Source organism: Paraburkholderia lycopersici (assembly GCF_900096975.1).
Classification (GTDB): domain Bacteria; phylum Pseudomonadota; class Gammaproteobacteria; order Burkholderiales; family Burkholderiaceae; genus Paraburkholderia; species Paraburkholderia lycopersici.
Genome location: NZ_FMYQ01000021.1, coordinates 1 through 55,192, shown reverse-complemented (window position 1 = coordinate 55,192; position 55,192 = coordinate 1). Strand labels below are relative to the sequence as shown.

53 protein-coding genes, 2 tRNA genes and 1 pseudogene (1 of these 56 cut by a window edge) are annotated in these 55,192 nt (G+C 67.0%); 32 read left to right on the top strand and 24 right to left on the bottom strand.

Annotated elements, in window-relative coordinates:
- From BLU17_RS21215 to pncB, 5 genes are all read right to left on the bottom strand, one after another.
- Positions 1-1,479: the 5' portion of a DNA recombination protein RmuC gene (locus BLU17_RS21215; protein WP_425434122.1), read on the bottom strand. Its footprint begins 57 nt before the window's first position; only the first 1,479 of its 1,536 coding nucleotides appear in the window; it begins with the start codon at positions 1,477-1,479; the stop codon falls past the left edge of the window.
- Positions 1,476-2,465, bottom strand: coding sequence for a 2-hydroxyacid dehydrogenase (locus tag BLU17_RS21210; protein ID WP_092000818.1), 990 nt, complete (start codon positions 2,463-2,465; stop codon positions 1,476-1,478). Before BLU17_RS21210 ends, BLU17_RS21215 begins: the two co-directional genes overlap by 4 nt.
- A gap of 82 nt (positions 2,466-2,547) precedes the next feature.
- Entirely contained in the window at positions 2,548-3,978 is a 1,431-nt protein-coding gene (locus tag BLU17_RS21205; protein ID WP_092000817.1) for a sodium:proton antiporter, read from the bottom strand.
- A complete protein-coding gene (locus BLU17_RS21200) occupies positions 3,968-4,630 on the bottom strand; it encodes a LutC/YkgG family protein (protein WP_092000815.1) in 663 nt (220 codons plus the stop codon). Before BLU17_RS21200 ends, BLU17_RS21205 begins: the two co-directional genes overlap by 11 nt.
- An 83-nt stretch (positions 4,631-4,713) precedes the next feature.
- Positions 4,714-5,916 carry a nicotinate phosphoribosyltransferase gene (pncB, locus tag BLU17_RS21195; RefSeq protein ID WP_092001008.1) on the bottom strand — a complete coding sequence of 401 codons (1,203 nt, stop codon included), beginning with the start codon at positions 5,914-5,916 and terminating at the stop codon, positions 4,714-4,716.
- A gap of 325 nt (positions 5,917-6,241) precedes the next feature.
- Between pncB and fdxA the strand changes: the two genes are divergently transcribed.
- The 8 genes from fdxA to BLU17_RS21155 all read left to right on the top strand — a co-directional run bounded on the left by fdxA (position 6,242) and on the right by BLU17_RS21155 (position 10,554).
- Positions 6,242-6,565, top strand: coding sequence for a ferredoxin FdxA (gene fdxA / locus BLU17_RS21190; protein ID WP_092000814.1), 324 nt, complete (start codon positions 6,242-6,244; stop codon positions 6,563-6,565).
- 125 nt (positions 6,566-6,690) lie between these two features.
- Positions 6,691-6,766, top strand: a tRNA-Asn gene (locus BLU17_RS21185).
- A gap of 69 nt (positions 6,767-6,835) precedes the next feature.
- Positions 6,836-6,911 (top strand) — tRNA-Asn (locus BLU17_RS21180).
- 170 nt (positions 6,912-7,081) lie between these two features.
- The gene (locus BLU17_RS21175) at positions 7,082-7,555 is read left to right on the top strand and encodes a CreA family protein (RefSeq protein ID WP_092000812.1); all 474 of its coding nucleotides are present in this window, start codon (positions 7,082-7,084) and stop codon (positions 7,553-7,555) included.
- Positions 7,556-7,583: 28 nt separating this feature from the next.
- Complete coding sequence (locus BLU17_RS21170; RefSeq protein WP_092000810.1) at positions 7,584-8,474, top strand: helix-turn-helix transcriptional regulator; 891 nt, start codon at positions 7,584-7,586, stop codon at positions 8,472-8,474.
- 145 nt (positions 8,475-8,619) lie between these two features.
- Complete coding sequence (locus BLU17_RS21165; RefSeq protein ID WP_092001005.1) at positions 8,620-9,339, top strand: AzlC family ABC transporter permease; 720 nt, start codon at positions 8,620-8,622, stop codon at positions 9,337-9,339.
- Entirely contained in the window at positions 9,336-9,659 is a 324-nt protein-coding gene (locus BLU17_RS21160; protein ID WP_092000807.1) for an AzlD domain-containing protein, read from the top strand. Before BLU17_RS21165 ends, BLU17_RS21160 begins: the two co-directional genes overlap by 4 nt.
- Before the next feature lie 133 nt (positions 9,660-9,792).
- Positions 9,793-10,554, top strand: coding sequence for a DUF4088 domain-containing protein (locus BLU17_RS21155; protein WP_092000804.1), 762 nt, complete (start codon positions 9,793-9,795; stop codon positions 10,552-10,554).
- Positions 10,555-10,581: 27 nt separating this feature from the next.
- On the opposite strand, the gene BLU17_RS21150 is transcribed toward BLU17_RS21155, so the two are convergent.
- Together BLU17_RS21150 and BLU17_RS21145 are read right to left on the bottom strand one after the other, a co-directional pair.
- The gene (locus tag BLU17_RS21150; RefSeq protein WP_092000801.1) at positions 10,582-12,798 is read right to left on the bottom strand and encodes an ATP-dependent helicase; all 2,217 of its coding nucleotides are present in this window, start codon (positions 12,796-12,798) and stop codon (positions 10,582-10,584) included.
- Between the two features lie 205 nt (positions 12,799-13,003).
- A complete protein-coding gene (locus BLU17_RS21145; RefSeq protein ID WP_092000797.1) occupies positions 13,004-13,486 on the bottom strand; it encodes a hypothetical protein in 483 nt (160 codons plus the stop codon).
- Between the two features lie 284 nt (positions 13,487-13,770).
- On the opposite strand from BLU17_RS21145, the gene BLU17_RS21140 reads away from it, so the two are divergent.
- From BLU17_RS21140 to panS, 3 genes are all read left to right on the top strand, one after another.
- Positions 13,771-13,992 (top strand): RNA-binding S4 domain-containing protein, encoded by a 222-nt coding sequence (locus tag BLU17_RS21140; RefSeq protein ID WP_092000794.1) that lies wholly within the window; start codon positions 13,771-13,773, stop codon positions 13,990-13,992.
- A 180-nt stretch (positions 13,993-14,172) separates the two neighbouring features.
- Entirely contained in the window at positions 14,173-15,579 is a 1,407-nt protein-coding gene (locus tag BLU17_RS21135) for an MATE family efflux transporter (protein ID WP_092001002.1), read from the top strand.
- 255 nt (positions 15,580-15,834) lie between these two features.
- Positions 15,835-16,797: a ketopantoate/pantoate/pantothenate transporter PanS gene (gene panS / locus BLU17_RS21130; RefSeq protein ID WP_092000791.1), complete on the top strand. Its 963-nt coding sequence runs from the start codon at positions 15,835-15,837 to the stop codon at positions 16,795-16,797.
- A gap of 75 nt (positions 16,798-16,872) precedes the next feature.
- Here the strand turns inward: panS and BLU17_RS21125 are convergent, their stop codons facing one another.
- Positions 16,873-17,229 carry a DUF2917 domain-containing protein gene (locus tag BLU17_RS21125; protein ID WP_092000788.1) on the bottom strand — a complete coding sequence of 119 codons (357 nt, stop codon included), beginning with the start codon at positions 17,227-17,229 and terminating at the stop codon, positions 16,873-16,875.
- 282 nt (positions 17,230-17,511) lie between these two features.
- Between BLU17_RS21125 and BLU17_RS21120 the strand changes: the two genes are divergently transcribed.
- Positions 17,512-19,161: a phospholipase D family protein gene (locus tag BLU17_RS21120; RefSeq protein ID WP_425434130.1), complete on the top strand. Its 1,650-nt coding sequence runs from the start codon at positions 17,512-17,514 to the stop codon at positions 19,159-19,161.
- A gap of 237 nt (positions 19,162-19,398) precedes the next feature.
- On the top strand, positions 19,399-20,808 hold the full coding sequence (gene fumC, locus BLU17_RS21115; protein ID WP_092000782.1) for a class II fumarate hydratase: 1,410 nt from the start codon (positions 19,399-19,401) through the stop codon (positions 20,806-20,808).
- A gap of 85 nt (positions 20,809-20,893) precedes the next feature.
- Here the strand turns inward: fumC and BLU17_RS21110 are convergent, their stop codons facing one another.
- The 3 genes from BLU17_RS21110 to BLU17_RS33255 form a co-directional block, all read right to left on the bottom strand.
- Positions 20,894-21,397 (bottom strand): acyl-CoA thioesterase, encoded by a 504-nt coding sequence (locus tag BLU17_RS21110; protein WP_092000999.1) that lies wholly within the window; start codon positions 21,395-21,397, stop codon positions 20,894-20,896.
- Between the two features lie 123 nt (positions 21,398-21,520).
- Positions 21,521-22,561 carry a GlxA family transcriptional regulator gene (locus tag BLU17_RS21105; protein WP_092000779.1) on the bottom strand — a complete coding sequence of 347 codons (1,041 nt, stop codon included), beginning with the start codon at positions 22,559-22,561 and terminating at the stop codon, positions 21,521-21,523.
- Between the two features lie 118 nt (positions 22,562-22,679).
- Entirely contained in the window at positions 22,680-22,838 is a 159-nt protein-coding gene (locus tag BLU17_RS33255) for a hypothetical protein (protein WP_176929159.1), read from the bottom strand.
- A 227-nt stretch (positions 22,839-23,065) separates the two neighbouring features.
- Between BLU17_RS33255 and BLU17_RS21100 the strand changes: the two genes are divergently transcribed.
- Both BLU17_RS21100 and BLU17_RS21095 read left to right on the top strand, forming a co-directional pair.
- Positions 23,066-23,779, top strand: a complete 714-nt coding sequence (locus BLU17_RS21100) for an ArsR/SmtB family transcription factor (RefSeq protein ID WP_092000996.1) — start codon at positions 23,066-23,068, stop codon at positions 23,777-23,779.
- Positions 23,780-23,988: 209 nt separating this feature from the next.
- Positions 23,989-26,463, top strand: coding sequence for a DUF6600 domain-containing protein (locus BLU17_RS21095; RefSeq protein WP_092000775.1), 2,475 nt, complete (start codon positions 23,989-23,991; stop codon positions 26,461-26,463).
- Positions 26,464-26,567: 104 nt separating this feature from the next.
- Here the strand turns inward: BLU17_RS21095 and BLU17_RS21090 are convergent, their stop codons facing one another.
- Positions 26,568-27,539 carry a thymidylate synthase gene (locus BLU17_RS21090; RefSeq protein WP_092000772.1) on the bottom strand — a complete coding sequence of 324 codons (972 nt, stop codon included), beginning with the start codon at positions 27,537-27,539 and terminating at the stop codon, positions 26,568-26,570.
- Positions 27,540-27,833: 294 nt separating this feature from the next.
- Entirely contained in the window at positions 27,834-29,219 is a 1,386-nt protein-coding gene (locus tag BLU17_RS21085) for a sigma-54 dependent transcriptional regulator (protein ID WP_092000769.1), read from the bottom strand.
- A gap of 548 nt (positions 29,220-29,767) precedes the next feature.
- Here BLU17_RS21085 and BLU17_RS21080 point away from each other — a divergent pair.
- The 9 genes from BLU17_RS21080 (at position 29,768) to BLU17_RS21040 (ending at position 38,740) form a co-directional block, all read left to right on the top strand.
- Complete coding sequence (locus BLU17_RS21080) at positions 29,768-30,331, top strand: hypothetical protein (protein ID WP_092000766.1); 564 nt, start codon at positions 29,768-29,770, stop codon at positions 30,329-30,331.
- Between the two features lie 119 nt (positions 30,332-30,450).
- Complete coding sequence (locus BLU17_RS21075) at positions 30,451-30,948, top strand: hypothetical protein (RefSeq protein ID WP_092000763.1); 498 nt, start codon at positions 30,451-30,453, stop codon at positions 30,946-30,948.
- Complete coding sequence (locus BLU17_RS21070; protein ID WP_092000760.1) at positions 30,945-31,565, top strand: hypothetical protein; 621 nt, start codon at positions 30,945-30,947, stop codon at positions 31,563-31,565. The genes BLU17_RS21075 and BLU17_RS21070 overlap by 4 nt, the downstream gene beginning before the upstream one ends.
- 27 nt (positions 31,566-31,592) lie before the next feature.
- A complete protein-coding gene (locus tag BLU17_RS21065) occupies positions 31,593-33,176 on the top strand; it encodes a beta strand repeat-containing protein (protein WP_092000757.1) in 1,584 nt (527 codons plus the stop codon).
- A 217-nt stretch (positions 33,177-33,393) separates the two neighbouring features.
- Complete coding sequence (locus tag BLU17_RS21060; protein ID WP_176929158.1) at positions 33,394-34,113, top strand: C39 family peptidase; 720 nt, start codon at positions 33,394-33,396, stop codon at positions 34,111-34,113.
- A 13-nt stretch (positions 34,114-34,126) separates the two neighbouring features.
- The gene (locus BLU17_RS21055; RefSeq protein ID WP_092000753.1) at positions 34,127-34,972 is read left to right on the top strand and encodes a peptidase C39; all 846 of its coding nucleotides are present in this window, start codon (positions 34,127-34,129) and stop codon (positions 34,970-34,972) included.
- A gap of 167 nt (positions 34,973-35,139) precedes the next feature.
- Entirely contained in the window at positions 35,140-36,606 is a 1,467-nt protein-coding gene (locus tag BLU17_RS21050) for a hypothetical protein (protein WP_092000993.1), read from the top strand.
- Between the two features lie 16 nt (positions 36,607-36,622).
- Positions 36,623-38,149: a sigma-54-dependent transcriptional regulator gene (locus BLU17_RS21045; protein WP_245746955.1), complete on the top strand. Its 1,527-nt coding sequence runs from the start codon at positions 36,623-36,625 to the stop codon at positions 38,147-38,149.
- 93 nt (positions 38,150-38,242) lie between these two features.
- The gene (locus tag BLU17_RS21040) at positions 38,243-38,740 is read left to right on the top strand and encodes a dihydrofolate reductase (protein ID WP_092000747.1); all 498 of its coding nucleotides are present in this window, start codon (positions 38,243-38,245) and stop codon (positions 38,738-38,740) included.
- Between the two features lie 157 nt (positions 38,741-38,897).
- Here the strand turns inward: BLU17_RS21040 and pmbA are convergent, their stop codons facing one another.
- Positions 38,898-40,268: a metalloprotease PmbA gene (pmbA, locus tag BLU17_RS21035; protein WP_092000991.1), complete on the bottom strand. Its 1,371-nt coding sequence runs from the start codon at positions 40,266-40,268 to the stop codon at positions 38,898-38,900.
- Positions 40,269-40,564: 296 nt separating this feature from the next.
- On the opposite strand from pmbA, the gene yjgA reads away from it, so the two are divergent.
- Both yjgA and mog read left to right on the top strand, forming a co-directional pair.
- Positions 40,565-41,179, top strand: a complete 615-nt coding sequence (yjgA, locus tag BLU17_RS21030; protein ID WP_092000744.1) for a ribosome biogenesis factor YjgA — start codon at positions 40,565-40,567, stop codon at positions 41,177-41,179.
- Positions 41,166-41,789: a molybdopterin adenylyltransferase gene (gene mog / locus BLU17_RS21025; protein WP_092000741.1), complete on the top strand. Its 624-nt coding sequence runs from the start codon at positions 41,166-41,168 to the stop codon at positions 41,787-41,789. Before yjgA ends, mog begins: the two co-directional genes overlap by 14 nt.
- Before the next feature lie 27 nt (positions 41,790-41,816).
- Here mog and orn read toward each other — a convergent pair whose 3' ends face one another.
- On the bottom strand, positions 41,817-42,461 hold the full coding sequence (gene orn / locus BLU17_RS21020; RefSeq protein WP_092000738.1) for an oligoribonuclease: 645 nt from the start codon (positions 42,459-42,461) through the stop codon (positions 41,817-41,819).
- A 112-nt stretch (positions 42,462-42,573) separates the two neighbouring features.
- Here orn and BLU17_RS21015 point away from each other — a divergent pair, with 112 nt between their 5' ends.
- From BLU17_RS21015 to BLU17_RS21005, 3 genes are read left to right on the top strand one after another with little or no spacing between them, the layout of a single operon-like run.
- A complete protein-coding gene (locus BLU17_RS21015; protein ID WP_092000736.1) occupies positions 42,574-43,851 on the top strand; it encodes a M48 family metallopeptidase in 1,278 nt (425 codons plus the stop codon).
- Positions 43,848-44,798, top strand: a complete 951-nt coding sequence (rsgA, locus tag BLU17_RS21010; RefSeq protein ID WP_092000734.1) for a ribosome small subunit-dependent GTPase A — start codon at positions 43,848-43,850, stop codon at positions 44,796-44,798. The genes BLU17_RS21015 and rsgA overlap by 4 nt, the downstream gene beginning before the upstream one ends.
- A 23-nt stretch (positions 44,799-44,821) precedes the next feature.
- Positions 44,822-45,145, top strand: a complete 324-nt coding sequence (locus tag BLU17_RS21005) for a putative signal transducing protein (RefSeq protein ID WP_092000731.1) — start codon at positions 44,822-44,824, stop codon at positions 45,143-45,145.
- Between the two features lie 78 nt (positions 45,146-45,223).
- On the opposite strand, the gene BLU17_RS21000 is transcribed toward BLU17_RS21005, so the two are convergent.
- The 6 genes from BLU17_RS21000 to rpsP form a co-directional block, all read right to left on the bottom strand.
- A complete protein-coding gene (locus BLU17_RS21000; protein WP_092000729.1) occupies positions 45,224-46,162 on the bottom strand; it encodes a CobD/CbiB family protein in 939 nt (312 codons plus the stop codon).
- 139 nt (positions 46,163-46,301) lie between these two features.
- Positions 46,302-47,009, bottom strand: a complete 708-nt coding sequence (locus BLU17_RS20995; RefSeq protein ID WP_092000726.1) for a CoA pyrophosphatase — start codon at positions 47,007-47,009, stop codon at positions 46,302-46,304.
- An 86-nt stretch (positions 47,010-47,095) separates the two neighbouring features.
- Positions 47,096-47,491: a 50S ribosomal protein L19 gene (rplS, locus tag BLU17_RS20990; RefSeq protein WP_092000722.1), complete on the bottom strand. Its 396-nt coding sequence runs from the start codon at positions 47,489-47,491 to the stop codon at positions 47,096-47,098.
- A gap of 159 nt (positions 47,492-47,650) precedes the next feature.
- On the bottom strand, positions 47,651-48,418 hold the full coding sequence (gene trmD / locus BLU17_RS20985) for a tRNA (guanosine(37)-N1)-methyltransferase TrmD (protein ID WP_092000720.1): 768 nt from the start codon (positions 48,416-48,418) through the stop codon (positions 47,651-47,653).
- 63 nt (positions 48,419-48,481) lie between these two features.
- Positions 48,482-49,204 (bottom strand): ribosome maturation factor RimM, encoded by a 723-nt coding sequence (gene rimM / locus BLU17_RS20980; protein ID WP_425434129.1) that lies wholly within the window; start codon positions 49,202-49,204, stop codon positions 48,482-48,484.
- Between the two features lie 129 nt (positions 49,205-49,333).
- Positions 49,334-49,597, bottom strand: coding sequence for a 30S ribosomal protein S16 (gene rpsP, locus BLU17_RS20975; RefSeq protein ID WP_092000715.1), 264 nt, complete (start codon positions 49,595-49,597; stop codon positions 49,334-49,336).
- 256 nt (positions 49,598-49,853) lie between these two features.
- Here rpsP and BLU17_RS20970 point away from each other — a divergent pair, with 256 nt between their 5' ends.
- Both BLU17_RS20970 and BLU17_RS20965 read left to right on the top strand, forming a co-directional pair.
- On the top strand, positions 49,854-51,038 hold the full coding sequence (locus BLU17_RS20970) for a PQQ-dependent sugar dehydrogenase (RefSeq protein ID WP_425434128.1): 1,185 nt from the start codon (positions 49,854-49,856) through the stop codon (positions 51,036-51,038).
- A 105-nt stretch (positions 51,039-51,143) separates the two neighbouring features.
- A complete protein-coding gene (locus BLU17_RS20965) occupies positions 51,144-51,617 on the top strand; it encodes an NINE protein (protein ID WP_092000712.1) in 474 nt (157 codons plus the stop codon).
- A gap of 17 nt (positions 51,618-51,634) precedes the next feature.
- On the opposite strand, the gene BLU17_RS20960 is transcribed toward BLU17_RS20965, so the two are convergent.
- Positions 51,635-52,783, bottom strand: a complete 1,149-nt coding sequence (locus BLU17_RS20960; protein WP_092000709.1) for a PA0069 family radical SAM protein — start codon at positions 52,781-52,783, stop codon at positions 51,635-51,637.
- Positions 52,784-52,895: 112 nt separating this feature from the next.
- Entirely contained in the window at positions 52,896-53,384 is a 489-nt protein-coding gene (locus BLU17_RS20955) for an Lrp/AsnC ligand binding domain-containing protein (RefSeq protein WP_092000707.1), read from the bottom strand.
- A gap of 178 nt (positions 53,385-53,562) precedes the next feature.
- Here BLU17_RS20955 and BLU17_RS20950 point away from each other — a divergent pair, with 178 nt between their 5' ends.
- Positions 53,563-54,849, top strand: coding sequence for a D-amino acid dehydrogenase (locus BLU17_RS20950; protein WP_092000704.1), 1,287 nt, complete (start codon positions 53,563-53,565; stop codon positions 54,847-54,849).
- Positions 54,850-55,089: 240 nt separating this feature from the next.
- On the opposite strand, the pseudogene BLU17_RS32540 reads toward BLU17_RS20950, so the two are convergent.
- A pseudogene (locus tag BLU17_RS32540) lies at positions 55,090-55,192 on the bottom strand (electron transfer flavoprotein subunit alpha/FixB family protein); the annotation flags it as partial.

Genomic DNA, 55,192 nt, shown 5'->3' with positions numbered 1-55,192 from the left:
GAGCAGGTTCGCCGCGGCATCGCCCGGCAACGCTTCCACGTCGCGCAGCTTGCGGTTCATCGCGCGCGTGCGCACCTCGGCCGCTTCGATCGAACGCGTCACCGTTTCGAGCTGCGACTTCGTGCGCGCAAGCACGTCCCCGAACTTGCCGAACTCCGTCTTCACCGCGCCGAGCACCTGCCACACTTCGCTCGAGCGCCGCTCGATCGCCAGCGTGCGAAAACCCATCTGCAGGCTGTTGAGGAGTGCCGTGAGCGTAGTCGGGCCCGCCACGCTCACGCGATAATCGCGCTGCAGCAGATCGGTAAGTCCCGGGCGGCGCAGGATTTCCGCGTAGAGCCCTTCGGTCGGCAGGAAGAGCAGCGCGAAATCGGTCGTGTGCGGCGGTGCCACGTATTTCTCGGCGATCGTGCGCGCCTCCGCGCGGATGCGCAGCTCGAGCGCGCGCCCCGCCTCTTCGATGGCGAGCACGTCGGCGCGCTCCTGGGCGTCGATGAGACGCTCGTAGTCCTCGCGCGGGAATTTGGCGTCGATGGGAAGCCAGACGGGTTCGCCCGGGTCGGCGCCGCCGGTGCCCGCTATGCCGCGCCCCGGCAGGCGAATGGCGAATTCCACGCGTTCCGTGCTCTTCGGCACCGTCGCCACGTTCTTCGCGTACTGCTCCGGCGTGAGCATCTGCTCCAGCAACGCTTCGAGCTGCACCTCGCCCCACGTGCCGCGCGTCTTCACGTTGGTCAGCACCTTCTTCAGGTCGCCCACGCCCGCCGCGAGCGTCTGCATCTCGCCAAGCCCGCGATGCACCTGCTCCAGGCGGTCGGAGACGAGCTTGAACGACTCGCCAAGACGCTGTTCGAGCGTTGCGTGCAGTTTCTCGTCGACCGTGCGGCGCATTTCCTCGAGCTTGGCCGCGTTGTTCGCCTCGATGTCCTTCAGACGCTGTTCGAGCGTTGCGCGCACTTCGGCGAAGCGCCGGTCGTTGACTTCGGTGAGCTGCGCGAGCTGCTGCGTGAGCAGCGCGCCGAAGTGGCGCAGCGCGGCGCCCTGCTCGTCGCGCGCCTGCTGCGCCTGCTGGTACAGGCTCTGGCGCACGGCGTCGAGCTGCTGCGTGTGGGTCGCCGTGAGCTTGGCGAGCTGTTGCGCGAAGCCGTCGATCTGGTTGTTCTGCACCGTCGCGATGCTCGTGAGCTGCGCGGCGAGCGCCTGCTGCACCTGGGCGAAACCGCCGCCGAACTCGCTGCGCGATACCTGCGCCGTGCGCGCGATCTCGTTACGCAGTTCGCGCTCGATGCGCTCCGCCGCGCGCGCCTGCGTGTCGGTCGAGGCGGCGAGCCGGTCGCTCAGTTGATCGAGCGCGTCGAGCATGGCCTCGGCCTCGCCGTCGTCCTGCCCATGACGCGCGCGCAGCAACGCCACGAGCGTCGCAACGAACGCGATCGCCAGCGCGACGAGCGCCAGCGACATGCCTGCGAGCAAACTCATGTACGCGCTTTCCCCAACACTGCGGCGTTGATCGGATTGGGCGGCTGCCCCGCGCGCGGGCCTTCGCCGAGCGCGGCGATCAGGTTGTCGGCGGCGAGGTTCGCCATGGCGCGGCGCGTGGCCTCGCTCGCGCTCGCGATGTGCGGCGTGAGCACGACGTTCTCCACTTCGAGCAGCGCCGGATGCACGCGCGGCTCGCCCTCGAACACGTCGAGGCCGGCCGCTGCGATCCGGCGCGTGCGCAGCGCCTCGGCGAGCGCCGCGTCGTCGACGATGCCGCCGCGCGCGATATTGGTGAGCGTCGCGGTGGGCTTCATCAGCGCGAATTCTGCGGTGCCGATCGTGTGATGGTTCTCCGCCGTGTAAGGCAGCACGAGCACGACGTGATCGGCCTCTTCGAGCAGGGCCTGCTTCGAGCGGTATTCTGCGTTCAGCTCGCGCTCGATTTCCGGCGCGACGCGCGAGCGGTTGTGATAGACCACCCGCATGTCGAAGCCGCGCGCGCGACGCGCGAGCGCCTGCCCGATGCGGCCCATGCCGATGATGCCGAGCGTCGATCCGTACACGTCCGAGCCGAGAAACATATCGAACGACCACTTGCCCCACTTGCCCGCGCGCAGGAAGTGCTCGGACTCCGTGACGCGGCGCGCCGCCGCCATCATCAGCGCCCAGCCGAAGTCGGCCGTGGTTTCGTTGAGCACGTCGGGCGTGTTGGTGCCGAGCACGTTGGCCGAGTTGAACGCGGCCATGTCGAAGTTGTTGTAGCCCACGGCCATGTTCGACACCACACGCAAACGCGGCGCGGCCGCGAGCGTCGACGCGCCGATGGGGTCGCCCGCCGTGAGTGCGCCGTCCTTGTCCGCGAGGCGCTGGTTCAGCGCCTCGGGCGACAGCGCGTCGCCGTTGTTCCAGTCCACGTCGAAATACCGCTTGAGCCGATCGATCACGTCGGGAAAGATCGGGCGCGCCACGAGAATCTTTTGCATCGTTGCTCTCCACACTTCAGTCGTTGTCCGCCATTGTTGCGCGTGACGGGGCGCTCAGGGAAGCTTTGCGGAAGTCCCGCCGCTAGACGAAAAAGAGCCAGGTGGCCGCGAGAAAGACCGGCACGAGTAGCGCGCCCGACCAGCCAAGATAGCCGAAGAAGCCCGGCATGCGCACGCCGCGAGACTGCGCGATCGCCTTCACCATGAAGTTCGGCGCGTTGCCGATATAGGTGAGCGCGCCCATCCATACCGCGCCCGCCGAGATCGCGGCGAGCGCTTTCGCGCCACCCGACATGAGCGCATTGGCGTCACCGCCCGCGAGGTTGAAGAACACCAGATAAGTGGGCGCGTTGTCGAGAAACGACGAGAGCAGGCCCGTCGCCCAGAAGTACATCGCTTCGTTCGGGCGGCCCGAGGCGTCGTTCACCAGCGAGATCAGCGAGGCGAACGCGCCGGCATCGCCCGCGCGCAGCATCGCAATGACGGGCGCGATCGTCACGAAAATGCCCGCGAAGAGCTTCGCCACTTCGACGATCGGCGACCACTCGAAACCGTTGTCGGCGCGCGCTTCCTTCGACGTGAACGCGAGCGAGATCAGCGCGAGCGCAACGAGTCCGGCATCGCGCACGAGGTTCTGCAACTGCAGGTGCGCGCCTGCGGCCTCGAAAGCGATGCCCGGCCGCCACAAACCGCTCGTCAGCACGAGCGCGACGAGCAGCGCGAGCAGCACGAAGTTGGCCTTGCCGCCGATCGAAAACGTGGCCGTGTCCGGCGTCGGGTCGAGCGCGGCGGCGCGCACTTCGCCAGCGCGGCTGAAGTACCAGCTATCGAGCGCATGGAACACCGCGAGCAGCACGCCGCAAACGAATAGCATCGGCCACGCGAGATGCTTTGCAGTCCAGAAGAATCCCACGCCGTTCAGGAAGCCGAGAAAGAGCGGCGGATCGCCGAGCGGCGTGAGCAGCCCGCCCGCGTTCGCGACGAGAAAGATGAAGAACACGACCACGTGCACGTTGTGCAGCCGGTTGTCGTTCGCGCGCAGGAGCGGCCGGATCAGCAGCATCGCCGCGCCGGTCGTGCCCATCACGCTCGCGAGCACCGTGCCGAGCGCGAGGATCGCGGTATTCGCGCGCGGCGAACCGGACAGATTGCCATACACGCAAATGCCGCCCGCTATCGTGTAGAGCGCGCCGAGCAGGACGATGAACGGTAAATACTCGTCGACGACGGCGTGCACGAAGAGCGGATACGTCGCGCCGAAACCGTGTATGGCCGAGAACGGCAGCAGGAACGCGAGTGCCCAGGCCGCCGAGATCTTGCCGAAGTGACGATGCCAGAATGCGCCGGCCAGCATGGGAAAGAACGCGATCGAAAGCAGCACGCCGGCGAACGGCAGCGCCCAGGCGGCGCCGAGCGATGCGCCGTCGACCGCCGCCGCCTGCGCGTTCGTGCTGAGAAACGTCAGCGCGAAGGCGGGCGCGAGCGCCGCGAACCCGCGGCGATCACGCGCCATGCACGACGATCACATGCACGCGATACGGCCCGTGCGCGCCGAGAATGATGGTCTGCTCGATATCGCCCGTACGCGAGGGCCCGGAAACGAAGTTGACCGCACGCGGCAGCTCGCCGCGTTCGGCGCGCATGAGCGCGAAGGCATCTTCGTGGCCCGCGACGATGCGCGAAGCGGGCACGACGGCAATGTGCGTCTCGGGCAAGAGCGCACCCGATGCCCACGTTTGCGGGCTGGAGAGCAACACCAGCGTGCCGGTCTCGGCCGTGGCGCAAAAGCAGCCCGTGAGGCCGACGAGATCGCGGTCCCCGGGCTTGCGGAATTGAACCGCGAGGCCCGCGCCGGCCCAGTCGAGCGCGTCGAGCGTTTGCCACGCGACAGCCTGCATCGGCAGTCCGAGCTCCGCCAGGTAGCGTTGCGCGGCGGCGGGTGCGTCGGCGAGCAGCCCGACTTCGGCGACGGTGCTCGACATCTTGCGCGCCTCGCCCACGAAGCGCGCGACGAGATCGCCCTCGAGTGCCGGACGCGGACCTTCGGGATGGCGCGCGAGGTAGTCGGCAACGGCTTGCCGCTCGTGCGCCGCGGGCGTGGCCTCGCGTCCCTGCGCCGCGCGAATGCGCGCGAGTATGCTGCGGCGGGCGGCCGTCGTGTCCATGAACGTCCTCGTCAGATGAAGAAAAGCGACGCGCCGATTATACCGGCGCGCCGCCCTGCGCTTCGCGCGCGTCTTGCGCGTTCTTACTTGCCTGCGCTCTCTTCTTCCACAGGCTGCTCGATGCCGAACACCTGGCGCAGATAGGCGAGATACGCCTTGTCGTCGCACATGTTCTTGCCCGGCGAATCGGAGAGCTTGGCGACCGGCTGCCCATTGCAGCGGACCATCTTGATGACGATCTGCAGCGGCTGATAGCCGAGGTCGTTGGTGAGGTTGGTGCCCACGCCGAATGCGAGCCGGCAGCGGTCGCCGAAGCGCTCGTACAGGCGTAGCACCTTGGGAATGTCGAGCGCGTCGGAAAAGATCATGGTCTTCGTGCGCGGGTCGCAGCGGTTGTCCTCGTAGTGCTTGAGCAGACGCTCGCCCCATTCGAACGGATCGCCCGAATCGTGGCGCGCGCCGTCGAAGAGCTTGCAGAAGTACATGTCGAAGTCGCGCAGGAAGGCCTGCATGCCGTAGACGTCGGACAGCGCGATGCCGAGGTCGCCGCGATACTCCTTCGCCCACATCTCGAAGCCGTAGATCTGCGAGTCGCGCAGGCGCGGCCCGAGCGCCTGGCACGCCTGCAGATACTCGTGCGCCATCGTGCCGAGCGGCGTGAGGTTGTGCTTCATCGCATAGTAGACGTTGCTCGTGCCCGCGAACTGCTCGCCGAGATCGTCCTTGAGCGTGAGGATCACCTCTTCGTGCCAGCGCTTCGAGAAGCGGCGGCGCGTGCCGTAGTCGGCGATCTTGCAGTCGGCGAATGCGGGTTTCGCGCCGAGCAGCTCGATCTTGTGGCGCAGACGCTCGCGGCCCTCGTCGTACTGCGGGTGATGCTGCGTATTGCGGAAGTAGACCTCGTTGACGATGGCGAGCACCGGAATCTCGAAGAGAATCGTGTGCAGCCACGGTCCCTTGATTTCGATGTCGATCTCGCCGTTGCCCTTCGGCGACGGCGCGACCGAGATGTACTTTTCGTTCAGGTGAAAGAGCGCGAGAAAGTCGACGAAATCGCTCTTGATGAAGCGCATCTTGCGCAGGTACTCGAGTTCGGGCTCCGCGAAGCGCAGCCTGCAGAGCTTGTGGATCTCGCTGCGGATCTCGTCGACGTACGGCACGAGATCGATGTTCGGCGTGCGGCAGCGGAAGCGGTATTCCACGTTGGCCGCGGGGAAATGATGCAGCACCACCTGCATCATCGTGAATTTGTAGAGATCGGTATCGAGCAGCGAAGTAATGATCATGATGGGCCAGCCGGACAGCAATCGGATAGCACCCGCGAAGCGGGAAGCACGACGCGGCACGGGATACGGGCCTTGCGGCGGCTTTGGGTCGCGAGCGCCAGCGGTGCCCCATGTTACCCCAATGCCTGCGCGAGCCGCATGCCCGACGGCACGCCGTCTTGCGCGCAAGGGGCAATCGTTGCGGGCCGCGCCATCTTATAAACTAATCACGAAACGATCTAAGGACCGGCGCGGGCGTCTGGCTGGGGTAATTCCTCATCAGTTACAATACCGTTTTTGGCAAACCGCCATCCCCCGATACAAAAAGCTTGCAGGAGTTGCCTGAATGACTCACGTTGTGACCGAAAGCTGCATCAAGTGCCGCTATACCGACTGCGTCGATGTGTGCCCGGTGGACTGCTTTCGCGAAGGTCCCAACTTCCTCGCGATCGATCCGGACGAATGCATCGACTGCGCCGTGTGCGTGGCCGAGTGCCCGGTGAACGCCATCTACGCCGAAGAAGACGTCCCTGGCGACCAGCAAGCGTTCATCGCGCTGAACGCCGACCTGGCTAAGGGCTGGCCGAGCATCACCAAGACGAAGGCCCCGCTGCCCGAAGCCGACGAATTCAAGGACGTGAAAGACAAGCTCGCGTTGCTCGCGCGCTAACCGCTTGCCCGGGTTGCCGCGTGCCGGAATAATCTCTTGCGCAGCGAATTGCCCTGACGAGATGGCGACAGGGTATTGACAGCCCCCACCGGACCCCATAGAATTTCGTTCTCTGCTTTTGTTGATCCCCGATAGCTCAGTCGGTAGAGCGCCGGACTGTTAATCCGTAGGTCCCTGGTTCGAGCCCAGGTCGGGGAGCCAAGATTCACAAAAGCCCGTTAATCACAACGGGCTTTTTTATGACGTAAAGCGTTGTCGCTGTATTGCTGTTCCCCGATAGCTCAGTCGGTAGAGCGCCGGACTGTTAATCCGTAGGTCCCTGGTTCGAGCCCAGGTCGGGGAGCCAAAATATCGAGGGGTTGCGTGTTGCACGCAACCCCTTTTTCTTTTGATACGCGTATTGCGCTCGCCGTGAGCACTCTCCGACCGCGATTCAGGCATCGGCGTGCTTCGGCAGCTTGCCCTGAGTTCCCCGCCCTCCCCGATAATGTCACTTCGTCATCCTCGGGAATCCGCATGAAATCCAGTCGCCGCCTTGCCGCCCTTCTCGCCTGCGCGAGCCTCGGCGCCTCCGCCCACGCCGAGCAGATCGGCAGCGTGAACACCAACTTTCGCGTGACCGGCTCGGACAAGGTCGTCGTCGAGGCCTACGACGACCCGCAGGTGCAAGGCGTCACCTGCTACGTCTCGCGCGCCCGCACGGGCGGCGTGAAGGGTACGCTGGGCATTGCCGAGGACCCCACCGAAGCGTCGATCGCCTGCCGCCAGGTCGGGCCGATCTCGTTTTCCGGGCCGCTCAGGCAGCAGGCCGACGTCTTCAACGAGCGCATGTCCTTCCTTTTCAAAACACTGCACGTCGTGCGCGTGGTCGACGCAAAGCGCAACGCGCTCGTCTACCTGACCTATAGCGACCGCGTCGTGAGCGGCAGCGCGAAGAACAGCGTCACGGCCGTGCCGGTGCCGTCGGGCACGACGATTCCGCTGCGCTAAACTGGGGTTCTTCCGCAGGACCTTCATCATGGCCGATTCCCGTTTCCGCGATTGCGCCCGCTACTGGCGCACGCCGCTTCTCCCTGGCGCGGATCTCGTCACGGCCACGTACAACGAGCACACGTTTGCACCCCACTGGCACGAGGCGTACACGATTCCCGTGATCGAGGCCGGCGCGGAGCGCTATCGCTACCGCGGCGCCCAGCACGTCGCCGAAACGGGCAGCGTGCCCGTCATCAACCCGGGCGAGTTGCACACGGGCTCGCGCGCCGCCGACGAAGGCTGGAGCTATCGGGTGATGTACGTGCCGATCGACTTCCTGCACGGACTCGCCAGCGAGATCGCCGGCCGCGCGCAGCCGTTGCCGTGGTTCGACAGCGAGGTGATTCACGATCTCGATCTCGCACACCGGCTCTCGCACGCGCACCGCCTGCTCGAAGCCGATACCGACCGGCGACACGCGGCAGTCGCGCTCGAAACGCCTGCGGGCAAGGCGAGCGCATTGCCCGCGGACTGGCTTGCGGTGGAAAGCGCGCTGCTCGACGCGCTCGCCTCGCTGCTCACGCGTTACGGCCGCACGCGCGAGGCGGCGCTCAAGCACGGCCCGAACGACCCGCGCGTGGAAACGATGAAGGCGCTGCTCGCCGCCGATCTCTGCGCGCCGCTGCGCGTGGCCGACCTCGCCCAGGCGGTCGGACTCTCGCCGTTTCACGCCACGCGGCTCTTCACGCAGGCGACCGGCCTGCCGCCACACGCGTGGCGCACGCAGTTGCGCCTGCAGCGCGCACTCGGCCCGTTGCGCGAAGGCGCCACGGTCGCCGACGTCGCCGCGGCGAGCGGCTTCACCGACCAAAGCCATTTCACGCGGCACTTTCGCCGCATGTTCGGGGTGCCGCCGGGACGCTGGCAGTCGTCCTGACATTCGCGCGTCTGCACGCCGCAAGAACGTACAAGCCGCCCGCGCTTCCGCCCGCTATGCTGTCCCCCTGTATCAGGAGGACAGTTTGACCACGCATCCCAACCGTTTTACCGAATGCGTCGCCGGCGCGCGCGACACGATCCCCATGATGATCGGCGCCGCGCCCTTCGGCGTGATCTTCGGCACGCTCGTCACCTCGGGCCCGCTTTCGCTCTGGCACGGCCAGTTCATGTCGCTCGCCGTGTTCGCGGGCTCCGCGCAGTTCATCGCGCTCGGTCTGATCGCCTCGCACGCGAGCTTCGCCGTCATCTGGGCCACCACGCTCATCGTGAACCTGCGCCACGTGCTCTACAGCGCAACGCTCGCGCCCTATGTCTCGCATTTGCCGCTGCGCTGGCGTCTCGTGCTGGGCGCCATGCTCACGGACGAGGTGTTCGCCGTCGCCTGGGCGCATTTTCGCCGCCATCCGCCCGGCGACGACGTCTCGCCGTGGCATTTCCTCGGCTCGGGGATGTCGATGTATCTGAACTGGCAGCTCTGGACTGCGGTCGGCCTGCTGTTCGGCGCCGCGTTTCCGGGCCTGCAGTCGCTCGGCCTCGACTTCGCGATGGTCGCGACCTTCATCGCCATCGTCGTGCCGCAACTCGTCGCGGTGCGCTATCTCGCCGCCGCCTTCACCGCGGGCGTGCTCGCCTTCCTGTGGCAGGGCTGGCCGTACAAGCTCGGTCTGCTCGGCGCCGTGCTCGCAGGCGTCGTGGTCGGCGTGGTCCTGTCGCGCCCCGGGTCGCCGCGCGGCGCACGCGCCGCAGGCGAGCGCCCCCGCAAGCCGCCCACCGTTCAACGCACCGCCGGAGCCGGCCGATGAACTACGTCGTCTTGATTCTCGGCATGGCGTTCATCACCTTGCTCGTGCGCACCGCCGTGTTCGTGCTCGGCGAGCGGCTCGCGTTCCCGCCGCTCGTGCGCACGGCGCTCGGCTTCGTGCCCGTCACCGTGCTGACGGCCATCATCGTGCCGATGGCGGTCTCGCCCCACGGCCAGGGAGCCGAGCTCACCTGGCGCAACCCGCAGCTCGTGGGCGCGCTCGCGGCCGTTGTCGTCAGCGCGCTCACGAAGCGGCCGCTTCTCACCATCGCGGTCGGGCTCGGCGTGTTCTTCCTCTGGCAAGGCGTCGTTCTGCGCTAAGGGCTCCGGCACCGCTTGCGCTCAAGTTTCGCCCCATCGCGCCGATAAACCCGACATGGCCTGCTCTGGCAGGCTAGTGCTCGAACGGCGAGAGCGCGCGAGAAGGGACAAGGATTACACCGGGGCAACCACAATGGGGCAGATCACCCTCAACCTGAAGGAAGAAACGCTTGCGTCGCTGCGCAAGGACTTCGACGCGTTCCTGCGCGTCTCGCTCAAGCTCGACCCGCAGTTCGCCACGCCGTCGTTCGAGGACTACCTGCGCGCAAAACTGCTCGACAACATGACGCCACTCACGGAGCACGCCGTCCAGCGGCTCCTGCAGGGCGGCCAGTACGCGTGGGCCAAGCGCACGCTCGACAAGGAATTCCCGGAGGTCGTCTCGATCCTCATGCGCCAGGCCGGCGAATTCGGCTTCGGCTTTGCGTCGCGGCCGGAGTGGACGCCTGACGAGCTGTCCAAGCAGTGCCGCGACTGGGCGGCCGCCATCGTCAGCGAGGCCCAGGGCGACGACTCGCTGGTCGACCCGCTCGCGGCGCAGATCAAGTCGGGCGTGCAGGACATCCAGGCGCTCGAAGAATCGATGCAGACACCCGCATGGCGGCTCTCGGAATCGCTGCGCCAGCGGGTGTATGAGGCGAAGATCGGTTGCGAGCAGGCGAGCGGCAGCGCGGCGCGCGAGCGTCTGGGCGAGCTGCGCGGGCTGCTGCGCATGGGCGTCACGCACGGGGCGTTTCAGAAGCAGGAAGCGCAGCAGATCATGGAGTACTTGCGGCTGCTCAAGCCGGAGATCTTCGTCGAGGAGCCCGACGACGTATTCGCGCGCTTTGCCGCGTGGCTGCGCAACTTCTTCATGCCGCCTGCGCGCACCACGGCGCGCGGACAGTCGCACTGAGCACGGGCGCGCCGGCGAGGCGGCCCCCTAGTCCCACATTTTTCTGAGCTTCGCGGCGATCTCGACCTTCGCCTGCGCGGCGGCGGCGAGTCCCGCCGCGCTCGGCGCGCTTGCGACGGACGCAGGCGGCCATGCACGCGATTCGAACAGCGGCAGCATGGGCGCGCCGATGAAGCGCGTGCGCGACGCCCACACGTGCCGGTCGCCCGACGCCGCCTGGTTGTGCACATAAAACCTCTGCGGCACGACGATGTGCAGATCCTCCTTCGCGCGCGTCATCGCCACGTAGAGCAGACGCCGCTCCTCCTCCAGTTCCTCGTCGCTGCCCGCGCCGAGATCGGACGGAATGCAGCCGTCCACGCCGTTGAGCACGAACACATTGCGCCACTCCTGCCCTTTCGCCGAATGGATCGTCGAGAGGATCAGATAGTCCTCGTCGAGCAGCGGGTCGGCGGATTCGGCGCTCGTGGCATCGGGCGGATCGAGCGTGAGCTCGGTGAGAAAGCGCTCGCGCGAGGCATAGGTGCTCGCAATGCTCTCCATCTGCAACAGATCGGCAAGGCGCGCCTGGGCGTCTTCGTAATTGCGCTCGAGGTGCGGCTCGTACCATCGCCGCACGCGCTCGAACTCGGCGGGCCAGGGCGTCGCGCGCATGGAAAGGCTGTCGACGAGCGCGGCGAACGCGGGCCAGTCCTCGGCCGCGCGCGGCGGCGGCGCGAAGGCCGCGAGCGCCTCGGCGGCGCGATACGCGCCCGTGCACGCGGCCACCTGATCGAGCAGGCGCGCGGCGTTGGCAGGCCCGACACCGGGCAGCAACTGCGTCACGCGAAAGCCCGCCACGCGGTCGAGCGGATTCTCGGCCCAGCGCAGCACCGCCAGCACGTCCTTCACGTGCGCGGCATCGAGAAAGCGCAGTCCGCCGAACTTCACGAACGGGATGTTGCGCCGCGCCAGCTCGATTTCGAGCGTCGCGCTGTGGTGCGCCGCGCGAAACAGCACAGCTTGTTGCTTGAGCTTCATGCCCGCCTCGCGCGCCTCGAGAATCTGCTCGACGACGTAACGCGCCTGCGTGGCTTCGTCGGCGACCGTGACGAGGCGCGGGCGCTGCTGCGAAGCGCGATCGGTCCACAGGTTCTTCGTGAAGCGCTCGGTGGCGGCGTCGATCACGGCGTTCGAGGCCGCGAGGATCGGCGCCGTCGACCGGTAGTTGCGCTCGAGCGTGACCTGGCGCGCGGGCGGATCGAACTGCGCCGGGAAGTCGAGAATGTTGCGCACCGTCGCGCCGCGAAACGAGTAGATGGCCTGGGCGTCGTCGCCGACCACCGTGAGGCCGCGGCCGTCGGGCTTGAGCGCGAGCAGGATCGAGGCCTGCAGGCGGTTGGTGTCCTGGTATTCGTCGACGAGGATGTGGTCGAAGCGGCCCGCGAGATCGGCGGCGATGGCGGGTTCGGCGGCCATGTGCGCCCAATAGAGCAGCAGATCGTCGTAGTCGAGCACGTTCTGCTTCTGCTTGGCGTCCACGTAGGCGGCGAACAGCACGCGCAGTTGCGGCTCCCATTCGAGGCACCACGAAAACGACCGGTTGAGCACGTTCGCGAGCGGCTCGCCCGTGTTGACCGCGCGCGAATAGATCGCGAGACACGTCGATTTCGACGGAAAGCGCTTCTCCTTCGCCGAAAAGCCGAGTTCGTGCCGCACGAGGTTCATGAGATCCGCGGAATCCTCGCGGTCATTGATGGTGAACGCCGGCGAGAGGCCGATGTGATCGGCGTATTCGCGCAGGAGCCGCGCGCCCACGCCGTGAAACGTCCCCGCCCAGGTGAGCCCCTGGGCAAGCGTGACGGCCACGCCTGGCACGCCGGCGGCGATGCGCGCCACGCGGCGCGTCATTTCCTGTGCGGCGCGGCGCGAGAACGTGAGCAGCAGGATGCGATGCGGATCGGCGCCGTTCGCGATCAGATGCGCGACGCGGTGCGCGAGCGTGTTGGTCTTGCCCGACCCCGCACCCGCGATCACGAGCAGCGGCCCCGGCAACGCGCAGCCAGGCGCGTAGCCCGCTTCGCCGCCGTGCTCGACGGCCTCCCGCTGCGCATCGTTGAGCTTCGCGAGCCACGCTGAGACGGCGTTGGCCACATCGGCGTGCGCCTCGTTGGCGGCGGGAGCGGACGGAAAATCGGCGACGGAAACAGTGGACACGGCAGGCGCAGGACGGATGAACGTGGCGAAACGCAAGGAGCGACGCATACTGTATATCCATACACCGCGCATCGGCAAGCGCCTGATTCCATGGCGATCTGGCGATATTTAAGGACGGCGGCGCGACGGGGTTTCATTCGGGACGCCATGCCGAAGGCGCGAAGCGAAGCGGCGGCGCCCGCTCCCGGACGCCGCCGCTTCGCTTCCCGCACGATCATCGGGCGGCCAGACGGCCGCCGCCGGCTTCAGCCGCTTATGGCTGGGCCTGGCCACCCTGCTGCTGCGCCGACGCGCCGCTCATCTGATCCTTCATTTCCGAGTCGTTGGCCTGCCGGTCGGCCTTGTGGTTGATCTTCGCGTCCTTCACCTGTGCTTTGTACTGCGACTTCGCCTGCTTCTTCGCCTCGCCGTATTCCGCGCTCGCCGACTTCTTTGCGCTGCGGTATTCGGCGTTCGCCGCCGCGTTGGCATTGCGCTTTTGCACGAGCGGATCAGGCGATTGCGGCGCGGTCAGGTTTTGCGGCGCGGGTGCGGGTTGCGCGACGCCGGCCGCCGCCGGCGCCTGGCCTGCCGCGGCACCCGGAGCCGCGGCAGGCGCCATCGCCGGGGCTTCGCCGCCAGGCTGCGCCGCGCCCGGAGTCGCGTTTTGGGCGAACGCGCCCTGCGCGAACGCGGCGGCAGTGGTCACGGTGGCAAAAGCGGCGGTAGCGGTGAGCAGCTTGCGAATCTGGGTCATGGCATATCCTCTTTGCAGTGGTTCCGAAGGCGCTTTTGCAGCGGGCATGCCCGCCACAGCCGCGCCCCCGCTCGATGAAGCCGCTGAAGCGGCACTTTCGATCAACGGTGCAACCATTTTGGTCTGAAGATCGCCACCGGGTCCCGCGACGTTACGCAACGTTTCATTTGCTGACGAATTCATAACATCCGGCCCCGGAATGCCACCGGCCCGTCAGAGCCGCAATCGCTTATCATGCTCACCCTTCGCGCGCCGCCGCGCGCCTTTCGCCTTTCCGATCCGCCATGCCCAACCTCGATTTCACACTCACCGGCGACTACGTCGAACTGCACAACCTGCTGAAAATCACCGGCCTCGCCGATAGCGGCGGCTCCGCCAAGCAGATCGTCGCCTCGGGCGCGGTGAAGGTGGACGGCGAGGTGGAACTGCGCAAGACCTGCAAGATTCGCGCAGGGCAGGCCGTGCTGCTCGGCGACACGCGCATAGCCATCAAGGCGCCCGACTGAAGTGGCGTGCGGAAGGTGCGTGCGGACGTGGCCTGGGAGGTTGCGAGCGGGCCGCAGCCATGCACCAGATTTGAGCGCGCGGATCGACAAGGCGGCCATCGCGCAATAAGCTTTCAGCTTCGACAGTCGAACGCACTCAACATACCGCGCGGCGCGATTCTCTCGCGCCGCTGGCTTTTCATGACCCGAACCACGCTTTCCGGCGCTGTCGCCTCGCCGCCCACGCTGCGCCACCATGCCGCCGATACTGCCCGCCTCGCCGGCCCGCTCGCGATCGCCCAGCTCTCGCAGATGGCGATGAGCGTCACCGACACGGTGCTGCTGGGCTCGCTCGGCGCGGATGCGCTCGCCGCGGGCGGCCTCGGCGCGAACATGTTCTTCGTCGTGGTGACCGTGCTCCAGGGCGTGCTCACCTCGGTGAGCGTGAGCGTCGCGCAGGCGCGCGGCGCCCACAACGAAAGCCATGTGCCGCATATCTACTGGACGGGCTTCGCGCTCTCGCTGCTGCTTTCGCTGCCCGCCTTCGCGCTGCTCTCGTTCGCCGAGCCGATCCTGCGCGCGCTCGGCGAGCCGACGCTGCTCGCGCGCCACATCGGCGAGTACGCGGCCGTGCTGCGCTGGGGCGCGCCCGCCAGCCTGATCGGCGTGGGGCTCATGCGCTCGTTCCTGCCCGCCATCGGCGCGGCGCGCCGCCTTCTGTGGGTGTCGATCGCGGGCGTGTTCTTCAACGGCTTCCTCAATTTCGGACTGATCCACGGCGCGTGGGGCCTGCCGCGCCTCGGCTTTCTCGGCTCGGCCGCCGCCACGGCCACGACGGTCTGGCTCACCGCCCTCGTGCTGATGGCGCTCCTCCACCTGCGGCCGTCGCACCAGCATTTCGTCGCCGCGCGCCGGCCCACGGCACCGCTCATGGGCGAACTCTTCACGATCGGCTGGCCCGTCGCGATCACCTATGCCGTCGAAGCGACGCTCTTTCTCGCCACCGGCCTCGTCGCGGGCCTGCTCGGCGAGACGCCGCTCGCGGCGCACCAGATCGCCCTGAACGTGGCTTCGGTCACCTTCATGGTGCCGCTCGCCATCGGCCAGGCGGCCAACGTGCGCGTCGGCTACTGGGCTGGCGCGGGCATGCCGCGCGCCGCGCGCCACGCGGGTTTCGTCGCGCTCGGGCTCGGCGTCGGCTTCATGTCGCTCTCGGCGCTCGTCATGGTGCTCGCGCCGCACCGGATCGTCGGGCTCTACCTGCATCTCGACGACCCGGCCAACGCGCACACGGTCTCGCTCGCGGCAACGCTGCTCGGCGTCGCGGCCCTCTTCCAGATCGTCGATGGCGTGCAGACTGTCGGCTCCGGCTGCCTGCGCGGCCTGAAGGACACACGCATACCGATGCTCGCGGCCACGCTCGGCTACTGGGGCATCGGTTTTCCAACGGGTTACGCGCTCGCCTTCCATTTCGGGCTCGGCGCACTGGGACTCTGGTGGGGCCTCGCGGCGGGCCTCGCCACCGTCGCCGTGCTCATGACCTGGCGCTTTCACCGGATAAGCCTGCGCGCACAAACCCGCGCCGCCACGGCCGCCCGCGCCGGTTGAAGCGCCCGCTTAACGCGCCCGCCCGCCGCGGCGCGAGCGGTTAGAATACGCGGCCGGCGCCCTTGAGCGCCGTCCGTCCCACGAGGGCAGAAACAGCAAGGAGACAGCCGCGCAGTCGCGGGCGCCGCCGGCCACCCCGGCGTCCGCCGCTACGCGCGGTCCGCCCGGGCGTTTGCGCTCGCAAGCATCGACGCTTTCGCCCGCCCCGCAGCCCGCGCCACGACATAACGAAACTACTCTCACGGACCCCCTTTCATGCTTGCCCCGATTACTCGACTCTTCCCGCTCTGGGCCGTCCTCGTTTCATTGCTCGCCTACTTCGATCCGGGCTTCGTCGCGCCGATTGCGCCGCACGTCACGACGCTCCTGATGACCATCATGCTGGCGATGGGCGTCACGCTCTCGTTCGCCGACTTCCAGCGCGTGTTCACGCGCCCCGCGCCCGTGGCGGCCGGCATCTTCCTGCACTATCTCGTCATGCCGCTCGCCGCCTGGGCGATCGCCAGGGTGCTGCGCATGCCGCCCGACCTCACGGCGGGCATGGTGCTCGTGGGCAGCGTGGCGAGCGGCACGGCCTCGAACGTGATGATCTATCTCGCGCGCGGCGACGTCGCGCTCTCGGTGACGATCAGCGCGCTCTCGACGCTCGTCGGCGTGTTCGCGACGCCGCTGCTCACGCGCCTCTACGTCGACGCCTCGATCGCCGTCGACGTGCGCGGCATGCTGATGAGCATCCTGCAGATCGTCGGCCTGCCCATCGCGATCGGCCTTGCCGTCAACCGCCTCGCGGGCGGCCTCGTGCGGCGCATCGAGCCGGTTTTGCCGCTCGTCTCGATGGTCTCGATCCTCGCGATCATCGCCGCCGTGGTGGGCGGCACGCATGCGAGCATCGCCACGGTCGGCCCGCTGGTCGCGCTCGGCGTGGTGCTGCACAACGGCATCGGCCTGCTCGGCGGCTACTGGGGCGGCCGCCTGCTCGGCTTCGACGAGTCGGTGTGCCGCACGCTCGCCATCGAAGTGGGCATGCAGAACTCGGGCCTCGCCGCGACGCTCGGCAAGCTCTACTTCTCGCCGCTCGCCGCCTTGCCGGGTGCGCTGTTCTCCGTGTGGCACAACCTCTCGGGCTCGGTACTCGCGGGCTACTGGGCCGGCAAGCCGGCACGCGGCAGCACGCGCGATGCGCAAAGCGCAGCGGGCGCGACGCCCGAACGCGGCTGAACCCCGTGCTCGCCGCGGCCCGACGCATGCGGGCGACTCGCGCGGCGGCCGAGCGCCGGCCCAGCGTCGCCGCACTTACGCCGCGCGTTCCTTCGGCTCACGGGCTCGCACACTGGCCAGCCCGCGCTTCGCCAGCCGTCCGCGCATCCACGCGCGCAGGCGCGCGAAGCGCCGCTCGCGCGGCTGCGAGAGCGGCTGCACTTCGCAGCGCACCGCCTCGCGCCATCCGCTGATGCGCGCCTGCTCGCCGGGCGCAAGCGGCAGCGCTTCGCCCGGCGCGAGCCAGTAGTCCTCGGCGTCGCCTTCGACCGTCATCCAGACGCGGCCTTGCACCGCCATCACGAAACAACCGTGCGCCGCACGGATCGTGCGGCAGGCGTCGCGAGGCACGCTCAGCGCGAGAGCGTCTGCGGTTGCGGTTGCGGCTTTCATTGCGGTCCCCCATCGTTCGGCATGGGCGCAGTGTCGCGCCGGAGCCGCCGCAGACGTTTCCGGCCGCGCTGAAACGTAGCCGTCGCTCATCTGGAATCCGGCCCGGGAATTGCTGTGGCGAGCATGCTTGCCGCTACTGATCTCGCGGACGGCTCCCGTAAAATCTTCGTGGAGCCGTGCAATGAAAACGAACCATCACGCGGCGTGCAGACGCCATGGAGAATCCGCTTGCTCGCGCATCCCGCCCTGTCCCAGGTTTCCTTGAAGCAACGCGCGGCCTCGTTGCGCGCCGCGCGGTATGCCACGCTATACGCCCCGCGGTGCGCCCCGCTGTCCGCCCTGCTCGCGCTCGTCTGCCTGGCGCTCGTCGCGGGCTGCGCGACACGTCCGCCCGCCACCGACTACCCGCGACAGACCACTGCGGCGATGCCGGCCTCGGAGGCCAGGGCCACGCCGCTCGGCGCCGCGCTCGCCGCGCCCGAGGCCGCTCACGCGGGCGAATCGGGTTTTCGCCTGCTCGCCGCCGGCACCGACTCCCTGCAGATGCGCATCGCGCTCGCGCGCGCGGCGACGAAAACGCTCGACATGCAGTACTACATCGCCAACGAGGACACCACCGGCAAGCTGCTGCTGGGCTCGGCGCTCTATGCGGCCGATCGCGGCGTGCGTGTGCGCATGCTCGTCGACGACCTGAATTTCCACGACATCGACAGCCTGATGGCCGCGCTCAACAGCCATCCGAACATCCAGATCCGCGTGTTCAATCCGTACGGCAGCACGAGCGAATCGATGTACCTGCGCACGCGCAACTTCCTCACGAACATCGACCAGTTCACGCGCCGCATGCACAACAAGGCGACGATCGTCGATAACGAAATGGCGATCGTCGGCGGCCGCAATCTCGGCGACGAATACTTCAACGCGAGCCCGACACTGGACTTCCGCGACCTCGACGTACTCACGGCGGGGCCGGTCGCGCAAAGCATCTCGGCGAGCTTCGACGCGTACTGGAACAGCTCGATCTCGTATCCCTTGAGCGTGCTCAATCATCAGAAGTTCGCGGCGCACGACCTCGACGCCGCGCGCGACGATCTGCGCAGGCACTGGCATGAAAACGCCGCGTCGTACGACGCCAGGCCGCTCAACGCCGCGCCGCTCGCCCAGCAGATCGCGGGCAACGAAATCGGGCTCGTCTGGGCAAAATGGCAGTTCGCGGCCGATTCGCCCGGCAAGATCGCGGGCAGCGGACAAGGCGAAGTAGGCGACGCGATGCGCGTGCTGCTCGATCGCATCCATCAGGCGCACAGCAGCGTGCTGGTCTTCTCGCCGTATTTCGTGCCGCACGACGCGGGCGTGCGGGCCATCCGGACGCTGACCTCGCACGGCGTGCGCGTGGCGATCCTCACCAACTCGCTCGCCGCCACCGACGCCGTCGCGGTGCAGGCCGGCTACAGCCCATACCGCGTGCCGCTGCTCGAGGCCGGCACCGAGCTCTACGAGTTCAAGCCGCAGCAGTCCGAGCACGCGGACCAGCGGCGCTTCGGCATAGTCGGCTCGCGTTCGCGCGCGAGCCTGCACGCAAAGGCCTATGTCATCGACGAAAGCACACTCGTGATCGGCTCGCTCAATCTCGACCCGCGCTCCGCGAGACTCAACACCGAGCTCGCGCTCGCGATCGAGAGCCCGCCCATCGCGCGCGACGCAGCCGATCTTTTCCGGCGCGCGACCTCGCCGCAGGTGAGCTACCGCGTGACGCTCGCGACGCCCGCACAGCTCGCGCGGCTCAAGGGCACGGCGATCGCCTCGCCGCTCGTCTGGACAGACGAGGAGGACGGCATGATGCGGACCTACAACCTCGATCCCGGTGCGGGTTTCTACCGGAATCTGCTAACCGGGCTATTCTTGCTGTTGCCGGTCGACGGCCAGTTGTGAGCGCCGTCGGCCGCGCTGCGCCGTACCGTCCGCCGTCGTCCGCCGTCTAGCCGGCCGCGAATAGCTGCGACCGCGCCGTCGTCGCCAGGAGCGGCGCGCGGAGCCTGCATCGCGCTGCCGGTATTGCGCCGGTATCGCGCTTCCAGCACCAGACGCCGCGCCGCTAGCAACGCGGAGCCGAACCCGTCACGAAAGCGGCGCCTTCGCCGGGCGCCGCCTCAATCACCGGAGCATCAAATGACCGCAAGCAATGAAAACGTCCGCATGGAGCGCGACACGTTCGGCGAGATCGCCGTGCCCGCCCAGCAGCTTTGGGGCGCGCAGACGCAGCGATCGCTGCAGAACTTCCGCATCTCCACCGAAAAGCAGTCGCCGGAACTCATCACCGCGCTCGCGACGATCAAGCGCGCCGCGGCCGAGGTGAACCTCTCGCTCGGCGTGCTCGACGAGACCAAGGCGCGCGCGATCATGCAGGCCGCCGACGAAATCATCACGGGCAGGCATCCGGGCGAATTCCCGCTCGCCGTGTGGCAAACGGGGTCCGGCACGCAGACCAACATGAATCTCAACGAGGTGATCGCGAACCGCGCGAGCGAGATTCTGGGCGGCGAGCGCGGCGAGGCGCGCAAGGTGCATCCGAACGACGACGTGAACCGCGGCCAGTCGTCCAACGACGTGTTTCCGACCGCGATGCACGTGGCCGCCGCCTACGGCATCGTCAGGCACTTGCTGCCCGCGCTGAAGACGCTGCGCGACACGCTCGACGCCAAGGCCAACGCCTTCGCGGACATCGTGAAGATCGGCCGCACGCACCTGCAGGACGCCACGCCGCTCACGCTCGGCCAGGAGTTTTCGGGCTATGTCGCGCAGCTCGATCATGGCATCAGGCACGTGGAATCGTCGTTGCCGCATCTCTACGAGCTCGCCCAGGGCGGCACGGCCGTGGGCACGGGCCTGAACGCGCATCCGCAGTTCGCGCAGAAGGTCGCCGAAACCATCGCGAAGCTCACGGGCGTGCCCTTCGTCACCGCGCCCAGCAAGTTCGAGGTGATGGCCGCCGCCGACGCGCTCGTGTTCGCGCACGGCGCGCTCAAGACCGTGGCCGCGAGCCTCATGAAGATCGCCAACGACATTCGCTGGCTCGCGAGCGGCCCGCGCTGCGGTCTCGGCGAACTGTCGATTCCCGAGAACGAGCCGGGCAGCTCGATCATGCCGGGCAAGGTCAACCCCACGCAGTCCGAAGCCGTCACGATGCTCTGCTGCCAGGTGTTCGGCAACGATGTGGCCGTGAACATGGGCGGCGCGAGCGGCAACTTCGAGCTGAACGTGTTCCGTCCGATGATCGCTCACAACGTGCTGCAGTCCATCCGCCTGCTCGCCGACGGCGCGCTCAGCTTCAACGACCACTGCGCCGTGGGCATCGAGCCAAACCGCTCGCGCATCGACACGCTGCTCAACGAGTCGCTCATGCTCGTGACGGCGCTCAATCCGCACATCGGCTATGACAAGGCCGCGCAGATCGCCAAGAAGGCGCACAAGGAAGGCACGACGCTCAAGGCCGCCGCGCTCGCGCTCGGCCACGTGACCGGGCAGCAGTTCGACGACTGGGTGAAGCCCGGCGAGATGGTCGGGAATCTGAAGAAATAAGCCCTTTTTCAAGGACTGGAATACAAAACGGGCGGCGAGGCTCGCCGCCCGTTTTTTCATGCCGCACGCCATGCGTGCGCGCGCATCAAACCTCGCCTTTGGCCACTTCCTCGGGCTTGAGTTCGACGATCGCGTCGAGCGCATCGCGCACGTCGAGCGCGTATTTCGCGAGGCGCTTTTGCTCCGCCGTTTCCGGCACGAAGGTCGGCACCGGGATCGGGTTGCCGTTTTCGTCGACGGCCACGAACACGATCAGGCAGTCGGTGGTGAGGCGCAACTGGCCGCTCTTCGGGTCACCGGCATGCACGGTGATGTGGATGTGCATCGACGTGCGTCCCGTGGCCGCCACGCGCGCGCGCAACTCGACCATGTTGCCGACGAGAATCGGCCGGCGAAAGCGGATGTTGCCCACGCTCACCGTCACGCAGTAGCGGCCGGACCAGACCGCGGCGCACGCGTAGGCGGTTTCGTCGATCCATTTCATCAGCGCACCGCCGTGCACTTTGCCGCCGAAGTTCACCGAAGTCGGTTCGGCAAGAAAACGGAACGTCGTTTCCGAACGGTCCAGCGGCTGGTTGGGCGTCTTCATGTCGGCTTTGCTCATGGCGATTCCGCGCGGGCGGCTCGAATTGTGGGATGAGGAGGCGTCGATTATACGAGGGCAATAAGGCAGGCTGGGCGCGGCCGCCCGCGAGCCCCGCTCGTTGCGCGGTCAGCTCGCCGCGAATCGCGCCCGGTAGTCGAGCGGCAGCACACCATAGCGCCGCTCGAACGCGCGCCGCAGATTCTGCTCGCTGCCGAAGCCGCAATCGGCCGCAATGCGCTTGAGCGGCCGGCGCGACTGCACGAGCGCGTGCGCGGCGGCTTCCACGCGCATCGCCGCGACCGTGCGCGCCGGCGTGCGCCCCACCGCCTCGACATAGCGGCGCGCGAAGGTGCGGGGGCTCATGCGCGCTTCCTCGGCGAGCCGCTCGACGTTCAGCTCGCCGTGCAGATTGGCGGCCATCCAGCCGTGCAGCGCGTCGAACTCCGCGCCCGCCGTCGCCTGCGCCGCGAGCGCCTCGCTGAACTGCGCCTGGCCGCCGGGCCGCTTCATGAACACGACGAGGCGGCGCGCCGCCTGCATGGCAACCGCGTGACCGCAGTCCTCTTCGATCAGCGCCAGCGCGAGATCGATACCCGCCGAGACGCCCGCCGAAGTCCAGACCACGCGGCCGTCGCGCTCGTCGCGAATGAAGATCGGCTCGGGATCGACCTCGACGCGCGGAAAGCGTCGCGCGAGCTGCGCGGCGTTGCGCCAGTGGGTGGCGGCGCGGCGGCCGTCGAGCAGGCCCGCGGCGGCGAGATAGAACGCGCCCGTGCAGACCGACGCCACGCGGCGGGCGCGAGGCGCGGCCGCCGCGATCCAGGCGACGAGCGCCGGTTGCAGCGCGGTCGTGTCGTCAATGGGGACGCCCGGCACGATCAGCGTATCGATGGTGGCCGGATCGAGCATATCGAGCCGCTCGGTGACGACGGGTACGCCCGCGAAGGTCGGCAGCACGCCGCCGGCTACCGAAGCGAGCGTCGTGCGGTAAGCGCAGGGCACGCCTCCGGCCGCGCCGCCAGCGCCGCCGGTGACGGCGCGCGCCGCCAGCTCGGCGCGCCAGAACGCCTCCACGGGGCCGCAGGCGTCGAGCAGCACGAGCTCGGGCGCGACGGCGAACACGACATGGCGCGCAGCGCCGGCACGAGGCGACGGGTGAGGCGGCATGGCGGTGAACTCGATGCTGACGAAATGTCCGCATCATCGCATGCGTGCGGGTGGCAGTCAGGTCAAACCGGCATCAAATTCTGCCAGCCGGGCTGGCGACGGCGCGGCGAATGCGCCGTCACTTATGGAACGTGACGCCCTCGTCGATCGTGCCGTACATCGTGATGCCGCTCGCGCCGCTCGACGGCGCGGAGCCGCCTTGCGCGCAGGCCGCGCACAAGGACACGAGCGCCGCGGCGGCGAGCGGAGCCACGAAGCGAGCCAGAAAGCGTTTCATGAAGGGAAAACCACTTGCGAAAACGATGATTCTAGCGCGGGGCTCTCATGCGCCGCAGTCCGGTTCTCCGCGGCATCCGCCGCGTGGGCTCCATCCCATCGGCGGCTGCAATCGACATTTCATCGCGAACTGAAACGTCGAATACGCCGTTTCGCTACAGTGACACCGCGGGCGCGGCGTCGTGCACGGCCGCCGCCGACGCCATCGCGAGAAACCGAGGAGCCGCCATGAATCTTCCCGTCACCGACGAATCGACCCATTTCCCGGGGCTGGCGCGCGTCGCCGCGCTGCTCGCCGATCCCGGCCGCGCCGCCATGCTCTGGACGCTCATGGACGGGAGCGCGCGGCCCGCGGGCGAACTGACGATGATCGCCGGCCTCTCGCCCTCGGCGGCGAGCGGCCATCTCGCGCGTCTGACCGACGGCGGCCTGCTCGCGCTCGACGTGCGCGGCCGCCATCGCTACTACCGCATCGCCACACCGGAAGTCGCGGCCGCGATCGAGGCGCTCATGAACGTCGCACATGTCGCCGCGCCACAGCGCCCGGCTCCACGCCCGGCGCGCACCGTGCCGCTGGAGATGCGCCATGCGCGCACCTGCTACGACCACATGGCCGGCGAAGTAGCCGTGCAGGTGTTCGAGCGCCTCGTGGGAAGCGGCCTGCTCGTGCGCGACGGCGACGCGCTCGAAGCCACGCCCGAAGGCGCGGCGCGTCTCGCCGACTGGGGCGTCGACGTCGCGGCGCTACGCGCGCGGCGACGGCGCTTTGCCTGCACCTGCCTCGACTGGAGCGAGCGGCGGCCGCATCTGGGCGGGGCGCTCGGCGCGGCGCTGCTCGATTCGTGGACGGAAAGCGGCTGGATCGAGCGCACGAGCCGTCCGCGCGTGCTGCGCATCACGCCCAAGGGCCAGCGCGAATTCGAGGCGCTCACGGGTGCGTAACGCGCCGGCCGGCGGCGCAATCGGCTGACATTGCGGAAGAAATCATCCATTTCGGCAGCAACAGCATGCGTTCTCACGGCGGCACGTTCTGTTACAACTCGTGCATAAGCCCTAACAAATCCGCGTGCATGGAAACACGCGCGGCGGATACAGTGCCCGACATGGGTGCCTCGAACACCGCGAGAGGCGCCCGTGGAGAGAGAACGAACATGACAACGCGCACGCCTACGATCACCCAGTTTCACCGCACGTCCCGCCGCACGCTGTTTGCCCTGGCTGCGCTCGCCGCGCTGAACGTCGCCGCCGCGCCCGCGGTCTTCGCCCAAGCCGCGCCGGCCGAAGCCGCGCCCGCTGCGGCCGCCACGAGCGGCGATCCGCCCGGCCGGGTCGCGCGTCTGGACTATATGGCCGGCGCCGTGACCACCGAACCGGCCGGCGCGAGCGACTGGTCCTACGCGCAGCTCAACCGCCCGCTCACGACCGGCGACCAGCTCTGGAACGACGCCAACGGGCGCTCGGAGCTTCATATCGGTTCGACGGCCGTGCGCCTCGGCGCGCAGACGAGCCTCGACGTACTGGCCCTCGACGACCGGACCGCGCAGCTGAAGGTCGCGCAAGGCACGCTCTCGACGCGCGTGCGCGACGTCCCGCCAGGCACGTCCTACGAGATCGACACGCCGAACCTCGCGCTCGGGGTGACGAGCCCCGGCGACTATCGCGTGGATGTCGCGCCCGACGGCAGCACGACGACCGTCACCGTGCGCAGCGGCAATCTGACCGTGTACGGCGAGAACGGCCAGATGCCCATGACGGCCGGCCAGCAGATCCGCTTTTCCGGCACCGGGCTGCAGCAGGTGGCGAGCAACGAAGCGCCGCCGCCCGATGCGTTCGACCAGTGGGCGCTCGCACGCGACGACGCCGAGGACCGCTCGGTCTCGGCGCGCTATGTCTCGCGCGATGTCCCCGGCTATCAGGACCTCGACAACAACGGCACGTGGCGCAGCGATCCTCAGTACGGCGAAGTCTGGACGCCGGCTTCGGTGCCCGCGGGCTGGGCGCCCTATCGCGACGGCCACTGGGTCTGGCAAGCGCCGTGGGGCTGGACATGGGTCGACGATGCTCCGTGGGGCTTCGCGCCTTATCACTATGGCCGCTGGGCCTACGTCGACGATTCGTGGGCGTGGGTGCCCGGACCGCTCGTCGAGAGCGCGCCGCCCGTCTATGCGCCGGCGCTGGTTGCGTTCGTCGGCGGCGCGGACGGCGGCCCGGACTGGGGCGTGGACCTGGCGGCGGGCGGCGTCGCGGCCGCGGGCGTCGCCTGGTTCGCACTCGGGCCCGGCGAGCCGTGGCACCCGCACTGGGGAGACTGGAGTCCGCACTACTACGATCGCGTGAACCAGACCATCGTCGTCAACCATTACCGGCATGACGTCAACGTTCGCAACACCTACGTCAACTATCGCGTGCGCGGCGCGGTGACGGCCGTGCCGGCCACGGCGTTCGTCCATGGCCAGCCGGTTTCGCGTTTCGCGCAGCGCGTCGACCCGCAGCAATGGCGCAACGCGCGGATCGAGCCGGGCACGCCGGGCATCGCGCCCGTCAAGGGCAGCTTCGGTCCGAACATGCGGCGCGCAGACTACCGGCCGCCCGCGGCGCTCAACCAGCGCCAGATCGTGGCGACGCGCGCGCCGGTCGCGCCGCCCGCGTTCCGCGACAATCTTGCGCAGCGTTTCGCCCATGCCGGTGGCACCGTACCGGGCGCGGGCGCGCCGGTGGTGCGCGTCGCGGCACCCGCGCATGCGCCCTTCTCGCCATTCGCCGCGGCCGCGCATGGCGCGTGGCCAGCGCAGAACGTGCGCGTCGTGCCGCCGCATTCGCCGGTGATCGGCTCGGCAAGCCGGCCGGGCGACGCGCCGAGGATGCGGCCAGGCCAGCCGGGTGTGACGGGCGGCGCACCTCATCCCGCCCCAGTGACCGCCAACGCCGCCAACGCCATGCAGCACGGCCCCGAGCGTGGCCAGCCGGGCCTGCCTGCCGCCGCGCAGGACCATGGCGTGCCACGCCCGCCTCAGTTCGCTGGACGGACGCAAGGGGGCGTGCCGGCTGCGGGCCGGCCGGATCCGGGCGCGATGAACGGCCTGCGGGACGGGGTCCGTCAGCCGGCATGGACGCAGCCGCATACGCCGATGGCCATGCACGGGCAACCCGGCCGCAACGAGGCTGGCCGGCCGCCGACCGTCGCGATGCAGGAGCCGCACGACGCGGCGCGTGCGCAGCCGCAACCCCAGCCGCAACCCCAGCGAATGCCGGAACCGGTGGCGGAGCAGCACGGTCCGCAGATGCCGCAGCAAGCGCAGGCCATCCGGCCGGCGCCACAGCCGGAGGCTCGCCCCGCATTCCATCCGCAGGCACAAACGCCTCGCCAGGATGTCCGTGCACAGCCGCAGCCACGTGCCGAGCTTCACCCGCAACCGCAAATCCAGCCGCAACCGCGTCAGGAATTTCACCCGCAACCGCAACCGCGTGCCGAGTTTCACCCGCAGCCTCAGCCGCAACCGCATCCGGAATTCCGTCCTCAACCGCAACCGCAGCCGCATGCCGAGTTTCATCCGCAGCCGCAGCCGGCTCCGCACCCGCAGGAGCGCGCAGGCGGCGGCAACCACGACGATCGCCATCACGGCTGATCGCCGCGCCAAAAAACGGGAAAGCCCGCGAACGTCGCCGTTCGCGGGCTTCCTTTTGGCGGATTCACACCGGCACGACGCCGGAAGCAGCCGATGCTGCCCGCTCACACCGCCATCGGCGCGGTGAGCGGTTCGTGATGGCGGTAGTCGACGAGCGAAAAGTCCGAAGGCTCGACCTTGTCGAGCCACTCCGGCTCGTAGACGCCCGTTTTCGCATACTCGGGTACGCGCTCCGAGATGGCGAGACGCGGGCTCGCATAGGGCTCCCGGCGCAGTTGCTCGTTAAGCATGTCGAGCTGGTTCTCGTAGATGTGCGCATCGCCGATGAAATACGTGAACCAGCGCGGCGTATAGCCCGTCAGCCGGCCCACGAGATGCAGCAGCGCCGCGCCCTCGGTGAGGTTGAACGGCGTGCCGAGCCCCACGTCGTTGCTGCGGATATAGAGGCAGAGCGAGATTTCGCGCTTCGTCGGGTTCGGCAGGAACTGGTATAGCAGGTGGCACGCGGGCAGCGCGATCTCTTCGAGCATCGCCGGATTCCAGGCATGAAACAAAATCCGCCGGTCAGCCGGATTGCTCATGATCGTATCGAGGCACTGGCGCAGCTGGTCGATCGCCTTGTAGAGCAGCACCTTGCCGCGCCCGTTCTCGCTGAACTGCGCCACTCGCGCATAGCCGCGCGACCGGGCATCGGCGAGCTGCGCGGCGGCATCGGCGTCGAGCACCTTGTAGGCGGGCCAGCGCCGCCACTGGACGCCGTAGACGTCGCCCAGGTCGTCCGTCCCCTCGCGGTACGGGTTGGCGAGCCATGGGGCGTTCTCGTTCGCGTTGGCGTCCCAGACCTTGCAGCCGAGCGCACGGAAATCCGCGGCGCTGCGCGAGGCGCGCAAAAAGCCGATCAGTTCGCCCACGGCCGACTTGAAGGCCAGCTTCTTCGTCGTCACCGCCGGAAAGCCCGCCTGCAGGTCGAAGCGCAGCATCGCGCCCGGCTGGCTGATCGTGCGGATACCGGTGCGGTTTTCCTGCCAGGTGCCGGTGTCGAGAATCGAGCGGACGAGCTCGAGATACTGTTTCATGCGCGGTTCCCTCGTCGGGCAGGTTGGGCCCGGTTCGGATTCAGGATGGAAAAGAGGGATTTTACCCGGCGCGCGCAACCCGGGTCGGACATACCCAAGGCGGCGAACCGGAAAGAAACGGGGTCAAGTCAGGAACGCCCGCCCGACGGGCCCACCGGAGCCGGACGAAGATCGCGGCCGAGCGGCCCGAGCGGCGAAAAGCGCGAGGAAGCTCCGCAAAAAAACGGCGCGGCACGAACGACGGCGAGCACCCGGCGTCCGGGGCGCGAACCGGTCGGCCCCGCCCGGCCGGCCTCAGCCGCCCGAAGCCAGGCCGCCCGGGTGCGGCGCGAGCGGCTCGCTTTCCATGTGGCGCATGCCGTGCGCGCAAAGCAGCCGGTACAGCGTGACGCGCGAGATGCCGAGTTCCTGGGCGGCGTCGCCGAGACGTCCGCGGTGGCGCAGCAGCGCGAGCTCGATAGCCTGACGTTCGGCGGCTTCGCGTGCCTGGGCGAGCGACACCGGCACCACCTCGACATAGTCGCCGAGCTCGAGATCGCGCGCCGTGATCGACCGGCCTTCCGACATCACGATCGCGCGGCGCACGCGGTTGATCAGTTCGCGCACGTTGCCGGGCCAGCTGTAATTGTGCAGGGCGGCGATGGCGTCGGGAGAAAAACCGCGCAGGCGCCGGCCGCCGTCCTTCTTGAAGCGTTCGAGCATGTGCCGCGCGAGCAGTTCGATGTCCTTGCCGCGCGCGCGCAGCGGCGGCTCGTCGATTTGCAGCACGCACAGGCGGTGGTACAGATCCTGGCGAAAGCGCCCTTCCACCATCGCCGCGCGCATGTCCACGTGCGTGGCAGAAATGATGCGCACGTCCACCGGAATCGACTGGTGGCCGCCCAGGCGCTCGATCTTGCCTTCCTGCAGAAAGCGCAGCAGGCTTGCCTGGCTTTCCATCGGCAGGTCGCCGATTTCGTCGAGAAAGAGCGTGCCGCCGTTGGCGGCCTCGACGCGCCCGATCTTGCGCTGGCTCGCGCCCGTGAACGCGCCGCGCTCATAGCCGAACAGCTCGGATTGCAGCAGATGCGGCGGAATTGCGCCGCAGTTGATCGGCACGAACGGCGCGTTGCGGCGCGACGAGCGCTCGTGGATTGCCACGGCCGTCAGTTCCTTGCCCGTGCCCGATTCGCCCGAGATGAACACCGGCGCATCGGTCATGGCGACCTTGCGGATTGAGCGGAAAAGCGCCAGCATCGCTTCGCACGAGCCGACCATTTCACCTTCGGTGCCGCCCGTGGTGTCGTTCGAGGCGACTTCGCCGAGCGAGACCATGCCGTACGCGTGCCCGACGGAGTCGACGATGCGCTCGCCGCTCCACGGGACCGTTACGTAATCGAAACAGTAATCGCGCACGAGCCGGCGCAACGTAGCGTCCTGCAACTGGCCCGTCGTGGTCGCGGCCACCCAGCCCACGTTGGGCAGCGTGAGGCATGGCTCGAACGAGCCGATCTCGTGCAGGTGAAATTCGCAGGAAAGATCGAGCAGCCCCCCCGCGGGCGTTCCCGTACGTAGCGCGCGCCGCGCGTCGCGTGCGTTGCCGACGATTTCCACCTGCCAGCCGCGCTCGTGGAACCGCTCGTTCAACGCTTCGACCGGTTTTCGCGTCACATACACCAATTGCCGCGTTGCAGGTTCCATTATTCAGATCCTCTTGCCAACACAATCGTTTGGGAATGACGGCACGCACCTGAATGTACAGACACGCAGCAAAAAGCGGCTTTCGCGTGTCTGAAAAACAGTGAACGCGCATGCTTTTGCTGACAGTGAATCCCCGAGTTGTGGCGTGTGTGTCAACTTGCCCGGTTGCAGGCTTTTTTTCTTATAAGTATTACGGCTTTTTCTGAAGCTTACTATAGGCTCGTGGCAGTTGGATAGAATTTATGCAGGTCGAATGCTATAGGGACCGATGGAAATGTTTCCAGGTCAGTTGCGGCATTTTGTCAGTGCAGAAATAATTGCAGATGTTTCCATTCTCCGAATACTTAAGCGCCTTGCGCGCAAACGTTCTCCTTTGAAACCGTATGGCATTGCCGACGGGTTTAAACGGCCTCGCGTTTCAGCACTGAAACATTTTGGCGAAAATCCGCCATTCAAAATCTGCAGAAAATAGTGCGGTTCGAAGCGTATCAATGGATTGCGGGCGATGGCACACGTTTCGCTAAATGTTCCGCACCAGGAGATACGTCATGCGACTCATCACCCAGCAGGTCCGGAGCAGTTTGATTGGCTATGGCAGCGCATGCGCCGCGATGCTCGTCCCCGCCGCGCTCCTCGTCCTGCCCCCCGCCGCGCTCGCGCAGGCAGCGGACGACGCGCCGGTCGCGCAGTTCGCGCAGGCCACGCTTGCCAGCGTCGGGAATCCCGCCCCGGATGTCGTTCCTGCAACACCTGCGGCGCTCGCTCCCGCCACGCCCGACGACGTGAGCACGCCGGCGGCGGCCAGCATGGCCAGCACCGCCGCCCCGGACGACACGGACGCCGCAGCCGCCGGCTCCCGCCCCGCCGCCGACCCGGTGGCGTTCGGCGATGACGGCGCCTTCGCGGGCGTCGGCTCGCTCGACGACCAGACACTTTCGCGCCAGCGCGGCGGCGCGGTCGGGATGGTGATGGTGGCGGCCACCCCGCAACTGATGCGCGGCAACAACAGCGTGACGCTGTGGGACGAAATCGCGCCCCCGGCGCCGCTGCCGATCCCCGTGGACGCCACGCAGAACGCGCAGGGCAACGTCGCCAGCTACACGAGAAAGTAACGATGAGATAGCAAACCGCGCCGCATGCGGCGCGGCGTCCGGTGCGCGGGCGCTCTGCGCGGCGCGAGGACATGAGACCGGGGCGTGAAAGCGCCAGTTCCGGTCGACAGGAGACCAGGATGACAGCACGCAAGTCGACGCGCGGCGCAAGCCGCCGTTCGGTCCAGGTGGCGGCCCTGTGCGGCGCCCTGGCGGCGAGTGTCACGGCAGGAGCCGGCGCCCAGCAGGTGACCAATCCCGGCGACATCATCGTAGAACGCGACATCACTCCGCGCAGCGCCTTCGCCGACGTGCCGAAAAACCAGGACCCGGTGCTCGTGCGCGCCACGACCTTTCCCAAGAACAGCTTCGATCCGGCGATCGCGACGCTCGTCACCGACACGGACCTCACCAACGCCCACGGCTCGAGCGGCGTGAACGCGAACGGCGCCTTGAGCGCCCAGGGCGCGGGCGTGCAGGCGATCACCCGCATTCTCAGCGGCAACGCCACCGGCGCGAACACGGCCATGGGTCCGGGCGCGAGCGCGGGCGTCGGCGGCGGCCTCGGCGGCACGATTTCCTCGACGATCACTGGCGCGCTCGCCCCGCTCACGGGCGCGATGGGAGGCATGAAATGAGCCGTTCGACAAAGACGTTGCGCGCCGCGCTTTCCGCCGCACTCGCCTGCGCCGCCGCATTCGGTTTTGCCGGCGCGGCGCACGCCCAGGTCGCGGTGGGCGCGACCGCGACCATCGCCCCAGGAGCCGCGACGTCCACGACGGGCGCGCTCACGGTGAACGAAACGGCGGGCCTCGACAACGCGCAGGCCAACCAGTTGACGATCACGACAGGCAACGTGGCCGTCAACGTGAATGGCGACGAGCAGCTCGCCACCGTCACCGCGCGGCTCAAGGACGTGAGCGCGACGATAGGCGGAGGCGCTTTTGCAAACACGAACGGCGCAATGATGGTGAATCAGTCGGCGGGCGTGGGCAACATCCAGCGCAACACTGCTCTCATCGGCAGCGGTGCGATTGGAGTGGTGGCGGTTTCGGACGGGGAACTGTCCGCAGCCGCCGCTGCGAACGGCAGCCAGGGGCAATTGGCCCAGGCAGGGGGTATTCGTGAGGTACGCATCGACAATGCGGCATTCAGGAATGCGACGGGTCTCGTGCAGGTGAACCAGGCAGCCGGCGCCGGTAACGTTACGGCAAACAGTTTTGTGCTCCGTCCCCCGGCGGGCACTCTTTTTTAACTGACCACTCAGTATCGGAGCGAAATCATGAAGCGCACCCTCATAGCAGCGGCAGTTTTTGCGTCGGCGGCAGGCTCCGCTTACGCAGTTCCATCGAACATGGCGTATCTCTTCAACGCCACGGGCGTAAGCGAAGGCGTCGGCATCGAAGGCTTTGTCACGTTGTTCGGCTGCGTCTCCGTTTCGAGCACCGCCGGCGCCGTCATCAACAACAGCCAGACCGCCAGCGGCGGCACGCTCATTCCGCAAGCGCAGAGCTACAACACCGGCAAGATCACGACGACGTTCAACGACACGAACTTCAGCGTGACGGGCACGGGCAGCAACACGTTCACGAAGTCGTCGGATTCGAGTTCGTCGAGTTCGTCGTCCTCGTCGAGCAGCCAGTCGCACACGCACGATGTCAACGCGTCGACCAACAAGAGCTCGTCGAGCAACTCGAGCTTCGGCAAGACGCTCGACGCGAGCGTGAACGGCCAGTATTCCGTCTCGACCAACAGCGGCAACACGAGCGATTCGACGACGGCCAGCACCTATAACGACACGGGCAGCAAGGGTGTCAGCCACACCTACAACAGCGTGGGCAACAACACGTCGACGAAGTCGCAAAGCGGCAATGGCGCAGCTCAGGCGAACGCGTCATGGGCGCACAGCGGCAACTTCCAGAACGGCTCGGCAGGCGTGAGCGTGAGCGGCTCGGAAAACACGTCGCACACGAAGACCAACGCGCACAACAACAGCGACACGACGAGCGCCGGCACGGCCTGGACCGCGAACAACACGAAGAACACCAGCGACAGCTCGTCCAACGCCAATACGGCCTACGCCAACGGCTCGGCCAGCGCGTCGCTCTCGGCCAGCGTGAGCGGCACGAGCCAGAAGTCGAAGAACTCGGCGAATGCGTACGCGCATACGTACAGCGAATCGAGCAGCAGCGCGAGCTCGCACGATCATTCGTCGTCGAGAAGCTCGAGCTCGTCGCGTAGCTGGGGCTACAACGTAAGCGACACGCTCACGACCGTCGACGAGCACACCACGGGTTCCATCACGCAGCACATCAACACGCAGCAGCCCGGCACGCTCGACGCCAACACGGGCAGCGACGCGGCAACGGGCGTGACGGGCAACCTCGGCGTGAACATCGCGGAAGGCATCAACAACGCGCAAAGCAACGACGTCGCGCTCGCTTCCGTCGACATGGGCAACGTCTTCGGCAACGCGCAGATCTTCAACACGCAGGCGTCCAGCGGTCACGCCAACGTGAAGAACTTCAATCTGAACGCGTCGGTCGGCGACGGCTCGCTCGCGAACGTTTCGGGCAACGTCGGCGTGAACGTCGCGTCCGGTATCGGCAACGCGCAGAACAACAGCCTCGCCGGCTCCGTGACGACGGCAAGCCCCGGTTCGGCCGCGACGGTCGCGATGGTCGCGACGGACAACAACGTGCAGAACGCGGGCATGACGGCCACCGGCCAGTTCCAGGGCACGGCCAGCCTCGGCGCCAATACGCTCACCGGCGCGCAAGGCAACATCGGCGTGAACATTGCCGGCGGCATCGGCAACCTGCAGCACAACGGCATGGCCATTGCCGCGATGAACAACGGCCACTAGACACGGCCCGCAGCACTGCAGGAACTGGGCTCGTCCCAGGCAGCAAGTCAGGTAACACCTCAGGCAGCACCGCGCGCCGGCTGTCCCACCGCAGCCGGCGCGTGACCCCGATGTTGCAATTACTTGCATGGGACCAGGGCAAGGCGCGATGGAACCGGGCCGACGCGAAAGCGCTGCCGCGGATCGACACGCCGACTCTGGCCGACAGGAGACCACCATGTCCGGGTCCGTATCGACCCCGGCGTCAAGGATGTGCGCTGTCGCGCTGGCGCTCGCCGCCGGCGCGGCCCTTGTGCCCGCGCGCGCGCAGTCGACGCTCGACGCGACCAACCTCATCGGCGTGCCGATCAAGCTTCCGATCCACTCGATGCGGGACCTTCGCTATCGCAGCATCGTCAGCCAGCAGTACGACTACAGCTGCGGCGCCGCCGCGCTCGCCACGCTGCTCAAGTACGGCTACGGCATCGACATCCCCGAACCGGAGCTGATCCGCCAGATGATGGTGTTCTCCACGCCTGAGGTGGTCGTCAAGAACGGCTTCTCCATGCTCGACATGAAGAAGTTCGTCGAGACGATCGGCCTGCGCGGCCGCGGTTTTCGCGTCAACACCGACGCGCTCTACCACCTGCAGATTCCCGTACTGGTGCTCATGAACATCGAAGGCTACGAGCACTTCGTGATCGTCAAGCACGCCGAGAACGGCCGCATCTTCATCGCGGACCCCGCGCTCGGCAACCGCATCGTCGCCGAGGACGATTTCGCGAAGACATGGAACGGTCTCGTCTTCGCGGTGCTCGGCAAACCGTTCCTGGAGGACTCCCCGCTGTTGCAGAACAACGAGTCGCTCGCGCTCAAGCTGCGTGAAAACGCTTTGCTCAACGGCACGGCAGCGACTCCCTTCTTCGAATACGGCCTCGACAAGGCCGTCATGTTTTGAAGTCCTGATAGAAATGAAACGCAACCTCTCACAGTGTGGCATCGCGGCAGCCGTCTCCGCGCTCGCCTGCGCTTTAGCGAGCGGTGCGCAAGCTGCCGAAGGCATCGGCTTACCGCAGCCGGTGCCGGCGTTTCTCGCGAACGCCGACGGGCAGGCGCAGGGCATCCGCTGCGAGGCCGTCGGCGACGACGTGCTCGCGCACCAGACCGGCAAATATGCCGGCAGCGACATGATTTCGGGGTTCGTTCTGAACCTGCTTTCACAGTGGCAATTGCCCAATGGCGCGACGGCAGTCGCGCAAGGCGCGCTCGCGGTCGCCCAGAATGCGGCCAACCAGGTGAGCGCGCAGGTGAAGACCTTCGCGACCGTGATCGACCCGACGCAGGGCGGGACCACGAGCGCAAACAGCGGCGCCAACCCGAACGCGACGGCTACCGGTGGCCAGAACGTATCGGTCAACGGCGTGTCGCAGATCACCCAGGTGGCCGGCAGCGGCAATACGGGCGCCAACGCCGCGACCATTTCCTGGGACAACAACGCGCCGCAGCTCGCCAGCCTGCCGGGCGCCGCCAACCAGCCGGGCGCGTCCGCCTCGAACGCGAACGGCAGCATAAAAGCGGGCATCTCGTTCGGCAGCAACGGCGTCAGCGTCACCCTGCAGACGCCGGCGGGCCTCGCCACGCAGAACATCGTGCCGGGCAACGCGCAGCAAGCCGGAGCGATCGCCCAGCTAGTCCAGGTCGCAGGCAATAACCAGCAGGTCGCGAACCAGTTGCAACTGAGTCTGCAGACGCAGCAGATGACGTCGCAAATGATCCGGCAGACCGGCGTATTACAGGCTCTGCGCAATCTCCATTAACCAAGGGACTCGTAACGAGACGCACCAGCGAAGGAGACCACCACGCGGGCAACGGCCCCGCGCGAGAAGCAGCACTTCGAAAGAGGAGCATCGACGCGCGCGGGCATGGGACCAGGGGGTTCCGCTTGGCGCCCGCATTCGATCCCGGGGGAAGAAGAATGAAGATGATGTCGAGGTCGGCGGCGCCGCACGTGACGCTGGCCGCCATTCCAGCAGCGGTCATGCTATTCGCGCTCTCGCAATCCGCCCATGCGCAGGCGCTACAAAGCCAGTCGATAGAAGAACGCCTGAACACGCTCATGCGCGTGGTCGACGAGCAGCAACGGCAAATCCAGTCACTGGAGCGCCAGGTGACGAACCTCGAAATGGCGCAACGCGGGCGCGGCATGCCGGGAGCGGGCGCGCCCGACGCGGCATCGGACGCGACGGTCGCCGAGCAACCCGGCGCCGACGGTCTGCCCGTGCCGTTGCCGCCGCTCGCCCAGGCGCTGCCGGGCGCGACGGCGCCGGGCTCGCTCACCGGCACGGCCACGGGCGTGCCGGTGAACCCGCCCTCGCCCGACGCCGGGGCGACCAACGGCGCGACCGGCACGTCGGCCGCGAGCGGTCCGCAGCAGGGCGCACCCGTCGGCGTGAACCCCACGGTCGGCGAGACGCAGAAGAACGCCGAGCCCACCCGCACGCAGGCCGAAGAAGCCGTCGTGCAGCGCGAGCACGCGCCGCTCTTCGACCACAAGCTCACGCTGGACTGGGGTATCAGCGACACCTACTACGACCGCCGCCAGCTGCAGCTCTCGGGTTTCCTCGCGCTCGACGCGATCTTTCTCGGCAACATCAATCTGGGGCAGACCAAGTCGCACCAGATCACGGCCGATCTCGACACGCGCTACGGCATCACCGACCGCATGAGCGTGGACGTCGACGTGCCCTACGTCTACCGGCACAGCAGCTTCATCGTGGGCGGCGCGGGCGGCTCGGCGAGCACGCTCTCGGACGCCTCGGTCAATTCCAGCGACATCGGCGACGTGAACTTCGGGATCTACTACCAGTTCCTGAAGGAGACCAACAACCTGCCCGACGTGGTCGGCAGCCTGCGCGTGAAGACGCCGACCGGCAGCTCGCCGTTCGGCATCAAGGTGCAGCAGATCACGCCCGACAACACCAACCTAGTCGCGCCGAGCAAGCTGCCCACGGGCACCGGCTTCTGGAACGTGACGGCCGGTCTCTCGGTGCTGAAGACCTACGACCCGGTGGTGCTGTTCGGCAGCTTCTCGTACACGTACAACATCTCGCGCTCGTTCGCCGACATTTCCTCGGTAATCGGGCAAACCCAGCCGGCCGAAGTGAAGCTCGGCGACATCATCCAGTTCGGCGGCGGCGTCGCGCTCGCTTTCTCCGACAAGGATTCCGCGAGCATCTCGTACACCATGGCCATCGAGCCGCAGTCGAAAACCAAGTCTCCGGGCGGTTCCTGGACCGGCGTGCCAGGCAGCGAAACAACCGCCTCGGTGCTCAACTTCGGCCTGAACCACGTGGTCAACAAGCACCTGACGATCAACGGCGCGGTTTCCGTGGGCCTCACGCCCGACGCGCCGAACTTCGTCGTCGGCGTGCGTTTCCCTTACACATTCTGATGACATGAGGCCGATCGTGCGCGAATCCTCTCATCTGGGCGCCACCGTGACACCGTTCGCCGGCGCCGGCCAGCGGCTCGCCGTGACGGACGCGCCGCACTCGGGCGACACGCCCGACTGCGGCGCGCAAGAAACCAGGCCAGCCGCAGATCCTGAACGCACGTTGCTCTATGTCGCGCGCGCGCCGGACCCGCTGCTCGGCGCGTATCTGAAGAGCCGCGGCTGGGAGCTCGCGACCGCCCGCACCGCCCACGAGGCGGCGCGCCTCGTGAAGCCCGAAGCGGCCTATGCCGGCATCGTCGACTTGACGGGCTTCGCGCCGCGCGAACTCGCCGGGCTCGAAGCGATCCTGCGCCTGCAGCAGGTGGGCTGGATCGCGCTCACCGACGGCGCGCGCCTCGCCGACACCGAGGTGCGGCGCCTGATCCGCCACTACTGCTTCGACTATGTGCACGTGCCGGTCACGCACGCGACGCTCGACTATCTCGTGGGCCACGCGTTCGGCATGGTCTCGCTGTGCGATCTCGACGCGCCGGGCGCCGCCGCCGCGAGCCCCGACGAGGACGAGATGGTCGGCACCTGCGAGGCGATGCAGCAGCTCTTTCGCACGATCCGCAAGGTGGCCAACACCGACGCCACCGTGTTCATCTCGGGCGAGTCGGGCACCGGCAAGGAACTCACGGCGCTCGCGATCCACGAGCGTTCGTCGCGACGCAAGGCAGCGTTCGTGCCGATCAACTGCGGCGCGATTCCGCATCATCTTCTGCAATCCGAACTGTTCGGCTATGAGCGCGGCGCGTTCACGGGCGCGAATCAGCGCAAGATCGGGCGCGTCGAGTCGGCCAATGGCGGCACGCTCTTTCTCGACGAAATCGGCGACCTGCCGATGGAAAGCCAGGCAAGCCTGCTGCGCTTTCTGCAGGAAGGCAAGATCGAGCGCCTCGGCGGGCACGAGCAGATTCCGGTCGACGTGCGCATCATCTCGGCCACCCACGTCGATCTCGAAGCGGCGATGCGCGACGGCCGATTTCGCGCCGACCTCTTTCACCGCCTCTGCGTGCTGCACGTGGACGAGCCGCCGCTGCGCACGCGCGGCAAGGACATCGAGATCCTCGCGCATCATGTGCTGCACAAATTCAAGCGGGACAGCGCGCGCAGGATTCGCGGCTTCACGCCCGACGCCATCGAAGCCCTGTACAACTACAACTGGCCGGGCAACGTCCGCGAACTCATCAACCGCGTGCGCCGAGCGATCGTCATGGCCGAAAGCAAGCTGATCTCGGCGGAGGATCTCGATCTCGCGAACTTCACCGCGCAGCAGACGGTCACGCTCGCGCAGGCGCGCGAAGCGGCGGAGCGGCGCACGATCGAGGCGGCGCTGCTGCGGCACCGGCACCGGCTCACCGAGGCAGCGGTCGATCTCGGCATCTCGCGCGTGACGCTCTACCGGTTGATGGGCACGCACGGCCTGCGCGACGAAAAAACGCTGCTCGGCGGCGAAGCGGAAAACGAAGCGGAGCCGCCGCCCAACGCCCGCGAGTGACGCCCGGCACGCGACGAGTGAGCGCGCCGGGCCGCCGGGCGCGCTCGGGTAGAATCGTGCAAACGGCTTACAACCTCGCACCCCTATCTTTCGATGACCACGCTCACCCTCATCGTCGCCCGCGCCCGCAACGGCGTGATCGGCCGCGACAACGCGCTGCCCTGGCGGCTCCCCGAAGACCTCGCGTTCTTCAAGCGCACCACCATGGGCGCGCCCATCATCATGGGCCGCAAGACGCACGAATCGATCGGCCGCGCCTTGCCGGGCCGCCGCAACATCGTCGTGACGCGCGAGGCGGCAAAACGCTTTCCCGGCTGCGACACGGCCACGAGCCTCGGCGAAGCGCTGGCCCTCGCCGCGCAGGATCAGGCGCCCACGGCTTTCCTGATCGGCGGCGCGCAGCTCTACGCCGAAGGACTCGGGCTCGCGCACGAACTCGTGGTGACGGAAATCGCCGCCGACTTCGAGGGCGACGCGACCTTCCCGGCGCCGGACCCTGCCGTGTGGCGCGAGACGGCGCGCGAAACGCTGCACGCGAACGCGCCGAACGATTTCGACTTCGCGTTCGTGCGCTACGTGCGGCGCGATTGAAGCGCCACGCGTCGCCCGCCGGGTATCGTCGTTTGGTGGCGGGCAAGACGCTGCCGGACTTCGCCGGGAAACCCACGCGGCCTCGATGGCACAAGAAACAACGGCACGCCAGGGCGTGCCGTTTTGCATTCGGGCGCCGCGCAGGCGTTGCGCGCGCTTACTGCCCCGCCACCGTCATGCGCTCGATCAGCACCGAGCCCGTCTGACGCGTGCCGCGCGCGAGCGTGTCCGAACCCACCGCGACGATGTTGTGGAACATCTCCTGCAGCGTGGAAGCGACGGTGATCTCCTCGACCGGATACTGGATCTTGCCGTTCTCCACCCAGAAGCCCGACGCGCCGCGCGAGTAGTCGCCCGTCACGAAGTTCACGCCCTGCCCCATGAGCTCGGTCAGCAAAAGGCCCGTGCCGAGTTTTCTGAGCATCGCCTCGAAATCGTCTTCAGGGTTCGTAAGCGAGCTTTGCAGTTGCAGGTTGTGCGAGCCGCCAGCGTTGCCCGTGGTCTGCATGCCGAGCTTGCGCGCCGAGTACGACGAAAGGAAGTAGCCCTGCACAATGCCGTCCTTCACGACCTCGCGGCGCTGCGTGCGCACGCCTTCTTCGTCGAACGGCGCGCTGCCGGCCGCGCGCGGCACGTGCGGGTCCTCGACGACCTGGATGTGCGGCGCGAACACCGGCTTGCCGAGGCTGTCGACGAGGAACGAGGTCTTGCGATAAAGCGCGCCGCCGCTCACGGCCTGCACGAACGCGCCGAGCAGGCCCGCGGCAAGCGGCGCCTCGAACAGCACCGGCACCTTGCGCGTGTCGAGGCTGCGCGCGTTCAGGCGCGAGAGCGCGCGCTCGGCCGCATAGCGGCCGACGGCTTCTGGCGAGGCAAGCTCCGTTGCGCTGCGCCGCGAGGTGTACCAGTCGTCGCGCTGCATGTTGCGGCCTTCGCCCGCGATCGGCGCGCACGAAATGTAGTGGCGCGAGTATGGGTAGCCGTGCAGGAAGCCGCTCGACGTGGCGAGCACGAACTGCGAATGCTGCGCCGAGACGCTCGCGCCTTCGGAATTCTTCACGCGTGGGTCGACGGCGAAGGCGGCATCTTCGGCGCGGCGCGCGATTTCCACGGCCTCGTCCGCCGAGAGATTCCACGGGTGGTAGAGGTCGAGGTCGCGCGGCGCCGTTTCGAGCAATTCGCGCTCGGCGAGGCCCGCGCAGTCGTCGTCGGCGGTGAAGCGCGCGATGTTGTACGCGGCCGCCACCGTGTCCTTGAGCGCCTGCGGGGAGAAGTCCGACGTGCTCGCGTTGCCGCGCTTGTTGCCGATGTAGACGGTCACGCCGACCATCTTGTCGCGGTTGTGCTCGATTGTCTCGACCTCGCCGCGCCGCACCGAGACGGACAAGCCGTCGCCTTCGGAGATTTCGGTCGCCGCGTCGCTCGCGCCGAGCACCTTGGCGTGTCGCAGGATGTCGGACGCGATCTCCTTCAGATCATCCTGGGTGTGCGGAAAAAAGCGTTGCCGGGCTTCGATGTCTGCTGCCATTGTCGTTACGGTCCGGTTCTGGGCCGGTGCGGCCCGCTGATAGGGTGGTTCGCTGGTTTCGCGCTGGATTCGCGCAAATGCCGGCTTGGGATGCTTCGGCTGGATGCTTTGATTGGATGCTTCGGTCGGGCGCTTCCGCTGGTGCTTCGCCAGGCGCCGCGTTTGCGAAGCGCATCCCGCGATCATAGCAAGGTATGCGAACGGGCATCACAGCGTATTCGTCGCGCCGCCGGCACACCGGGCGGCGCGCGGCCGCCAGCCCGTGGCGCGCAGCGCCGCACGCTACAATACGCCCCATGAAACGCAAAACCCGCATTCAACCGATGAACGACGCCGTCGCCGATCAGGACGACAACGGTTACGATCGCCCGAGCAAATCGCAGCTCAAGCGCGAAATGGAAGCCCTGCAGGAACTCGGCGCAGCGCTCGTGGAGCTGCCGAAAGACGCGCTCAAGCGCATGCCGATGACCGAAGACCTCGCGGACGCCGTGCACGAGTGCCGTCGCATCACCGACCACGAAGGCAAGCGCCGCCAGCTCCAGTACGTGGGCCGCATGATGCGCGGCCTGACCGAAGCCGAAGTCGCCGCGCTGCGCACGAAGCTCGAAGAGCATCGCGGCGTGAACAAGGCCGCCACGGCGCGCCTGCACTGGATCGAACGCACGCGCGAAAAGCTGCTGGCGAACGACGCCGCGCTCACCGAATTCATCCGCCAATACCCCGCCGCAGACCCGCAGGAAGGCCGCACGCTGATCCGCAACGCGCGCCGCGAGCACGAGCAGAGCCGTCCGCCGAAGTATTTCCGCGAGCTGTTCCAGTGGATCAAGGACGTGAGCGCCCAAGGCGCGGGCGAGACCGACGACCACGAAAGCGAGCGCGCCGACGAGGACCGCGAAGATGACGAAGCCTGAGCGCAGCCATCCTGACGAACTCGTGATCGGCCTCGTGTCGGTCAGCGACCGCGCGACGAGCGGCGTCTACGAAGACAAGGGCATTCCTTCGCTGATGGCGTGGCTCGGCAGCGCGTTGACGACGCCGTGGCGCGCCGAAACGCGCCTGATCCACGACGACGCCGCGACGATCTCGGCCACGCTCACGGCGCTCGTGGACGGCCTCGGCTGCGATCTCGTGCTGACCACGGGCGGCACCGGCCCGGCGCGCCGCGACGTCACGCCCGAGGCGACGCTCGCGGTCGGGACGAAGGCAATGCCGGGCTTCGGCGAGCAGATGCGCCAGATCAGCCTGAACTTCGTGCCGACGGCCATTCTGTCGCGCCAGGTCGCCGTGATCCGCGAAAACGACGACCATGCGGCGCTCATCATCAACCTGCCGGGTCAGCCGAAGTCGATCAAGGAAACGCTGGAAGGACTGCGCGACGATCAGGGCGCAGTGAAGGTGCCGGGTATTTTCGCCGCGGTGCCGTACTGCATCGACCTGATCGGCGGCCCGTATGTCGAAACCGATCTGGGCGTCGTGGCGGCGTTCCGGCCTAAGAGCGCGCAGCGGCCGCCGCGCGCGTAATACCTCGATAGTCCGTGCCCGTGGCGCTCAGAGCGCCGGTCCGGCCTCGCCCGACGCCACGTCGGGGATCACGCCCGGCGCGGAAATCAGGAAATGCTCGCGGTAGTACTTGAGCTCGTCGATCGACTCGTGGATGTCGGCGAGCGCCGTGTGCATCGCGCGCTTCTGGAAACCCTTGTAGATGGCGGGCTGCCAGCGGCGGCACAGTTCCTTGAGCGTACTCACGTCGAGATTGCGATAGTGGAAAAAGCGCTCCAGCGTGGGCATCCAGCGGGCCATGAAGCGACGGTCCTGACATATCGAATTGCCGCACATGGGCGACTTGCCGGGCGGCACGTACTGCGAAAGGAACGCCAGGATCTGCTCGGTCGCGGTTTCCTCGGTGACCGTCGAGGCGCGCACGCGCTCGGTCAGGCCGGAGCGGCCGTGCGTGTTGCGGTTCCACTCGTCCATGCGGTCGAGCACCGACTCCGGCTGGTGGATCGCCAGCACGGGGCCTTCCACGAGCTTGTCGAGCGTCGAGTTCGTCACCACCACGGCGATCTCGATGATGCGGTCGTTGTCGGGATCGAGACCCGTCATTTCCATATCGAGCCAGATCAGGTTCATGTCGGTGCGCTCGATGAGCGGCGCGCTTTGGCCAGCCGTCGTGGCGGAAGTAATGTCAGTCATGAGAGGCAACCCGGAGAGCGGTGGAGGCGCGGCGCGGTCACGGCATCGCGCGGATGCGATGCCCGGCCGGCAAGAACATATAATTGTCGCATAGATACCACGGACTTCCTGGATGCCTAATTCGTCCCCCTCCCCGGCGCTGTATTTCAGCGCGCTTTTCGTTGTTGCCGTGCTCGCCATGGTCGCGACCAGGCTCTGGCTCGCGTCGCGCCAGATCCGCTTCGTCGCCGCACACCGCGGCGCGGTGCCCGCCCAGTTCACCGCCACCATTGCGCTCGCCGCGCATCAGCGCGCCGCCGATTACACGGTCGCGCGCACGCGCCTCGGCATGATCGAAATCGTGCTGGGCGCCGTGGTGCTGATCGCGCTCACGTTGCTCGGCGGCGTGCAGGCGCTCGATCTCGCCATTTCGGAGGCGATCGGGCGCGATTATGTCGGCCAGATCGCGCTGATCGGTGCCGTGCTCGCCATTTCCGGCGCGATCGAACTCCCGCTCGACTACTACCGCCAGTTCGTGATCGAGGAACGCTTCGGGTTCAACCGCATGACGAAGCGCATTTTCATCATGGACCGTATCAAGGGCCTCCTGATCGGCGCGGCGTTCGGCATTCCGCTCCTTTTCGTCGTGCTCTGGCTCATGAAGCAGGCAGGCAGTTTCTGGTGGCTCTGGACGTGGGGCGTATGGGTCGCTTTCCAGATGCTCGTGCTGGTGCTCTACCCCACCTTCATCGCCCCGCTCTTCAACAAGTTCGAACCACTGCGCGACGAAGCGCTGCGCTCGCGCATCGAAGCGCTCATGCAGCGCTGCGGTTTCGCCGCCAAGGGCCTCTTCGTGATGGACGGCAGCCGCCGCTCCGCGCACGGCAACGCCTATTTCACGGGCTTCGGCGCGGCCAAGCGCATCGTCTTCTTCGACACGCTGCTCGCGCGTCTTTCGGGCAGCGAGATCGAGGCCGTGCTCGCGCACGAACTGGGCCACTTCAAGCGGCGCCACGTCATCAAGCGCATGGTCGTCACGTTCGCGATCAGCCTCGCCTTGCTCGCCTTGCTCGGCTGGCTCTCGCAGCGCGTGTGGTTCTACGAAGGCCTCGGCGTGCGGCCGTCGCTGTCCGGCAGCAACGAAGGGCTCGCGCTCGTGCTGTTCTTCCTCGCCGTGCCCGTGTTCCTGTTTTTCGTTACGCCGCTCGGCAGCCTCTCCTCGCGCAAGCACGAGTTCGAGGCCGATGCCTTCGCCGCCACGCAGACCGACGCGCAGCACCTCGTCAACGCGCTCGTGAAGCTCTACGAGGACAACGCGTCGACGCTTACGCCCGACCCGCTCTACACCGCGTTCTACTACTCGCATCCGCCGGCGTCGCAGCGGATCGACCGACTGCTCGCGCACGCATGAACCGGCGCGCAACGAAGGCCGCGGGCGGCGCGAAACCGGCGCCGGGTGCGGGCGCCACGCTGCACGGCGTGGTGATCGCCGCTCACGGGCGCCACTATCTCGTCGCGCCCGACGGTGGCGGCGCGCATCTGCAATGCTTCCCGCGCGGCAAGAAGAGCGAGGTGGCCGTGGGCGACCGCGTCGAATATCAGTCGACGTCGGCCGACCAGGGCGTGATCGTCGCGATCGGCGAGCGGCGCAACCTGCTCTATCGCTCCGACCAGTTCAAGTCGAAGCTCTTCGCGGCTAACCTCGACCAGTTGCTGATCGTGCTCGCCACCGAGCCGCACTTCAGCGAGGACCTGCTAGGGCGCGCGCTGGTAGCCGCCGAAGCCAACGAACTCAAGCCGCTCATCGTTCTCAACAAGATCGACGTACAAGCTGCGCTGCCGCTCGCGCGCGCGCGGCTCGAGCGCTATCGGGTGCTCGGCTACACGGTGCTGGAGCTTTCGGTGAAAGGCCAGCCGGAGGAGGCGCGCGAGGCCCTCGCCGAACATCTGCACGGCCATCAGACGATCCTGCTGGGGCAGTCGGGCATGGGCAAGTCGACGCTCGTGAACCTGCTGATCCCCGACGCCGAAGCGGCCACGCGGGAAATCTCGACGGCGCTCAACAGCGGCCGCCACACCACGACGTTCACGCGGCTCTATACCCTGCCCGAAGGCGGCGCGCTGATCGATTCGCCGGGCTTCCAGGAATTCGGCCTCTATCACCTCACCGAAGGCAAACTCGAGCGCGCGTTCCCCGAGTTCCGGCCGCTCCTTGCGCACTGCCGCTTTTACAATTGCCATCACCTGCACGAGCCGGGCTGCGCGATTCTCGAAGCCATCGCCGACGGCCGCATCGCGCCCGAGCGCCACGCGCTCTATGCGCAACTCATGCACGAGATCAGCCAGGTCGTGCGCTGACACGCGGTTTCCTCCCACGCCCCATGCTCAAGCTCGTGCGCGCGCCGAATCTGCTGATCGCCCAGCACTGGATGAACATCCTCGCGACGGCAGGCGTGCCCTGCGAGCTGCACAACCGCTACCTCAGCGGCGCGATGGGGGAAATCCCCGCCGAACAATGCGCGCCCGAACTGTGGCTCGTCGACGAGCGCGACGAAAAGCTCGCACGCCGGTTGATCGACGAAGCGATAAGCGGGCCGCCGCCGGGCGCACCCTCCTGGCGCTGCGCGCGCTGTGGCGAGGTGCTCGAAGCGCAGTTCACCGTGTGCTGGCAGTGCGGGCGCGAACGTGACGTGCGTGACGCGTGACGCATCGACGAAATGAAAACGGGCCGCTTATCAGCGGCCCGTATCGTTTTGCCCAAGCGCTTCGCTAAACGGCGACGCTCAGAACCAGACGGCGATGGTCAGCATGAGCAGCAGGATCATCCAGAGAATCACGGCACGCCACACGAGGCCCACGGCCGACTGCAGCGTGCGTGGCGTGCAGTCGTCGCCGACCGTGTAGGGACCGCCCTCGCCCGGCTGCGCGAGCGCGTCGACGCTCGAAGGCTCGGCGAGCGGCCCCGAGAGCCGCGCGCCCAGCGCGCCGCTGCCGGTCGCGAGCAGCACGCCTTCGTTGGTGTCGGGCCACTGGTTGGTGTGATTGCGCCAGGCGTAAATGGCATCCTCGAAATTGCCGACGATCGCAAAGCCCAGCGATGTGAGCCGCGCCGGCACCCAGTCGATCACGAAGAACACATGCTGCGCGAAGTTCGAGAACGCTTCGGTACGGTCTTCAGCGGGGCGCGCCCACTCGCGCGCGAGATATTCGGCGATGCGGTACAGCACCGCGCCAGCGGGTCCGATCGGCACGAGAAACCAGAAGAACACGCCGAACACATGCCGGTGCGAGGCGACCACGGCATGAATGAGCGTATGGCGCACGATCTCGCTCACGGGCATGTCCACGGCGTCGATGCCGGTCCATTCGCGGAGGATTTCACGCGCGCGCGGCACGTCGTCGTTGTTCAGCGCGAGGTGAATGTCGGTGAAATAGTGGCTGAACTGGCGAAAACCGAGCGTGAAATACACGACCACCACATTCCACAGGAACGCCAGCACGAAGCTGATGTGATAGAGCACGTAATAGACGAGCGCCGTGGCGAGCGTCCACGGCAGCACGACGACGAGCCACGCGATGAGACCGTGCTTCTGCTTGCCCGCGTCGAAGCCGTGAGCAGCCCATTCCGCATTGAGGCGCACGAGCGCCATGACGGGATTATTGGGCGAAAGCGCCCGCACCTGCTCGATGACGAGGGCCAGCAATACGGAAAAGAAGGTCATGCGACGCGCCGTGCAAATCGGGGTTTCAGAAATTGTTGCAACGATATCACAGGGCCAGATGTGCCTGACCATAGACCGGCAATTCGGGCAGCAAACGCGCAACAGTTCGCCGCGGTGCTTGCAGGCGCCGCAGGACGTGCTACGCGAGCAGGAAACGGTAGAAGTTGCGCAACATGCCCGCCGTCGCGCCCCATATGAAATGCGATGCGCTCACGCTGGAAACCGCAGCCGTGTCCGGAGCATGGCGATCCGGATAAGGCATTGCGAAAAAGCGCCGCTCGCCGCCTTCCCAGCGAAACACGCGCACCTGGTGATGCGCCGGGTTCATGAGAAAGCTGAGCGGCACCTCGAAGATGCTCGCCACTTCGAGAGAGTCCGCGGCGACGCTGAACGGCTCGTGCACGAGACCCACCACAGGCGTCACCTTGAAGCCGGTTCCGGTCAGGTAGTCGGGCAACGCCCCCAGGACCTCGACGCGCGCAGGGTCGAGGTTCACTTCCTCCTGCGCTTCGCGCAGCGCGGCGGCAATGGGCGTGGGGTCGGAAGGTTCGCGGCTGCCGCCGGGAAAGCTCACCTGGCCCGCGTGGTTGCTGAGATTGTCGGCGCGTTGGGTGAGCAGCACGGTCAAGCCGCCCGAACGCATTGCGATGGGCATGAGCACGGCAGCCTCGCGCGGGTCGCGCATCTCGGCGAGACGGGCTTCCTGCGGTTCGGGGTCCCACGGCAGGCGCTGCTGGAAGCGCGCGCGCAGGCCCGCGGGGGTCAGGCGCTCCGCGGCGACCTGGGGAAGGTTCGCGCCCGTCGATTCGATCGGCAGGCTTTCGGGTTCAAATACTGGTCGGATCAACGGCTGTCTCGGATGGCGCGTACACGAGATTATTTTGCGGCCAAAAAGAAAAAAGCACCCCGGAGGGTGCTTCTTTCTTACAGCTTTTACGCCTGTTCGGCCGGAGCAGCTGCGCGGTCTTTCGACACCAGCTTTTCCTTGATACGCGCCTTCTTGCCCGACAGGTTGCGCAGGTAGTACAGCTTCGCGCGACGCACGTCGCCGCGACGCTTCACCACGATGCTGGCCAGCAGCGGCGAGTACGTCTGGAACGTACGCTCGACGCCTTCGCCCGACGAGATCTTGCGCACGATGAACGACGAGTTCAGGCCGCGGTTACGCTTCGCGATCACGACGCCTTCGTATGCCTGAACGCGCTTGCGGTTACCTTCAACCACGTTCACGTTGACGATCACCGTATCGCCGGGGGCGAATTCGGGGATGGTCTTCTCGCCCAGCACGCGCTGGATTTCTTCCTGCTCGAGTTTTGCAATCAGATTCATGGATTGACTCCTTATGCCATCTTGTCGGCGTTCGTACCTGTGCTGGCGTTGGACAACGATCCAGCAACTACGGCCCCGATAGAGGATGGATTCACAACTGGCGCCGTTCACGCATGAAGCGGCACCGCCTTGGGCGTCTCGCGCCTGCCCGCCCGAAGCTCACGCTTCGCTCGAACCCTTCGCGAGACTAGCGAGCCACGCCTCGTCGGCACGGCTCAGCATCTTGTTCTTTCTGGCCCGCTCAATCAGATCGGGCCGTTTTTTCCACGTGTTGCGCAGCGCCTCGCGGCGGCGCCACTGCTCGATTTCCGCATGATGGCCGCCGAGCAGCACATCGGGGACGCGCTCGCCATCGTATTCCTCGGGGCGCGTGTAATGCGGACAGTCGAGCAACCCGTCGACAAAACTGTCCTGCACCGCCGAAAGCGCATCGTTCAACACGCCCGGCAGATGCCGCACCACGGCGTCCATCAAGGCCATCGCGGGCAATTCGCCTCCCGAGAGCACGAAGTCGCCGAGGCTTACCTCTTCGTCCACGCAGCGGTCCACGAGACGCTGGTCGATCGCTTCGTAGCGGCCGCACAGCAACACCAGACCCGGCTCCTGCGCGAACTGCATGACGCGCTCGTGCGTGAGCGGCTTGCCTTGCGGCGACATCAGCAGCACGCGCGGGGCGCTGACGCCCTGCTCCGCCTGCGCGGCCTTTGCCGCGCCGATCGCCGCTTCGAGCGGCTTGGCCAGCATGACCATGCCGGGACCGCCGCCGTAGGGGCGGTCGTCGATCGTGCGGTAATTGTCGGTCGTGAAATCGCGCGGATTCCATGCGCGCAACGTGTAACGCTGCTGCTTCGCCGCCCGGCTGGTAATACCCCAGTCGGTCAGCGCGCGGAACATCTCGGGAAAGAGCGTGACGACATCGAACTGCATCGCTCTCTCCGTTCAGCGAAATTGAATCAAAGGTGCCCGGTGCAACGTCGCCGCGGCATCACTTTAGTAATCGGCTTCCCAGTCGACGACGATACGCTTCGCCGCCAGGTCCACCGTCTTCACGAACACGCCAACAAACGGGATCAGGCGCTCGCCGGTGACCGGCTTGCCGTCCTTGCCCGTTGACGGATACGTCACGCGCAGCACCGATTGCGCGCCATTGTCGATCAGGTCGGCGACCTTGCCGAGTTCGACACCCGCCTCGTTGGCGACGTCGAGGCCGATCAGGTCGACCCAGTAATACTCATCGGCTTCAGGGGCCGGGAATTCGGTCCGGCTCACATACACGCGCGCGCCGCGCAACAGCAGCGCGGCATCGCGGTCGGCGACACCCGAAAGCTGACCGACGACGCTGTCACCGTGAACCTTGGCGCTCACGCGCACCGCGGAATGACGCTCGCGCTGCGCCTGGCCCTCGCGGCCCTTGAGGAGCCACCAGCGTTTGGCCGAGAGCAGCGCCTTGCCGTCCTGCGCATGCGGCGCGATCTTCAGCCAGCCCTTGAGGCCGTAGGCGTCGACCACCGCGCCGACTTCGACTGCGTCGGCGGGCCAGCTCGATCCGGTTTCGGCGCGCAGACCTTCCGTCGCGCTCGCAGCCTTCGTGGCACTCTCGCGCGCAGGCTTGCGAACGAACGCGCCAAATGACGGCGCGCTGCGGGCCACTGCCTTGCCGGCGTCGCCGGTCGCAGCACTGGGCGCACCGCCTTCCGACGCGTCGTTTGCCACTACGGCAGATTTCACGTCATGCGCGGACATCGGCACCCCTCGCGACCAGCTTGATATCGCACACGCAGCTCATGCGGCGCGTACGCGGGTAAAACATGGACAACAGACTGAAAAGACGCTTGAAAAAACTCAAGCAGCCGGCGCAGCGGCGGCGGTCTTTTGCGCTTCCTTCACGAGACGCTCGACGGCCGGCGACATTTGCGCGCCGTTTTCCTGCCAGTACGTCACGCGATCTTGAGCGATGCGCAGCGTCTCACCCTTGGTCGCGACCGGGTTATAGAAGCCCACGCGCTCGATGAAACGGCCGTCGCGACGATTGCGCGAGTCGGTTGCGACGATGTTGTAGAACGGGCGCTTCTTCGAGCCGCCGCGTGCCAGACGGATGATGACCATACTAAAATCCTTGAAAACCGGGGTTCGGGACTACTGAAACGTGCGATTATAGCCCGAAACTGGAGGCATAACAAACACTTAACGGGAAATTGCGCGCGAGCGCGCGAAAAAGCGCCGCGACACAGCGGCCGAACTGCAGCGCCCGTCCCATGACGGGCGGGCATTGGAGCGAATTGTGGCGACTTTCGGACAACTCGTGCAGCGGGCGCGTCGCCGTTGTGGCGGCGGCGTGCGCGGCACCTCCCTTTTTTCGTCTTTGCGCCGGCCTGCCAGGCGCCTCGCGGCCGCGTGGCTCGCCTTTGCGGCCATGCTGCTCGCGACGCCATGCGCCCACGCGGCGCTCCCCATCGATCGCATCAAGCTCCCGCCAGGCTTTCACATCGAAGTGCTCTCCGCCGACGTGCCCGGCGCGCGCGAAATGACGCTGTCGCCCGCCGGCATCCTCTATGTGGGAAGCATGAGCGACTATGTCTACGCCCTCGAACTGAAGAGCGGCCACGCCGGGAAGCGTCATATCGTGGCCTCGGGACTGACAATGCCAGTCGGCGTGGCCTGGCGCAACGGCACGCTCTATGTCTCGGCGGTTTCGTCGATCGTGCGCCTCCACGACATCGACCATCATCTCGATGATCCGCCCAAACCCGTGGTCGTCACGGACTCGCTGCCCACCGAGCGCCACCACGGCTGGAAGTTCATCGCCTTCGGCCCAGACGGCAAGCTCTACGTGCCGCAAGGCGCGCCGTGCAACGTCTGCCTGCCGGCGAGCGACCCGCAGCGCATCCATTTCGCGATGATAGGCCGCATGGACCCCGACGGCTCGCATTACGAGACCATCGCGCGCGGCGTGCGCAACACAGTGGGGTTCGCCTGGCATCCGCAGACACATGAGCTGTGGTTCACCGACAACGGCCGCGACATGCTCGGCGACGACATCCCCAACGACAAGCTCAACCGGCTCTCGCAAGCCGGCGAAGACTTCGGCTTCCCGTACTGCCACGGCGGCAATGTCGCCGACCCCGAGTTCGGCGCGGGCCATCCGTGCGGCGGCTTTACGCCGCCCGTCGCCAGGCTGGGCGCGCACGTCGCGGCGCTCGGCATGCGCTTCTATACCGGCTCGATGTTCCCCGCCGGCTACGTCAACAGCATCTTCATCGCCGAGCACGGCTCGTGGAACCGCAGCAAGAAAGCCGGTTACCGCGTGGTGCGCGTGAGCGCCAACCCCGACGGCACGAACGCGCGCCAGGAGGTGTTCGCGCAGGGCTGGCTCAATCCCGACGATACCCAATGGGGGCGCCCCGCCGACGTGCTGCCGTTGCCCGACGGCTCGCTCCTCATCAGCGACGACTACGCGGGCGCGATCTATCGCGTGACGTACGGCAAACCAGGCCCTGACGCAGCGACGCGCTTCAGCCGCCCGACGCATACACGGTACCGGGGATAAGCGTGCGCTTGTTCTGCGAGGCGGACGCGCGGCATACAATGCCCGGGCCCATGCGCGCTGACGTCCTGCGCCCATGACGGCCGAACGTCCCGATCGCCCCCGCCCATGAACAACGAAAAGAACCCCGCACGCTTTCGCTCCAAGACGCTCACCGCCGCGCTCGCCTTCCTGCTAGGCAGCCTCGGCGCTCATCGCTTCTATTTGTATGGTCCGCGCGACGTGTGGGGCTGGGCGCATGTGCTGGGCACGCTGATCGGCGTTCCCGGCGTGCTGCTCCTCGTCGCGACCGAGCGCGTTTCGATCGTCGGCTGGGCGTTGGCCGTGATTGGCGCGGTATCGGTGCTCTCGGCCTTTCTCGCTGCGATCGTCTATGGGCTGCGTCCGGACGCCAGATGGGACGCGCAGTTCAATGCGTCGTTCGCGCAGGACGGCCGCACGAGCCATTCGGGCTGGACGGTGATCTTCGTCGTGATCTTCTCGCTGCTGATCGGCGCATTCCTGCTGATGACGGGCCTCGCGCTCTCTTTCCAGACATACTTCGAGTCGCAGGTCGAGGCCGCGAAGGCAATTTCCCGGTAACGGCGCGACGCCCGCGCTCAAAAAAGGTCGAGCTGCGTTTTTTCGCGCACGGTCCTGGCCTGCACGAACGCCGACATGTCGAGAATGCCGTGGCGCCGCTCGTTGAGCCCAAGTCGCCGCACCGCATTGTGAAAGCGCTGCTTGAGCAGGTCCGCCCAGAGGCCCGTGCCCTTCATGCGCTGCGAGAATGCCGACTCGTAATCCTTGCCGCCGCGCATGTCGCGCACGCGGCTCATCACGCGCTCCGCACGCTGCGGGAAATGCGCGGCGAGCCAGTCCTGAAAGAGCGGCGCGACTTCCCACGGAAGGCGCAACACGATATAGCTCGCGCTAGTCGCGCCAGCCTCGGCGCAGGCTTCGAGTACGCGCTCCATGTCGGGCTCGGTCACGAACGGAATCACGGGCGCAATGCTCACGCCCACCGGCACGCCCGCTTCGGCCAGCGTGCGGATCGTGCGCAGCCGCCTCGCCGGCGTGGCCGCCCGCGGTTCGAGCGAGCGCGCGAGGTCGGCGTCGAGCGTGGTGATCGTGATCGCCGCCATGAACTGCTGGCGCCCGGCCATCGGCACGAGCAGGTCGAGATCGCGTTCGATCAGCGAGGATTTCGTGATGGCGGCGAACGGATGCTGGCGCTCGGCCAGCACTTCCACTACGCGCCGCGTGATGCGCATGCCGCGCTCGACGGGTTGCCATGCGTCCGTGTTCACGCCGAGCGCGATCGGCTCGGGCTCGTACGACGGCTTGGCGATCTCGCGCGCGAGCAGTTCCGCCGCGTTGACCTTCGCGTAGATACGGCTTTCGAAGTCGAGGCCCGGCGAAAGGCCGAGATAGCTGTGCGTAGGCCGCGCGAAGCAGTAGATGCAGCCGTGCTCGCAACCGCGGTAAGGGTTGAGCGACACGTTGAACGGAATGTCCGGCGACTGGTTGCGCGTCAGGATACTCTTCGCGCGCTCCTCGAAGACTTCGGTGGACAGCCGGGGCTCGTCGCCCGCTTCGCCCTCGCCGCCGCCCGCGTGCTGCCAGCCGTCGTCGAACGCTTCGCGCTGATCGACTTCGTAGCGCCCCTGCAGGTTCGTGACCGCGCCACGCCCCTTGCGCGGCGTGGGCGGCGCGACGGTACGCCAGGCATCGGAATCGTGGTCGGAATCGGGATCAGAGGCGGTCACGGCTGAAACGGATGGGGCATGAAAAAATGTGGCTCGATGCTGTATAAATATACAGTATCGAGCCACATTGTCGAGTCCTGAAAACGGGGCGCTTTCAGTCGCCTCAGTCGCCTCAGTCGCCTACGGCGATGGTCAGCGTCTCCTTGATCTCCTCCATCACCACATAGCTCTTCGATTGCACGGCGCCGGGCAGTTGCAGCAGGATGTCGCCAAGCAGCTTGCGGTAGTCAGCCATCTCGCCGATGCGCGCCTTGATCAGATAGTCGAAGTCGCCCGAGACGAGATGGCATTCGAGCACCTCGGGAATCTTCTGCACCTCGCGGCGAAACTGGTCGAACATGTTGCCGCTCTTGTGATCGAGCGTGATCTCGACGAACACGAGCAGCGCCGCGCCCAGCACCGCGGGATTCACGCGCGCGAAGTAGCCCATGATGACGCCGTCGCGTTCCATGCGCTTCACCCGCTCGATGCACGGCGTGACCGACAACCCGACCTGCTCGGCAAGGTCCTTCATGGCCATGCGACCGTCTTCCTGGAGCAGCTTCAGGATGCGGTGATCGAGCCGGTCGAGCGCGCGAACCGGTTGGCGCTGCGTTCTCATGATTTATTCCCGAAAATCCCAAAAATACAATAACAAAACCTACACGTACCACAATAGCATAGCTACAAATACTGGCTACACCCGAATTTTCATGCCTTATGCCCTATCGGTGCCGCAACGCGGCGTTCAAAGGCTCCGGCAACGCGGCGTAGCCCCAACGAATTTACATGGAGCAGCTATGCGAGTCGTCGTGTTGGGCAGTGGTGTGGTCGGTGTGGCCAGCGCCTGGTATCTCGCCCGCGCGGGCCACGAAGTCACGGTGATCGACCGCGAGACCGGTCCCGCGCTCGAAACCAGTTTTGCGAACGCCGGCCAGATCTCGCCGGGCTATGCCGCGCCGTGGGCCGCGCCGGGCGTGCCGCTCAAGGCGATCAAGTGGATGTTCGAGAAGCACGCGCCGCTCGCCATCCGCCTCGACGGGACCAAATTCCAGTTGCAGTGGATGTGGCAAATGCTGCAGAACTGCACGGCCGAACGCTATGCGCTCAACAAGGGGCGTATGGTGCGCCTCGCCGAATACAGCCGCGACTGCCTGCAGGCACTGCGCGCCGACACCGGCATTCAGTACGAGGGCCGCACGGGCGGCACGCTGCAGGTATTCCGCACGCAGCAGCAGTTCGAAGGCGCGGCGAAGGACATCGCCGTTCTGAAGGAAGCCAACGTTCCGTACGAGCTGCTCACCGGCGCCGAACTTGGCCGCGCCGAGCCGGCGCTGGCCGCGGTTTCGGGCAAACTCACGGGCGGCCTGCGTCTGCCCGGCGACGAAACCGGCGACTGCCAGCTCTTCACCACGCGCCTCGCCGCGATGGCCGCGCAACTGGGTGTGAAGTTCCGCTACAACACGCCGATCGACGGCCTCGTCGTGCAGGGCGACCGCATCGCGGGCGTGCAATGCGGCAGCGAACTCGTGCGTGCCGATTCATACGTGGTCGCGCTCGGTTCGTTTTCGACGAAGATGCTCGCCGGCCTCGTGAAGATCCCCGTCTACCCGCTCAAGGGTTATTCGATCACGGCGCCGATCGTCAACGCGGATGCCGCGCCCGTTTCGACCGTTCTCGACGAAACCTACAAGATCGCGATCACGCGCTTTGACGACCGCATCCGCGTGGGCGGCATGGCCGAGATCGTGGGCTTCGACCAGACGTTGAAACAAGCGCGCCGCGAAACGCTCGAAATGTGCGTGAACGACCTGTTCCCGGGCGGCGGCGACACGACGCAGGCCACCTTCTGGACCGGCCTGCGCCCGATGACGCCGGACGGCACGCCCGTCGTGGGTCGCACGCCGATCTCGAACCTGTTCCTGAACACGGGCCACGGCACGCTCGGCTGGACGATGTCGTGCGGTTCGGGCCAACTGCTCGCCGACCTCATTTCGGGCAAGCAGCCCGCCATCCGCGCCGACGATCTTTCGGTCCACCGCTATCTCGGCGATACGCAGGGCTCGCCTCGTCCGGCCTACGCTTGACGCGCGTTTTACTCGCGGCATGAACGAACGCGGCGCCTCCGGGGCGCTGCGTTTCATTTGCTGCTCCGTTCTCTTTTGCTATCCCGCGCGGCGTCAGAGCTGATCTGACGTCAATTCCGGCGCAGGTTCCTCAAATGACAAAGGGGCGCCGTCGCGCCCCTTTGTCATTTGATACTTCGTCTCACGCCGCGCAATCAGTCATGATTCGCGGCGTGAGATCGTCCGGTTCGTCGGCCAGCTTCAGCCGAGTTCCTTCACGAGTTCCGGCACGACCGTGAACAGGTCGCCGACGAGGCCATAGTCGGCCACGCTGAAGATCGGCGCCTCTTCGTCCTTGTTGATC

What these genes read in the sequence shown, in the direction of transcription:
- fdxA (WP_092000814.1), top strand. Translation starts at nt 6,242, where the DNA reads ATGACTCACGTTGTGACCGAAAGCTGCATCAAGTGCCGCTATACCGAC.
- BLU17_RS21050 (WP_092000993.1), top strand. Translation starts at nt 35,140, where the DNA reads ATGTCGAGGTCGGCGGCGCCGCACGTGACGCTGGCCGCCATTCCAGCA.
- BLU17_RS21095 (WP_092000775.1), top strand. Translation starts at nt 23,989, where the DNA reads ATGACAACGCGCACGCCTACGATCACCCAGTTTCACCGCACGTCCCGC.
- rpsP (WP_092000715.1), bottom strand. Translation starts at nt 49,597, where the DNA reads ATGGTCATCATCCGTCTGGCACGCGGCGGCTCGAAGAAGCGCCCGTTC.
- BLU17_RS21145 (WP_092000797.1), bottom strand. Translation starts at nt 13,486, where the DNA reads ATGACCCAGATTCGCAAGCTGCTCACCGCTACCGCCGCTTTTGCCACC.
- BLU17_RS21170 (WP_092000810.1), top strand. Translation starts at nt 7,584, where the DNA reads ATGGCCGATTCCCGTTTCCGCGATTGCGCCCGCTACTGGCGCACGCCG.
- BLU17_RS21090 (WP_092000772.1), bottom strand. Translation starts at nt 27,539, where the DNA reads ATGAAACAGTATCTCGAGCTCGTCCGCTCGATTCTCGACACCGGCACC.
- BLU17_RS21080 (WP_092000766.1), top strand. Translation starts at nt 29,768, where the DNA reads ATGCGACTCATCACCCAGCAGGTCCGGAGCAGTTTGATTGGCTATGGC.
- BLU17_RS21105 (WP_092000779.1), bottom strand. Translation starts at nt 22,561, where the DNA reads ATGCCGCCTCACCCGTCGCCTCGTGCCGGCGCTGCGCGCCATGTCGTG.
- BLU17_RS20965 (WP_092000712.1), top strand. Translation starts at nt 51,144, where the DNA reads ATGAACAACGAAAAGAACCCCGCACGCTTTCGCTCCAAGACGCTCACC.
- BLU17_RS21205 (WP_092000817.1), bottom strand. Translation starts at nt 3,978, where the DNA reads ATGGCGCGTGATCGCCGCGGGTTCGCGGCGCTCGCGCCCGCCTTCGCG.
- pncB (WP_092001008.1), bottom strand. Translation starts at nt 5,916, where the DNA reads ATGATCATTACTTCGCTGCTCGATACCGATCTCTACAAATTCACGATG.
- rsgA (WP_092000734.1), top strand. Translation starts at nt 43,848, where the DNA reads ATGAACCGGCGCGCAACGAAGGCCGCGGGCGGCGCGAAACCGGCGCCG.
- BLU17_RS21085 (WP_092000769.1), bottom strand. Translation starts at nt 29,219, where the DNA reads ATGGAACCTGCAACGCGGCAATTGGTGTATGTGACGCGAAAACCGGTC.
- BLU17_RS21155 (WP_092000804.1), top strand. Translation starts at nt 9,793, where the DNA reads ATGGGGCAGATCACCCTCAACCTGAAGGAAGAAACGCTTGCGTCGCTG.
- BLU17_RS21150 (WP_092000801.1), bottom strand. Translation starts at nt 12,798, where the DNA reads ATGCGTCGCTCCTTGCGTTTCGCCACGTTCATCCGTCCTGCGCCTGCC.
- BLU17_RS21040 (WP_092000747.1), top strand. Translation starts at nt 38,243, where the DNA reads ATGACCACGCTCACCCTCATCGTCGCCCGCGCCCGCAACGGCGTGATC.
- orn (WP_092000738.1), bottom strand. Translation starts at nt 42,461, where the DNA reads ATGACTGACATTACTTCCGCCACGACGGCTGGCCAAAGCGCGCCGCTC.
- BLU17_RS20955 (WP_092000707.1), bottom strand. Translation starts at nt 53,384, where the DNA reads ATGAGAACGCAGCGCCAACCGGTTCGCGCGCTCGACCGGCTCGATCAC.
- BLU17_RS21175 (WP_092000812.1), top strand. Translation starts at nt 7,082, where the DNA reads ATGAAATCCAGTCGCCGCCTTGCCGCCCTTCTCGCCTGCGCGAGCCTC.
- BLU17_RS21015 (WP_092000736.1), top strand. Translation starts at nt 42,574, where the DNA reads ATGCCTAATTCGTCCCCCTCCCCGGCGCTGTATTTCAGCGCGCTTTTC.
- BLU17_RS21075 (WP_092000763.1), top strand. Translation starts at nt 30,451, where the DNA reads ATGACAGCACGCAAGTCGACGCGCGGCGCAAGCCGCCGTTCGGTCCAG.
- BLU17_RS21000 (WP_092000729.1), bottom strand. Translation starts at nt 46,162, where the DNA reads ATGACCTTCTTTTCCGTATTGCTGGCCCTCGTCATCGAGCAGGTGCGG.
- BLU17_RS21200 (WP_092000815.1), bottom strand. Translation starts at nt 4,630, where the DNA reads ATGGACACGACGGCCGCCCGCCGCAGCATACTCGCGCGCATTCGCGCG.
- panS (WP_092000791.1), top strand. Translation starts at nt 15,835, where the DNA reads ATGCTTGCCCCGATTACTCGACTCTTCCCGCTCTGGGCCGTCCTCGTT.
- BLU17_RS21055 (WP_092000753.1), top strand. Translation starts at nt 34,127, where the DNA reads ATGAAACGCAACCTCTCACAGTGTGGCATCGCGGCAGCCGTCTCCGCG.
- BLU17_RS21065 (WP_092000757.1), top strand. Translation starts at nt 31,593, where the DNA reads ATGAAGCGCACCCTCATAGCAGCGGCAGTTTTTGCGTCGGCGGCAGGC.
- BLU17_RS21165 (WP_092001005.1), top strand. Translation starts at nt 8,620, where the DNA reads ATGATGATCGGCGCCGCGCCCTTCGGCGTGATCTTCGGCACGCTCGTC.
- BLU17_RS21100 (WP_092000996.1), top strand. Translation starts at nt 23,066, where the DNA reads ATGAATCTTCCCGTCACCGACGAATCGACCCATTTCCCGGGGCTGGCG.
- BLU17_RS21125 (WP_092000788.1), bottom strand. Translation starts at nt 17,229, where the DNA reads ATGAAAGCCGCAACCGCAACCGCAGACGCTCTCGCGCTGAGCGTGCCT.
- yjgA (WP_092000744.1), top strand. Translation starts at nt 40,565, where the DNA reads ATGAAACGCAAAACCCGCATTCAACCGATGAACGACGCCGTCGCCGAT.
- rplS (WP_092000722.1), bottom strand. Translation starts at nt 47,491, where the DNA reads ATGAATCTGATTGCAAAACTCGAGCAGGAAGAAATCCAGCGCGTGCTG.
- BLU17_RS20950 (WP_092000704.1), top strand. Translation starts at nt 53,563, where the DNA reads ATGCGAGTCGTCGTGTTGGGCAGTGGTGTGGTCGGTGTGGCCAGCGCC.
- BLU17_RS21210 (WP_092000818.1), bottom strand. Translation starts at nt 2,465, where the DNA reads ATGCAAAAGATTCTCGTGGCGCGCCCGATCTTTCCCGACGTGATCGAT.
- BLU17_RS21135 (WP_092001002.1), top strand. Translation starts at nt 14,173, where the DNA reads ATGACCCGAACCACGCTTTCCGGCGCTGTCGCCTCGCCGCCCACGCTG.
- BLU17_RS21070 (WP_092000760.1), top strand. Translation starts at nt 30,945, where the DNA reads ATGAGCCGTTCGACAAAGACGTTGCGCGCCGCGCTTTCCGCCGCACTC.
- BLU17_RS21140 (WP_092000794.1), top strand. Translation starts at nt 13,771, where the DNA reads ATGCCCAACCTCGATTTCACACTCACCGGCGACTACGTCGAACTGCAC.
- trmD (WP_092000720.1), bottom strand. Translation starts at nt 48,418, where the DNA reads ATGCAGTTCGATGTCGTCACGCTCTTTCCCGAGATGTTCCGCGCGCTG.
- fumC (WP_092000782.1), top strand. Translation starts at nt 19,399, where the DNA reads ATGACCGCAAGCAATGAAAACGTCCGCATGGAGCGCGACACGTTCGGC.
- mog (WP_092000741.1), top strand. Translation starts at nt 41,166, where the DNA reads ATGACGAAGCCTGAGCGCAGCCATCCTGACGAACTCGTGATCGGCCTC.
- BLU17_RS33255 (WP_176929159.1), bottom strand. Translation starts at nt 22,838, where the DNA reads ATGAAACGCTTTCTGGCTCGCTTCGTGGCTCCGCTCGCCGCCGCGGCG.
- BLU17_RS21110 (WP_092000999.1), bottom strand. Translation starts at nt 21,397, where the DNA reads ATGAAGACGCCCAACCAGCCGCTGGACCGTTCGGAAACGACGTTCCGT.
- BLU17_RS21060 (WP_176929158.1), top strand. Translation starts at nt 33,394, where the DNA reads ATGTCCGGGTCCGTATCGACCCCGGCGTCAAGGATGTGCGCTGTCGCG.
- BLU17_RS21160 (WP_092000807.1), top strand. Translation starts at nt 9,336, where the DNA reads ATGAACTACGTCGTCTTGATTCTCGGCATGGCGTTCATCACCTTGCTC.
- BLU17_RS21005 (WP_092000731.1), top strand. Translation starts at nt 44,822, where the DNA reads ATGCTCAAGCTCGTGCGCGCGCCGAATCTGCTGATCGCCCAGCACTGG.
- pmbA (WP_092000991.1), bottom strand. Translation starts at nt 40,268, where the DNA reads ATGGCAGCAGACATCGAAGCCCGGCAACGCTTTTTTCCGCACACCCAG.